The organism is Streptomyces sp. NPDC032745 (assembly GCF_055579465.1).
In genome coordinates this window covers 360,378-414,799 of record NZ_JBVING010000005.1, presented here as the reverse complement: position 1 = coordinate 414,799, position 54,422 = coordinate 360,378, and the positions used below count along the sequence as shown (strand labels likewise).

Annotated in this window: 62 protein-coding genes, 1 tRNA gene and 1 pseudogene (2 of these 64 cut by a window edge); 20 read left to right on the top strand and 44 right to left on the bottom strand. The window is 70.0% G+C overall.

All coding sequences use genetic code 11. The features are described from left to right. Positions 1 to 296 carry the 3' end of a response regulator gene (locus ACZ5WG_RS16135; protein ID WP_468723625.1) on the top strand. The gene continues 433 nt to the left of window position 1, outside the view, so only the last 296 of its 729 coding nucleotides appear in the window; the start codon falls outside the window, past its left edge; the stop codon is at positions 294 to 296. On the opposite strand, the gene melC2 is transcribed toward ACZ5WG_RS16135, so the two are convergent. Both melC2 and melC1 read right to left on the bottom strand, forming a co-directional pair. Next, positions 248 to 1,099: a tyrosinase MelC2 gene (gene melC2 / locus ACZ5WG_RS16130; RefSeq protein WP_468723623.1), complete on the bottom strand. Its 852-nt coding sequence runs from the start codon at positions 1,097 to 1,099 to the stop codon at positions 248 to 250. The two genes, ACZ5WG_RS16135 and melC2, sit on opposite strands and share 49 nt — an antisense overlap. Then, on the bottom strand, positions 1,096 to 1,494 hold the full coding sequence (gene melC1 / locus ACZ5WG_RS16125; protein WP_468723622.1) for an apotyrosinase chaperone MelC1: 399 nt from the start codon (positions 1,492 to 1,494) through the stop codon (positions 1,096 to 1,098). The genes melC2 and melC1 overlap by 4 nt, the downstream gene beginning before the upstream one ends. A 293-nt stretch (positions 1,495 to 1,787) precedes the next feature. Here melC1 and ACZ5WG_RS16120 point away from each other — a divergent pair, with 293 nt between their 5' ends. Next, positions 1,788 to 3,179 carry a glutamate decarboxylase gene (locus ACZ5WG_RS16120; RefSeq protein WP_468723620.1) on the top strand — a complete coding sequence of 464 codons (1,392 nt, stop codon included), beginning with the start codon at positions 1,788 to 1,790 and terminating at the stop codon, positions 3,177 to 3,179. Here the strand turns inward: ACZ5WG_RS16120 and ACZ5WG_RS16115 are convergent. The 7 genes and pseudogenes from ACZ5WG_RS16115 to ACZ5WG_RS16085 form a co-directional block, all read right to left on the bottom strand. Beyond that, complete coding sequence (locus tag ACZ5WG_RS16115; protein ID WP_468723618.1) at positions 3,176 to 4,408, bottom strand: NAD(P)/FAD-dependent oxidoreductase; 1,233 nt, start codon at positions 4,406 to 4,408, stop codon at positions 3,176 to 3,178. The genes ACZ5WG_RS16120 and ACZ5WG_RS16115 overlap by 4 nt on opposite strands. Before the next feature lie 118 nt (positions 4,409 to 4,526). Continuing rightward, positions 4,527 to 5,399 (bottom strand): RNA polymerase sigma-70 factor, encoded by an 873-nt coding sequence (locus ACZ5WG_RS16110; RefSeq protein WP_468723616.1) that lies wholly within the window; start codon positions 5,397 to 5,399, stop codon positions 4,527 to 4,529. A gap of 104 nt (positions 5,400 to 5,503) precedes the next feature. Further along, a pseudogene (locus ACZ5WG_RS16105) lies at positions 5,504 to 5,833 on the bottom strand (transposase); the annotation flags it as partial. A 134-nt stretch (positions 5,834 to 5,967) separates the two neighbouring features. Beyond that, positions 5,968 to 6,357: a hypothetical protein gene (locus tag ACZ5WG_RS16100; RefSeq protein WP_468723614.1), complete on the bottom strand. Its 390-nt coding sequence runs from the start codon at positions 6,355 to 6,357 to the stop codon at positions 5,968 to 5,970. A gap of 322 nt (positions 6,358 to 6,679) precedes the next feature. Then, the gene (locus tag ACZ5WG_RS16095; protein ID WP_468723612.1) at positions 6,680 to 7,174 is read right to left on the bottom strand and encodes a GNAT family N-acetyltransferase; all 495 of its coding nucleotides are present in this window, start codon (positions 7,172 to 7,174) and stop codon (positions 6,680 to 6,682) included. A gap of 244 nt (positions 7,175 to 7,418) precedes the next feature. Then, entirely contained in the window at positions 7,419 to 9,914 is a 2,496-nt protein-coding gene (locus ACZ5WG_RS16090) for a helicase associated domain-containing protein (RefSeq protein ID WP_468723610.1), read from the bottom strand. Between the two features lie 99 nt (positions 9,915 to 10,013). Continuing rightward, on the bottom strand, positions 10,014 to 11,774 hold the full coding sequence (locus ACZ5WG_RS16085) for a sigma-70 family RNA polymerase sigma factor (RefSeq protein WP_468723608.1): 1,761 nt from the start codon (positions 11,772 to 11,774) through the stop codon (positions 10,014 to 10,016). A gap of 191 nt (positions 11,775 to 11,965) precedes the next feature. On the opposite strand from ACZ5WG_RS16085, the gene ACZ5WG_RS16080 reads away from it, so the two are divergent. After that, entirely contained in the window at positions 11,966 to 12,211 is a 246-nt protein-coding gene (locus ACZ5WG_RS16080) for a hypothetical protein (RefSeq protein ID WP_468723607.1), read from the top strand. A gap of 148 nt (positions 12,212 to 12,359) precedes the next feature. Beyond that, positions 12,360 to 12,707: a hypothetical protein gene (locus tag ACZ5WG_RS16075; protein ID WP_468723605.1), complete on the top strand. Its 348-nt coding sequence runs from the start codon at positions 12,360 to 12,362 to the stop codon at positions 12,705 to 12,707. A 100-nt stretch (positions 12,708 to 12,807) separates the two neighbouring features. Here the strand turns inward: ACZ5WG_RS16075 and ACZ5WG_RS16070 are convergent, their stop codons facing one another. Further along, complete coding sequence (locus tag ACZ5WG_RS16070) at positions 12,808 to 13,605, bottom strand: IclR family transcriptional regulator (RefSeq protein WP_468723603.1); 798 nt, start codon at positions 13,603 to 13,605, stop codon at positions 12,808 to 12,810. A 136-nt stretch (positions 13,606 to 13,741) separates the two neighbouring features. On the opposite strand from ACZ5WG_RS16070, the gene ACZ5WG_RS16065 reads away from it, so the two are divergent. Both ACZ5WG_RS16065 and ACZ5WG_RS16060 read left to right on the top strand, forming a co-directional pair. Beyond that, positions 13,742 to 14,380: a bifunctional 4-hydroxy-2-oxoglutarate aldolase/2-dehydro-3-deoxy-phosphogluconate aldolase gene (locus tag ACZ5WG_RS16065; protein ID WP_468723601.1), complete on the top strand. Its 639-nt coding sequence runs from the start codon at positions 13,742 to 13,744 to the stop codon at positions 14,378 to 14,380. 2 nt (positions 14,381 to 14,382) lie between these two features. Beyond that, positions 14,383 to 15,351 (top strand): PfkB family carbohydrate kinase, encoded by a 969-nt coding sequence (locus ACZ5WG_RS16060; RefSeq protein ID WP_468723600.1) that lies wholly within the window; start codon positions 14,383 to 14,385, stop codon positions 15,349 to 15,351. A 49-nt stretch (positions 15,352 to 15,400) separates the two neighbouring features. On the opposite strand, the gene ACZ5WG_RS16055 is transcribed toward ACZ5WG_RS16060, so the two are convergent. The 4 genes from ACZ5WG_RS16055 to ACZ5WG_RS16040 form a co-directional block, all read right to left on the bottom strand. Then, a complete protein-coding gene (locus ACZ5WG_RS16055) occupies positions 15,401 to 16,285 on the bottom strand; it encodes an aldo/keto reductase (protein ID WP_468723599.1) in 885 nt (294 codons plus the stop codon). Then, a complete protein-coding gene (locus tag ACZ5WG_RS16050; protein WP_468723597.1) occupies positions 16,282 to 17,463 on the bottom strand; it encodes a serpin family protein in 1,182 nt (393 codons plus the stop codon). The genes ACZ5WG_RS16055 and ACZ5WG_RS16050 overlap by 4 nt, the downstream gene beginning before the upstream one ends. A 77-nt stretch (positions 17,464 to 17,540) precedes the next feature. Further along, the gene (locus tag ACZ5WG_RS16045) at positions 17,541 to 18,866 is read right to left on the bottom strand and encodes a glycoside hydrolase family 18 protein (RefSeq protein WP_468723595.1); all 1,326 of its coding nucleotides are present in this window, start codon (positions 18,864 to 18,866) and stop codon (positions 17,541 to 17,543) included. 115 nt (positions 18,867 to 18,981) lie between these two features. Continuing rightward, positions 18,982 to 19,545: a DUF4352 domain-containing protein gene (locus ACZ5WG_RS16040; RefSeq protein WP_468723594.1), complete on the bottom strand. Its 564-nt coding sequence runs from the start codon at positions 19,543 to 19,545 to the stop codon at positions 18,982 to 18,984. Between the two features lie 125 nt (positions 19,546 to 19,670). On the opposite strand from ACZ5WG_RS16040, the gene ACZ5WG_RS16035 reads away from it, so the two are divergent. The 6 genes from ACZ5WG_RS16035 to ACZ5WG_RS16010 all read left to right on the top strand — a co-directional run bounded on the left by ACZ5WG_RS16035 (position 19,671) and on the right by ACZ5WG_RS16010 (position 22,213). After that, the gene (locus ACZ5WG_RS16035) at positions 19,671 to 19,898 is read left to right on the top strand and encodes an ankyrin repeat domain-containing protein (RefSeq protein WP_468723592.1); all 228 of its coding nucleotides are present in this window, start codon (positions 19,671 to 19,673) and stop codon (positions 19,896 to 19,898) included. A 55-nt stretch (positions 19,899 to 19,953) separates the two neighbouring features. Next, a tRNA-Trp gene (locus ACZ5WG_RS16030) sits at positions 19,954 to 20,027 on the top strand. 378 nt (positions 20,028 to 20,405) lie between these two features. Further along, positions 20,406 to 20,636 carry a helix-turn-helix domain-containing protein gene (locus ACZ5WG_RS16025; protein WP_468723590.1) on the top strand — a complete coding sequence of 77 codons (231 nt, stop codon included), beginning with the start codon at positions 20,406 to 20,408 and terminating at the stop codon, positions 20,634 to 20,636. 202 nt (positions 20,637 to 20,838) lie between these two features. Next, entirely contained in the window at positions 20,839 to 21,246 is a 408-nt protein-coding gene (locus tag ACZ5WG_RS16020; protein WP_468723589.1) for an XRE family transcriptional regulator, read from the top strand. Between the two features lie 111 nt (positions 21,247 to 21,357). Continuing rightward, complete coding sequence (locus tag ACZ5WG_RS16015; protein ID WP_468723587.1) at positions 21,358 to 21,834, top strand: hypothetical protein; 477 nt, start codon at positions 21,358 to 21,360, stop codon at positions 21,832 to 21,834. 61 nt (positions 21,835 to 21,895) lie between these two features. Further along, positions 21,896 to 22,213, top strand: coding sequence for a hypothetical protein (locus ACZ5WG_RS16010; RefSeq protein WP_468723586.1), 318 nt, complete (start codon positions 21,896 to 21,898; stop codon positions 22,211 to 22,213). A 58-nt stretch (positions 22,214 to 22,271) separates the two neighbouring features. Here the strand turns inward: ACZ5WG_RS16010 and ACZ5WG_RS16005 are convergent, their stop codons facing one another. Continuing rightward, positions 22,272 to 22,601: a DUF6415 family natural product biosynthesis protein gene (locus tag ACZ5WG_RS16005; protein WP_468723585.1), complete on the bottom strand. Its 330-nt coding sequence runs from the start codon at positions 22,599 to 22,601 to the stop codon at positions 22,272 to 22,274. A 154-nt stretch (positions 22,602 to 22,755) separates the two neighbouring features. Between ACZ5WG_RS16005 and ACZ5WG_RS16000 the strand changes: the two genes are divergently transcribed. The 7 genes from ACZ5WG_RS16000 (at position 22,756) to ACZ5WG_RS15970 (ending at position 26,088) form a co-directional block, all read left to right on the top strand. Further along, positions 22,756 to 23,964, top strand: coding sequence for a helix-turn-helix transcriptional regulator (locus tag ACZ5WG_RS16000; protein WP_468723583.1), 1,209 nt, complete (start codon positions 22,756 to 22,758; stop codon positions 23,962 to 23,964). Further along, positions 23,930 to 24,373: a GNAT family N-acetyltransferase gene (locus ACZ5WG_RS15995; protein WP_468723581.1), complete on the top strand. Its 444-nt coding sequence runs from the start codon at positions 23,930 to 23,932 to the stop codon at positions 24,371 to 24,373. Before ACZ5WG_RS16000 ends, ACZ5WG_RS15995 begins: the two co-directional genes overlap by 35 nt. Before the next feature lie 32 nt (positions 24,374 to 24,405). Continuing rightward, positions 24,406 to 24,543, top strand: coding sequence for a hypothetical protein (locus ACZ5WG_RS15990; protein WP_468723579.1), 138 nt, complete (start codon positions 24,406 to 24,408; stop codon positions 24,541 to 24,543). Between the two features lie 9 nt (positions 24,544 to 24,552). After that, entirely contained in the window at positions 24,553 to 24,807 is a 255-nt protein-coding gene (locus ACZ5WG_RS15985; RefSeq protein WP_468723577.1) for a hypothetical protein, read from the top strand. 167 nt (positions 24,808 to 24,974) lie between these two features. Next, complete coding sequence (locus ACZ5WG_RS15980; RefSeq protein ID WP_468723575.1) at positions 24,975 to 25,313, top strand: DUF6233 domain-containing protein; 339 nt, start codon at positions 24,975 to 24,977, stop codon at positions 25,311 to 25,313. 23 nt (positions 25,314 to 25,336) lie between these two features. Further along, positions 25,337 to 25,567 carry a hypothetical protein gene (locus tag ACZ5WG_RS15975; RefSeq protein ID WP_468723573.1) on the top strand — a complete coding sequence of 77 codons (231 nt, stop codon included), beginning with the start codon at positions 25,337 to 25,339 and terminating at the stop codon, positions 25,565 to 25,567. Positions 25,568 to 25,626: 59 nt separating this feature from the next. Continuing rightward, positions 25,627 to 26,088, top strand: a complete 462-nt coding sequence (locus ACZ5WG_RS15970; protein ID WP_468723571.1) for a hypothetical protein — start codon at positions 25,627 to 25,629, stop codon at positions 26,086 to 26,088. A gap of 186 nt (positions 26,089 to 26,274) precedes the next feature. Here the strand turns inward: ACZ5WG_RS15970 and ACZ5WG_RS15965 are convergent, their stop codons facing one another. From ACZ5WG_RS15965 to ACZ5WG_RS15945, 5 genes are all read right to left on the bottom strand, one after another. Then, on the bottom strand, positions 26,275 to 27,066 hold the full coding sequence (locus ACZ5WG_RS15965; protein ID WP_468723570.1) for a phage antirepressor KilAC domain-containing protein: 792 nt from the start codon (positions 27,064 to 27,066) through the stop codon (positions 26,275 to 26,277). 209 nt (positions 27,067 to 27,275) lie between these two features. After that, positions 27,276 to 27,503: a hypothetical protein gene (locus tag ACZ5WG_RS15960; protein ID WP_468723568.1), complete on the bottom strand. Its 228-nt coding sequence runs from the start codon at positions 27,501 to 27,503 to the stop codon at positions 27,276 to 27,278. A 40-nt stretch (positions 27,504 to 27,543) separates the two neighbouring features. Further along, entirely contained in the window at positions 27,544 to 28,074 is a 531-nt protein-coding gene (locus ACZ5WG_RS15955) for a hypothetical protein (protein WP_468723566.1), read from the bottom strand. A 76-nt stretch (positions 28,075 to 28,150) separates the two neighbouring features. Further along, positions 28,151 to 29,533, bottom strand: a complete 1,383-nt coding sequence (locus ACZ5WG_RS15950; protein WP_468723565.1) for a hypothetical protein — start codon at positions 29,531 to 29,533, stop codon at positions 28,151 to 28,153. Beyond that, on the bottom strand, positions 29,530 to 30,216 hold the full coding sequence (locus ACZ5WG_RS15945; RefSeq protein ID WP_468723563.1) for a recombinase family protein: 687 nt from the start codon (positions 30,214 to 30,216) through the stop codon (positions 29,530 to 29,532). Before ACZ5WG_RS15945 ends, ACZ5WG_RS15950 begins: the two co-directional genes overlap by 4 nt. Before the next feature lie 260 nt (positions 30,217 to 30,476). Between ACZ5WG_RS15945 and ACZ5WG_RS15940 the strand changes: the two genes are divergently transcribed. Next, on the top strand, positions 30,477 to 30,791 hold the full coding sequence (locus ACZ5WG_RS15940) for a hypothetical protein (protein WP_468723562.1): 315 nt from the start codon (positions 30,477 to 30,479) through the stop codon (positions 30,789 to 30,791). Positions 30,792 to 30,855: 64 nt separating this feature from the next. Here the strand turns inward: ACZ5WG_RS15940 and ACZ5WG_RS15935 are convergent, their stop codons facing one another. The 24 genes from ACZ5WG_RS15935 to ACZ5WG_RS15820 form a co-directional block, all read right to left on the bottom strand. Continuing rightward, positions 30,856 to 31,170 carry a hypothetical protein gene (locus ACZ5WG_RS15935; protein ID WP_468723560.1) on the bottom strand — a complete coding sequence of 105 codons (315 nt, stop codon included), beginning with the start codon at positions 31,168 to 31,170 and terminating at the stop codon, positions 30,856 to 30,858. 28 nt (positions 31,171 to 31,198) lie between these two features. Then, complete coding sequence (locus ACZ5WG_RS15930; RefSeq protein WP_468723558.1) at positions 31,199 to 31,633, bottom strand: hypothetical protein; 435 nt, start codon at positions 31,631 to 31,633, stop codon at positions 31,199 to 31,201. Next, complete coding sequence (locus ACZ5WG_RS15925) at positions 31,634 to 32,020, bottom strand: hypothetical protein (protein WP_468723557.1); 387 nt, start codon at positions 32,018 to 32,020, stop codon at positions 31,634 to 31,636. A gap of 11 nt (positions 32,021 to 32,031) precedes the next feature. Then, complete coding sequence (locus ACZ5WG_RS15920) at positions 32,032 to 32,925, bottom strand: glycoside hydrolase family 25 protein (protein ID WP_468723556.1); 894 nt, start codon at positions 32,923 to 32,925, stop codon at positions 32,032 to 32,034. A gap of 6 nt (positions 32,926 to 32,931) precedes the next feature. After that, a complete protein-coding gene (locus ACZ5WG_RS15915) occupies positions 32,932 to 33,222 on the bottom strand; it encodes a hypothetical protein (RefSeq protein WP_468723555.1) in 291 nt (96 codons plus the stop codon). Further along, complete coding sequence (locus ACZ5WG_RS15910; RefSeq protein ID WP_468723553.1) at positions 33,219 to 33,746, bottom strand: hypothetical protein; 528 nt, start codon at positions 33,744 to 33,746, stop codon at positions 33,219 to 33,221. The genes ACZ5WG_RS15915 and ACZ5WG_RS15910 overlap by 4 nt, the downstream gene beginning before the upstream one ends. 15 nt (positions 33,747 to 33,761) lie before the next feature. Next, positions 33,762 to 37,175, bottom strand: a complete 3,414-nt coding sequence (locus ACZ5WG_RS15905) for a hypothetical protein (RefSeq protein WP_468723551.1) — start codon at positions 37,173 to 37,175, stop codon at positions 33,762 to 33,764. Positions 37,176 to 37,223: 48 nt separating this feature from the next. Then, positions 37,224 to 39,947, bottom strand: coding sequence for a phage tail tape measure protein (locus ACZ5WG_RS15900; RefSeq protein ID WP_468723549.1), 2,724 nt, complete (start codon positions 39,945 to 39,947; stop codon positions 37,224 to 37,226). A 32-nt stretch (positions 39,948 to 39,979) separates the two neighbouring features. Then, a complete protein-coding gene (locus tag ACZ5WG_RS15895) occupies positions 39,980 to 40,435 on the bottom strand; it encodes a hypothetical protein (protein WP_468723547.1) in 456 nt (151 codons plus the stop codon). Position 40,436: 1 nt separating this feature from the next. Further along, on the bottom strand, positions 40,437 to 40,580 hold the full coding sequence (locus ACZ5WG_RS15890; RefSeq protein WP_468723545.1) for a hypothetical protein: 144 nt from the start codon (positions 40,578 to 40,580) through the stop codon (positions 40,437 to 40,439). Positions 40,581 to 40,696: 116 nt separating this feature from the next. Further along, positions 40,697 to 41,104, bottom strand: coding sequence for a hypothetical protein (locus ACZ5WG_RS15885; RefSeq protein WP_468723544.1), 408 nt, complete (start codon positions 41,102 to 41,104; stop codon positions 40,697 to 40,699). Positions 41,105 to 41,195: 91 nt separating this feature from the next. Then, the gene (locus ACZ5WG_RS15880; RefSeq protein WP_468723542.1) at positions 41,196 to 42,347 is read right to left on the bottom strand and encodes a phage tail tube protein; all 1,152 of its coding nucleotides are present in this window, start codon (positions 42,345 to 42,347) and stop codon (positions 41,196 to 41,198) included. Further along, positions 42,344 to 42,559 (bottom strand): hypothetical protein, encoded by a 216-nt coding sequence (locus tag ACZ5WG_RS15875; RefSeq protein WP_468723541.1) that lies wholly within the window; start codon positions 42,557 to 42,559, stop codon positions 42,344 to 42,346. Before ACZ5WG_RS15875 ends, ACZ5WG_RS15880 begins: the two co-directional genes overlap by 4 nt. A gap of 71 nt (positions 42,560 to 42,630) precedes the next feature. Then, positions 42,631 to 43,122, bottom strand: a complete 492-nt coding sequence (locus ACZ5WG_RS15870; RefSeq protein ID WP_468723540.1) for a hypothetical protein — start codon at positions 43,120 to 43,122, stop codon at positions 42,631 to 42,633. A gap of 10 nt (positions 43,123 to 43,132) precedes the next feature. Further along, on the bottom strand, positions 43,133 to 43,801 hold the full coding sequence (locus ACZ5WG_RS15865) for a hypothetical protein (protein WP_468723539.1): 669 nt from the start codon (positions 43,799 to 43,801) through the stop codon (positions 43,133 to 43,135). A 3-nt stretch (positions 43,802 to 43,804) separates the two neighbouring features. Beyond that, on the bottom strand, positions 43,805 to 44,134 hold the full coding sequence (locus ACZ5WG_RS15860) for a hypothetical protein (protein ID WP_468723537.1): 330 nt from the start codon (positions 44,132 to 44,134) through the stop codon (positions 43,805 to 43,807). 60 nt (positions 44,135 to 44,194) lie between these two features. After that, positions 44,195 to 45,565: an SU10 major capsid protein gene (locus ACZ5WG_RS15855; RefSeq protein ID WP_468723536.1), complete on the bottom strand. Its 1,371-nt coding sequence runs from the start codon at positions 45,563 to 45,565 to the stop codon at positions 44,195 to 44,197. Positions 45,566 to 45,693: 128 nt separating this feature from the next. After that, entirely contained in the window at positions 45,694 to 47,436 is a 1,743-nt protein-coding gene (locus ACZ5WG_RS15850; protein ID WP_468723535.1) for a DUF6582 domain-containing protein, read from the bottom strand. Between the two features lie 2 nt (positions 47,437 to 47,438). Continuing rightward, the gene (locus ACZ5WG_RS15845; protein WP_468723534.1) at positions 47,439 to 47,831 is read right to left on the bottom strand and encodes a hypothetical protein; all 393 of its coding nucleotides are present in this window, start codon (positions 47,829 to 47,831) and stop codon (positions 47,439 to 47,441) included. A 15-nt stretch (positions 47,832 to 47,846) separates the two neighbouring features. Further along, positions 47,847 to 49,298: a 2'-5' RNA ligase family protein gene (locus ACZ5WG_RS15840; RefSeq protein ID WP_468723533.1), complete on the bottom strand. Its 1,452-nt coding sequence runs from the start codon at positions 49,296 to 49,298 to the stop codon at positions 47,847 to 47,849. A 123-nt stretch (positions 49,299 to 49,421) separates the two neighbouring features. Continuing rightward, a complete protein-coding gene (locus tag ACZ5WG_RS15835) occupies positions 49,422 to 50,915 on the bottom strand; it encodes a phage portal protein (RefSeq protein ID WP_468723532.1) in 1,494 nt (497 codons plus the stop codon). Beyond that, positions 50,912 to 52,420, bottom strand: coding sequence for a phage terminase large subunit (locus ACZ5WG_RS15830; RefSeq protein WP_468723530.1), 1,509 nt, complete (start codon positions 52,418 to 52,420; stop codon positions 50,912 to 50,914). The genes ACZ5WG_RS15835 and ACZ5WG_RS15830 overlap by 4 nt, the downstream gene beginning before the upstream one ends. Position 52,421: 1 nt before the next feature. Next, positions 52,422 to 52,886, bottom strand: a complete 465-nt coding sequence (locus tag ACZ5WG_RS15825) for a hypothetical protein (protein WP_468723528.1) — start codon at positions 52,884 to 52,886, stop codon at positions 52,422 to 52,424. A 13-nt stretch (positions 52,887 to 52,899) separates the two neighbouring features. Beyond that, on the bottom strand, positions 52,900 to 54,422 hold the 3' portion of the coding sequence (locus tag ACZ5WG_RS15820) for a beta strand repeat-containing protein (protein ID WP_468723526.1). It continues 1,669 nt past the right edge of the window; the window shows 1,523 of its 3,192 coding nt (coding positions 1,670-3,192); its start codon lies beyond the right edge, outside the window — the gene reads right to left on this strand; it ends in the stop codon at positions 52,900 to 52,902.

The following is a 54,422-nucleotide window of genomic DNA, read 5'->3' as shown; positions in this document are numbered from 1 at the left end:
TGGACCGGGCGCTCGCCGCCCTGCGCGCCCCGGGCCCCGCCGAGCTCCCGAAAGGGCTCAGCGCGCCGACCCTGGACCGGGTCGGCGCGCTGCTGCGGGCGGCGCCCGAGGGGCTGACCGCCGCGGGGGCGGCCGAGGCGGCCGGGATCTCCCGGATCACCGCCCGCCGCTATCTGGAGCACCTGGTGGACACCGGGCGGGCGGACCGCACCCCCCGGTACGGCCAGGTCGGCCGCCCCGAACTGCACTACCGCTGGCTGGCGGCGGCCGGGACCGGCTCGGTGTCGAAGGTGTAGAACTTCCGGTGGTCCAGCATGTCCGCCGGGGTCACGTCGTTCCACGGCCGCATGGTGTCGTGCAGGTCGACGACGTTCGTGGTGCCCGCGGCCGGCAGGTACGTGGACTTCGGGTTGCGGGCCTGCCACTCGGCCCACAGCTTGTCGACGAAGGCGTGGTGCATCCAGAACACCGGGTCGTTGGGGGACACGCCGGTGGCCATCTGGCCGCCGACCCACACGTGCACCCGGTTGTGGAGGTTGGCGCCGCGCCAGCCCTCCAGGTTGTTGCGGAAGCCGTTCGAGGAGCTGTTCCAGGGGGCCATGTCGTACACCGGCATGTTGAGCACGGCGTCCACCTCGGCCTTCGTCGGCAGCTCGGCCACTCCCGCGCCGAGCGCCCGGCGCAGGTACGCGCGCCCGTCCACCCGCACGTTTATCGGCCACTTGCCGTTGGCGGACGCGAACGGCCCGTCGAGGACCTGTCCGTCGCGGGCCCGGCCGGTGCCGCCGAGGAAGTCGGCGGCCCAGAGGGAGGAGCGGGTGGTGCGGTCCGCGCTCCAGTCCCAGTACGGGATTGAAACCTTCGGGTCCACTTTCTGCAGCTCGGCCTCGAACTCCAGCAGGAAGCGGCGGTGCCAGGGCAGGAACGAGGGCGAGCGGTGGCCGACCCGGTCGCCGGAGTCCGTGTCGGCCATGATGAACCCGTTGTGGGTCGTGACGAACCGGTCGTAGGTGCCGGTGCGCTTGAGCTCGAGCAGGGCGCTCGTGAAGGCGCGCTTCTCCTCGGCGCTGAGGGCGGCCTGGTTCTTGCGGACGGTCATGCCGTGCCTCCCATGGGCGCGAACGGGGCGAGGGTGGCGCCCTGCAGCTCGCGCACGGCGGCGCGGGCGAGCGAGGCCGGATCGGCGAAGGTCTCGTAGTGGTTGACCACGCTGATCCAGGTGCCGTCGGCGTTGCGCATGACGTGCAGTTCGCGGCCGTCTATCCGGACGGTCGGCAGTCCGTCGTGGCCGCCCCCGTGGTGACCGCCGTGGTGGCCGCCCCCGCCCGGGGTGATCTGTATGCGGCGGCCCTGGTACACCTCGTCGACCGTGCCGTTGGGTATGGAGGCGCGGGAGTCGGTGGCGGCTGCGTGCGCGGTGGCGCCGGCGATGCCGAGGACGGTGAGAGCGCCGGCGGTGGTGCCCAAGGCTTGCCGGCGGGTGATCTTGTTCATGGGCCGAAGAGGTATCAGGACGGCAAAGGCCGTTGACCGGTATCCGGACATGCGCGGATAAGTTGCCCATAGAACCAGTTGGTCGATCTTCCCGTCCGAACCGGCTTCAGCGGCCCGGACGGGAAGATCTTCGAACGGAAGACTACTCGACAGTAAGTTGTCCTGTCGCGCGCGGTCCCTATGGAGGGGGTCACACCGCGGAGTCGGCCGGAAGCTCTCGGTGTCGGTGCCCGAATCCTCCATCGAGGGGGTCGAAGCCGCCTTTGTGATGATCAGTCACATATAGTCCGGATATGGCTCTTCATGAGACGAAAGACGCGCCCGCCCGTGACGCCGACACGGACGTGTTCACGTCCGCGCTGAGCGGCCAGGTCCTCCCCAAGTACCGGATGCCCGACGATCACTCGCCCACCGAGGTGGTCTACGAGCTGCTCAGCAACGAGCTCCTCCTCGACGGCAACGCGGCCCAGAACCTGGCCACCTTCTGCACCACCTGGTCCGACGACGGCGTGCACCGGCTGATGAACCAGTGTCTCGACAAGAACATGATCGACAAGGACGAGTACCCGCAGACCGCCGAGATCGAGGCCCGCTGCGTCAACATCCTGGCCGACCTGTGGAACGCACCGGCCGGCGGTGCGGCCACCGGCTGCTCCACCACCGGATCCAGCGAGGCCGCCATGCTCGGCGGCCTCGCCCTCAAATTCCGCTGGCGCACCCGCCGCCAGGCCCAGGGCCTCCCCGCAGACCGGCCCAACCTGGTGTGCGGGCCCGTCCAGATCTGCTGGGAGAAGTTCGCCCGCTACTTCGACGTCGAACTGCGCCCGGTCCCTCTCGAACCCGACGCCACCGGCCTGCGCCCCCATCAGCTCGCGGAGTACGTCGACGAGAACACCATCGGCGTCGTCGCCATCGTCGGCGTCACCTACACCTGCGACTACGAGCCCGTCGCCGAGATCGCCGCCGAACTCGACCGGATCCAGGCCGAGCACGGCTGGGACATCCCGGTCCACGTGGACGGGGCCAGCGGCGGCTTCGTCGCCCCCTTCCTCCACCCCGACGTGGTGTGGGACTTCCGGCTGCCGCGCGTCGCGTCCATCAACACCTCCGGGCACAAGTACGGGCTCGCGCCCCTCGGCGTCGGCTGGATCGTGTGGCGCACCGCCGACCTGCTGCCCAAGGAGCTCGTCTTCGACGTGGACTACCTCGGCGGCGACATGCCGACCTTCGCCCTCAACTTCTCCCGCCCCGGCGGCGAGGTCATCGCCCAGTACTACCTGTTCCTCAGGCTCGGCCGCGCCGGTTACAAACGCGTCCACGAGGCCTGCGTCGCCACCGCCCAGTACCTGGCCGGGGAGATCGCCGCCATGGGCCCGTTCACCCTGCTCTACGACGGCCTCGGCGGCCTCCCCGCCGTCTCCTACCGGCTCACCGATCAGGCGGCGGCCGGGTTCACCCTCTACGACCTCTCCGACCGGCTGCGGATGCGCGGCTGGCAGGTGCCCTCGTACCCGCTGCCGGCCGATCGCGACGACACCGTCATCCAGCGCGTGCTGATCCGGCACGGCGTGACCCGCGACCAGATCGCCCTGCTCGTCGAGGATCTGCGCCAGGCGGTGGACCACCTCACCGCCACACCCCCGCCGGTCCCGGCGACCGAGCCCCGCTCCGGGTTCCATCACTAGCTTCCGCAGCTTCCGCTCGGGCTCGCCGCCGTGCGGTTGCGGCTGCCGCCGCGGGTCCACATCGCGCGCGCGGGGATCACGTACCGCCGTGACATGCGGAACGCGGGGAGCGGGCTGCCGCTGACGGACTCCTTGTACGCCACGGCGGCCCGCCCCGTGAGGTACCAGCGGCGCGGGGTGTCGTCCCCGCGGGTGAACTGGATGACCGCGTCGCGGCGGCCGAGGCTGACCGGCTGGTGGACGTACCCGAACCGGAACGGCCGGGGCTCGCGGCCGGCCAGCCGCAGTGCGATGGCGTCGGCGGCGTACACGGCCGTGGGGATGCCGCTCTGGCACGTGCCGTGCACGACCCCGTACGCCTGGCCGACGGCGGCGGCGTCGCCCACCGCGTAGACCGACGGGTGGGAGACCGAGCGCAGGGTGGGGTCGGTGACGATCCGGCCCCGCCCGTCGGTGGTCAGGCCCGCGTCGGCGGCCAGTGCGGGCACCCGTACGCCGGTGGTCCACACGACCGCGTCGGCGGGGACGCATTCGCCCCCGGCCAGCGCCACACCGTCCGGCAGGACCCTGACGACCTCCGCGCCGGTGCGCACCTTCACGCCGAGCCGCTCCAGCACCCGCTCCAGGTAGCCGCGGGCGCGTTCGCCGAGCATGGCCGCGGGGACCTCCCGGCTGAGCAGTTCGACCCGCAGGCCCGGCCAGGACTCGGCGATCTCGGCAGCCGTCTCCACCCCGGTGAGCCCGCCGCCGCACACCGCGACCGTGCCGCCCGCGGCGGCGATGGCCGGCAGCCTGCCGGCCAGCTCGAGGGCTGCTGCGGCGTCGTCGAAGGTGTACGCGTGGGTGTCGGCGCCCGCGACGGCGCCGGTGTCGCAGACACTGCCCGTCGCGTAGACCAGCGTGTCGTACGCCAGTACGCGGCTGCCGTCGACGGTCTCGACCGCGACCTCGCGGCGGTCGGCGCGGATCCCGGTCGCCCGGCCCCGGACGAACTCGACGCCGGTGCCGCCGAGCAGGTCCGCGATCCGGTGGTCGGCCAGCTGCTGGCCCGTGGCGAGCTGGTGCAGCCGCAGCCGCTCGGTGAACCGGCCGGAGGGGTTGACCAGGGTGACCCGGCCGCCGCTGCGGCGGGTGCGGCGAGCGGTGCGGATCGCGGCCATCAGGCCCGCGTAGCCGCCGCCGAGGACCAGTACGCGGTGGTGCGGGCTGGGGTTCGAGGGGGTGGTCATGTCCCGACCTCCTGGTGAGGCTCCGCCGGGGGCCGTGCCGCCCCGGCATGTCACCCCACGGACGAGACGGCGCCGCCGCCGCGTGACGCGTGCCCGATGCGACCTGCGTCACATCTGCTCAGGCGGGTCGCATCCCCGTCAGCTTCTCCGGGTTGGCGATCAGGTGGATGGTGTCCACGGCCCCGTCCACCAGGTGCAGCACCAGCACGGTGACCGGGGTCCCGGCCGAGTACGCCACGATGCCCGGCCCGCCGTTGACCTCCACCAGCTCGATGGTGAGCTGCTGCGGCAACCGCCGGGCGAACGTGGCGAATGCATGCGCCACCAGCTCCGCGCCCCGGATCGCCTTGCGCGGCGCGGGGGCCAGGCCGCCGCCGTCGCTGACCAGCGTGACACCCGGCGCGAGCACTTCCAGCATCGACGCGACGTCGCCGCCGGAGCTGGCCTCCAGGAACCGCTGCGTCACGCGGCGGCGCACCGCCAGGTCCGTGTCGTAGCGGGTCCGCCGGTCCTCGACGTGCGCCCGGGCCCGGCGGGCAGTCTGGCGTACCGCCGCCTCGTCGCGGCCGACGATGTCGCCGATCTCCGCGTACGCGTACCCGAACGCCTCGCGCAGGACGAACACGGCCCGCTCCAGCGGCGACAGCGACTCCAGGATCAGCAGCATCGCGGTGGACACGGTGTCCGCCAGGGCCACGTCGTCCGCGACGTCCGGGCCGGTCAGGAGCGGCTCGGGCAGCCACGGCCCCACGTACGACTCCCGCCGCGCCTGGGCGCTGCGCAGCCGGTCGATCGCCAGCCGGGTGGTCACCCGGACCAGATACCCCTCGGCGTCGGCCACCTGCTCCGCGTCCACCCGGTTCCAGCGCAGCCAGGCCTCCTGGACGACGTCCTCGGCGTCGGCGGCCCGGCCCAGGACGCGGTACGCGACCGCCTGGAGCAGACCCCGGTGCTCGTGGAAGGCGCGGTGCGCCTCGCTCTCCACCGTCACTGCCGAAGCCTCTCCGTGTTCCTGTCCGTGTCCGCGTCGGTCCCGCGCACCCGGCGCATCCTAGTGCTGCCCCGCGCAAGTTCGTGGAGGGGTGTTGGGTCTGATCAGGCGGTCTTGAGTGGGCTGCCGTCATAGGTCCATCTGTACGGCCAGTGCACGTGCCAGCGCGAGTGGTCGGCCAGCCACGCCTTGGTGTGCTTAGCGGTGTGGGAGGAGCCGTTGTCCAGCACGGCATGGATGTCCTGGTCTGGGGCGATGGCCGTGTCGAGCCGGTCGAGGAAGGCAGTGAACGTCGCTGCGTCGTTGCGGGCAATGATCTCGGTGAGGACCTCGCCGGTGCGCATATCCAGGGCGGCGACCAACGCGGCGGTGCCGTGGCGGCGGTACTCGAACTCCTCGCGAGCGGGCCGCCCGGCCTGGCGGGACGACCGGGGTGGCGCCTGGCGCGGGCGGCGATCGCGGTCTTCTCGTCGATGGACAGCACCACCGCCCCTTCAGGCGGGTCGCGGTACAGGTCGCACACGTCCGCGACACGGTCCCAGAAGTCAGGGGTGTCCCGGCGGGTGAGTCAACCGCGGACCCGGTGCGGCTTGAGGTCCAAGTCGCCTAAGATCCGGCCGACTTGGGAGGCAGCGATGGTGACGAAGGCAGTGCCGGCGACCTGGGCGGCGATCGTGCGGTGCGACCAGCTCGCTTCCGGGTGCGGGGGCGCACTGATGGCGGCGGCCACGATCCGCGCCCGGAGCACAGCCCGCACCTGCGCTTTCAGGGAAACCGCTGTACGGATCAGACGCTCGCGCACCCTCTCGTCCAACTCCACCACGACCGCCTCAGCCATCCCGGCCACACCCTCGCCCGCCCCGACCAAAGTGATGATCATGGCGTATGCGGGGTGACCCAGCAGGATGGACCCGTACCGAAGAATCCGCCCGAGTCCATGCAGGATCACCTGCGCCACCGTCTGAACGTCCGCGCCAAGGAACGCTGGCCCCAGCTCGCCCGCGTTCAGGTGCGCTTCCGCTCAGGATTCGCCTACGTGGCGGGGGAACTGCCGGGCGAGGAGGAACCGCTGCCGCTATGCTGCCTGCGCTTCACCGGCGTCCTGCACACCTGGGGCTTCGTCCTCTACCTCGCCTGCCGAGGCAAGTGCGAGGACAACCTCCTGCCCACCGGCCTACCTATCGGCAGCCCCGAAGACTGCATGGACTGTGCCTGCTACCTCTACCTCGGTGACCAGCCGGCCGGACCAACACCCCTCCACGAACTAACGCGAAGGAGGACTACCGCGCATCGAAGGCAACCCATGTGTTCCCCGGCAGCTCGGGCTTCCCAGGCACCGGTCGCCGCTCCTCGGTCCAGGCCTCGCCCGCGACTTCGGAAGCGACGTGACGCCAGAAGCGTGCCGCGCCCGCGTTCTCCTCCTGAAAAGCGATCTCCCATCGGCCAGGGTGCGCGGCCAGGACGGCCTGCACCGCTCGCAACCCGAGGCCCGACCGGCGTGCCCCACGCACCACGAAGAAGCTGTTCAGCACGCGCGCATCGCTGTCCAGCGCGCGTACGAACGCAAAGCCGACCGGCCGGTCATCAGACCATACGAGATAAGCCGACCAGGTGGGATCGCCGATCGCCGACTCTAGCCACTCGCGGCGGTATGTTCCGTCCGGGTTCGGCAGGACGCCCCAGAACTCCGACAGGTCGTGCAGGAAAAGCGGCCAGAGTCGTTCCAGGACGTCGCGGTCCTCGGCGCCCGCTCTGCGGACAACAAAGTCTGCCATCTGATCCTCCTCGAGAACGCGAGAAGCCTTCCGGCAGACCGGAAGGCTTCGAACTATCGAGCGGACCTTATCGTGTCCACGACCTGGACACACAGCTCGCAGATCCAGGCCGCGCGGACGGTGTCTGCGTCGGCACCGTCACGTTCAGCCGACGTAGCGGATGCACGGAGGTTCACCTGCACCCCTCCACGAACTAACACGGCACAGCACTAGTCAGCCACGTCCCCCGGCCGGGCGGCGCCGCTCAGGCGGACGCCGACCACCGCATGTCGAGCGCATCGAGGGCCGTGACGCGGTCCGGGGCGAGGGCCGACGCGCGCGAGCGCTGGTTGGCGATCCACGCGCCCAGCTGCAACTCCCGGCCGCCGACCCGTTCCACGTGCTTGCGGGGGACCCGGAGGTGCTGCTCGCGGGTGTGGAACTGGCGGGCCGCGGCCAGGTGTTCCGCCCATTTCTCGGCCTGCGTGCGCCGCGGCTGCGGGCGCTCGGCCGCGCTCGCCTCGGTCACGCCCAGCGTGTGTTCCAGCAGCCAGCGCTGCGCCCAGGTCAGCTGCTCCCAGGCCAGCCGCTGGGTGCGGACCCACCGGCCCAGGTCCTCGCCCTGTACGACCACCTCGCCCGCGGTGAGCGGCAGCCGGCCGCCCGCGTCCAGGTGGACGCGGGTCAGGTGGAAGGGGCGCTGCCAGGAGATCTCCCAGGCCGGACACCAGGACGCGTCGATGGCCTCCAGGGCCTCCCGGCGCTCCTCGGGCAGGGCGCCGGGGCCCTCGCGGCGGGCGGCGGCCCGCTGGTTCTTGACCCAGACCCCGACCGGCGCGCCGCGCCAGGTGGCTTCCACGGGCGGCAGCAGGTGGCCGTGCTCCGCCGCCCAGCCGCGGGCCGCCGCGAGGCCCTCCTCGAAGGCCACGTCGAAGTGGCTCCACACCATGCCGAGTTCGTCGAGCTGCGCGACGCGCTCCCGGCCGAGGGCGCCCCGGCGGTGGGTGCGCCGCACGTCCGCGATCCACTGGCCGAGCGGGAACCGGGCCAGCCCGGGAGGCCAGGTTCCGGCGGACGGCTGCGTGCCCGGCAGGGCCTCCGTACCGGGCGGGGTCCGGGGCGTCTTCGCAGCCTCCGGGACCTTGAAGGCGAACGGCACCCGCAGATCCCCGGCCCCGGCCGCGTAGATCCGGGCGGCCTCCACCCCGCGCCGCCAGTGCTCGCGCTCCGGATGCAGCACGCGCAGCCGGATGAACGCCGACAGCAGTGCCGGATCCCGGGGGCCCGAGAAGCTCAGCAGGGCCTGCGCCCCGGTCCGCATGCCGGCGCCCGTCACGGCCTCGGTCGCGGATTCGGCCCGCGGCCGGCTCGGCGCCTGCGGCTGCGCCAGCGATTCGACGAGCCGGGTGTCGTGCGCCCGCAGCGCCTCCAGCAGCCGCGCGAGGTCCCCGTACGACCGCGAGGTCAGCATCGACTCGGGCGTCTCGCCCGGCCCCAGCAGCACCGGGACCACGAGCGAGGCGACCTTGCCCTCGCCGGGGCGGATGCGCAGCGCCCGCCCGACGGCCTGGACCAGGTCCGGCATCGAGCCCCGTACGTCGGCCCAGAAGACGGAGTCGCACTCCTTCGTGTCCACGCCCTCGCCCAGCACCCGGACACTGCCGAGGAAGGCCTTGTCGGCGGCCCCGTCCGCCGCGAACGCGTCCAGCACCCGCCGCCGGTGCGCCGCCGTGTGCTGCCCGCACAGCCAGTCCGCCCAGACGGTACGGGGATACGCCGGCTCCGACGCGTCACGCGAGGCCCGCAGCCGCTCCGCCACCGCAGGCAGTCCGGCCGCGAAGGCCTCGGCCTCCCTGGTCAGGTGGTGGAAGACGAGGGTCCGCCGGAACCCCTGGTCGGCGGCGGCCTTGATCAGCGCCGCCTGCAGGGCCGCGAGCCGCGCGCCGCGCACGGCGTCCGAGCGCCCGTCTGCGCCCAGCAGCACCGCCGCCTGGAACCCCGGATCGCTGACGTCCACGCACACCACCCGGTAGGGGGCGCAGATGCCGCGGTCGATGGCCTCCGCGAGGGACAGGGTGTGGCAGCGCGCGCCGAAGGGGCCGTCGGGATCGTCCTCCATGGACGCGACGAGGTCACCCCGTCCGCGGCCGCTCTCCCCGGGCTCCTCGCCCTCCGCAGGCTCCGCGCCGTCCTGCCAGACCCGTGGCGTGGCCGTCATGTACAGCCGCCGGACGGAGGGGATCCGGGTGTTGTCGTGGACCACGGCCCACGGTTTGCCGATCCGCCCGGAGGTACGGTGCGCCTCGTCGACCACGATCAGGTCCCAGCCCGGCAGCCCGGCGAGGTGGGCGCGCTCGATCGTGCCGAGGCCCAGCGAGGCGTATGTGGCGAACACGGTCAGCCGGTCCGCCGACCGGCCGGCCCAGCGGGCCAGTTCGGCCGGATCGGTGGTGGCGGGTACGCCCGCGTCCTCGGCGCGCAGTGAGCACACGGCGAGGGCGCGCCCGGTCCGGCCGCCCTCCCGCCACGCCGTCACGGTCTGTACGAGCAGGTCCAGCGAGGGTACGAGGACCAGCACCCGCCCGGCCCGCAGCTCCTCGGCGGAGCGCACGGCGACCAGGGACTTCCCGGAGCCGGTGGCCATGATCACCTGGGTTCGCAGCCCGGTCCCGGGCACCCGGCCGCCGGCCGGCAGCTCGAGCGCCCGCAGTACGGCGTCGACGGCCTCGCGCTGGTGCGGCCGGAGCTCCTTCTTGGCCATGCGCCGTACTCCGTCCGCTCTGATCAGCCTGTTCGGCTCCAGTCTCCATCCTGCACGAAGTTTGAAGCATCCGGGGCTTGCTCGGGCGGAGCGTTCGGGTCACATCTTGGCGCCGAAGTTCTGCGTCCACCAAGGGCCGCCCGGGCCCGTGTGGATGCCCACGCCGATGTCCTTGAAGGAGCAGTTGAGGATGTTGGCGCGGTGGCCCGGGCTCTTCATCCACGAGTCCATGACCGAAGCCGCGGTCTGCTGCCCCTTCGCGATGTTCTCCCCGTACGTCGACCAGCGGTACCCGGCGGCGGTCGTGCGCTTCCCGGGGTCGGCGCCGTCCGGGTTGGTGTGCGCGAAGAAGTCCCGGGCCGCCATGTCGTCGGAGTGCCCCTGGGCGGCCGCCCGCAGCTGTGAGTCCTCCTTCAGGGGGCCGCAGCCGGCCGCCGCACGCTCGGAGTTGACCAGTGCGATGACCTGGCCCGCGACCCCTGCCGGGGCGGGCGCCGGAGCCGGCGCGGGCGGACGCGGCGCCGGCGCCTTGGACTTGGTCGGCGACGGGCTCGGACTCGGGCTCTCGGCGGACGGGCTCGGCGAGGCGGAGGCCGACGGCGAGGGCGAGGCGGACGCGGAGGGCGAGGCCGAGTCCGAGGGGGACGCCGAGCCGGCGTCGGGCGCCGACAGTGCGGAGAGCGGCGCGGCGGGCGCGGCGCCGGTCTCCTTGTCGTCCGAGCCGGGGAAGCCGCCGAGGTAGGCGAGCCCGCCGCCCGCGACGCAGGCGGCGAGCACGGCTCCGCCGACCGCGCGGCGGCGGCTCTGCCGGCGCTTGCGCAGGACGCTGCGGCCGCCGCCGGGGGCGGCGTCCGGTATGCCGCCCTGACCGGAGACGGTGGGGGTGAGCTGGGTCGCGGCGTCGGAGAAGTCCGTGCCGTCGAAGCCCGTGCCGGTGGAGCCCGTGCCGGTGGAGCCCGCGCCGCCGAACTCCGTGCCCGTACCCGTCCCCGGTCCGCTGAGGCCGTCCGCCTGGGCGCCCGCGCCGCCGTCGTAGGAGTACGCCGCGCCAGCCGGGACGAAGCCGCCCGCCGCGGCCGCCCGTACGCCGGCCAGCAGGGCCACCGAGACCGGGACCAGGGCCAGACCCGCCAGCAGCCCCTCCGCCGGGAGCAGTCCGCTCCACAGTCCTGCGCACCGGACGCACTCGCGCGCGTGCCGGGCTATTCGCTTGCGCCACAGCGTCGACGGCACGCCGTCCCAGGCGGTCGTCACCCCGCGCAGACCCTCGCACGGCGGCTGCGTGCCCAGCGCCCGCTCCACCACCCGGGCCGACTCCAGCTGCGCCTTCATCCGCTGCACCCGTACCGCCGTGTGCTGCGGGGACAGTTCGAGGGCCGCGGCCACCTCGGCGCGGGTCAGCTCACCGGCGCACTCCAGCCACCACAGCGACAGCAGCGCCCGGTCGTCGGTCTCCAGCCAGCGGGTGGCGCGGGCCGTCTCCCGCTGCTGGCCTTCGAGCTGGAGCCGCAGGACGGTCAGGTCCACGAAGTCGGCGCCCGGGTCGGCCAGCTCCCAGGCGGCCTCGAGTCCGCTCTCGCCGGGGGCGCTGTGCCGGGCCTGCCAGTGCGCCCGCACCCGGTTCATGGCGATCGCCACCAGCCAGGACCGGAAGCTCTCGTCCGACCGCAGGGTGCCGAGCCCGTCGAGCGCCCGCAGCATGGTGTCCTGCACCACGTCGTCCACGTCGACGGAGCCGTTCAGGGCGCGCCCGACGATGTTGTAGACGAGCGGCAGATAGGTGCCGACCAGCTCGTCCTGCGCGCGGGCATCGCCCGCGCGGGCGGCTGCCACCAGCGCTGCCGTGTGCTGTGTAGTCATGTGAGGTTCCCTGTCCGTACCGGCGGTCGATGATGCCCGATACCTGGGAGACCGTCGAGCGCGGCCCGGATAACGGTTATCCGGAAGAAGAACCTGAAGAACTTTCCGGAGCCTGCGGAGGATAGCGCCGCACCGAGGCTTCCACCTGGGCGGTCCGCCGCAGTGACGCGAGCATCGCATCCCCCGGGACGGTGCTCCACCACCACGCGTTCGACCAGGTCCTCCGGCCGCTGCCGGCGGGCCACGTAGGCGAGGCCGGCGGCGGCGATCAGCTGCGCGGCCGCCGCGAACTCGTCCAGGTGGTCCAGGTAGTCCCCGTGCCCGACCGGCAGGACGGAGCCCATCGCGGCGGTGCGGGCCTCCACCGCAGGATGCCCCGGCGGGATCTTCCGGCCTGGATGCACTCGCTGCTCACCCGCTGGCAGCGGACCGGCTGATGACCCGGCCCACCAACGCCCGGACGGAGGCCGGGATCTCCGGCACGGCCGGCGGGCACACCGTCGGGACCACGGACGGCGGACCGCACCTGGCGGTCACCTGCTGGGGTCCACCGGGGGCGACCTGCGGATCGCCCATTTCGCCGGCATGCATGCGCTCCAGGTGCTGCCGTTGCTGGCGCTGGCGCCCGCCCATGCGGCCCGGCGGTACGGATGGGCGGCCGCCGCGGGGGTGCGGCTGCGCCTCGTACCGGTGGCGGGGTTCGGATACGCCGGGGTGGTCGGGCTGACGACCTGGCAGGCCCTGCGCGGGCAGGCGCTGACCTCGCCCGACGCGCTGACGCCGGGCGCCGCCGGGGCGTTGGCCGCGGTGGTGGCCGCGGCGGCGGCGGTGGTCCTGCCGGCCGGGGCCGCGCGGGGTCGGGGCGGTCTGGGCGCAGCCGGCGGCCCGGGTGACCGGCCCGGGGCTCCGGCCGGTTCCCGACTCCGCGGCTGAGCGCACACCGGGCCGGCCGGTGAGGGGTCCCGCGTCCGTGTCCGGGCGTGGGACCCCTTCCCTGTCCGGACCTTGTCCTCTTTCCTGTCCGGACCCTGTCCTACAGAAGCGGAGCCAGCGCCTCGGTGGCCGCGCGCAGGGCCGGCGCGTACGCCTCGATCTCCTCGCGGGAGACGAGGAAAGTGACCGTGGTGACGCTGACTCCGCCGATCGGCCGGCCTGCCGGGCCCGTGATCGCGGCTCCGATGCACCGGATCGTCGGTTCGTTCTCCTCGTCGTCCACGGCGAAGCCCCGGTCCCGGACCGCCTCCAGCTCCGCCAGCAGCGCCTCCGGGCCGGTCAGGGTCCGCGGTGTGCGGCGCGGCAGCCCCGGGCCGGCGATCAGCGCCCGCACCTCCTCCTCGGGAAGGTCCGCCAGGATGGCCTTGCCGATGGCGGTGCTGTGCAGAGGCATCCGCATCCCGACCCGGGAGGCCGTCTGGAAGGGCTGGTCGCTCTCCAGCTTCCGGATGTAGGTGAGCGTCTCCCCGCTGTGCAGGGCGAGGTGGACCGTCTGGCCGGTGGCCTCGCGCAGCTCGCCGAGGATCCGGCCGATGCTCGGCGGCTCGGTGGCGCTGACCAGGGCGGACAGCCCGCGCAGCCGCGGGCCCACCGCGTACCGCGACTCGCTTGCCGGGCGTACGAAGCCCTGCTCGATCAGCGAGGCGAGGATCCGGAAGGTGCTCGACTTCGGCACGGCCGCGGCCGCCACCACATCCGCGAGCCGGTGCGGCCCGCCGGGCGCGGCCACGGCCTCCAGGATCCGCATCGACTTCTCCAGTGCCGTGCCGGCCGCCGAGGTCCGGCCACCGCGCGCCGGGCCCTCGGCCTCGTCCGTCGTGTCCCCGTCGTCGGGCATGCGCTCTCCAAAGGCAGGGCGGGTGCGGGTAGGGTCTGCGGGAAGCGTTCCGTTACACGGTACAGCGTGCCACTACGTGGAACAACTGTCCCTGCGTGGACGGCAACTGCTGCCGGGAACAGATGGAGGGGTCCCTTTGTCCTGCCACCCGTACGACGCCATGGCCGCCCAGTGCCTGCTGCCGGTCCTGCGCAACGCCGACGCGGCCGAAGCCGTCCGCCGGACCACCGCCCTGCTGGCCGCCGGCTGTCGCACGGTCGAGCTGACCACCTCCACCCCCGGCTGGGCCGAGGCCGTCGCGCGGACCGCCCCGCTCGCCGACGCGTACGACCGGCCGGCCCTGATCGGCGTCGGCACCGTCACCACCACGACCGAGGCCGAGACCGCCCTCGACGCGGGTGCGGCCTTCCTGATCTCCCCCTACCCGGCCCCCCAGGTCCGCGCCGTCGCCGCACGCCGCGGGGCGGTCTTCGTCGAGGGCGGTTTCACCCCGGGCGAGATTGCCTCCGCCATCCGGTCCGCGGGCGCCGCCAAGGTGTTTCCGGCGCACGTCGGCGGCCCCCGGTTCATCCGCTCCCTCAAGGCGGTCCTCCCCGGGGCGCTGTTCATCCCGACCGGCGGCATCCGGCCCGGCGAGATCCCGCAGTGGCTCGCCGCCGGGGCGGCCGCCGTCGGCATCGGCAGCGGCCTGCCCGACGATCCGGGTGAACTGGCCGCCGTCTTCGCCGGGCTGGCCCGGCCGTGCTGCTCCGGCTGCGCCGCAGCGGGGCGCTGAGCATGGCGACCGGGCCCCGTACGGGCTACGACGTACTCGTCCTCGGCGAGGTCCTCGTCGAGATCCACGCCGACACCGCCCTGAGCGCCGCCGCCGACGGCACCGCGGCCCGGATCTCCTACTCCGGCGACGCCCTCAACGCGGCAGCCGCCGCCGCGGCCGCCGGAGCCCGGACCGCGCTGCTCGCCGTCGTCGGCGACGACGAGCTCAGCGTCCCGCTGCTGCACCGCGCGGCCGAGCTCGGCGTGGACGTCTCCCACGTACGCCGAGCCCCGCGCCCCAACGGCGCCTACCTGCTCGGCTCCGACACCGAGGGCGACCGCGCCTTCGTCTACTGGCGCACGCACAGCGCCGGTTCCACCCTCTCCACCCGGCACATCGAGTCCTGGCGGGACCTGCTGACCGGCGCGAAGGCCCTCGTCACCAGCGGGATCACCGGTGCACTGTCCCCGAGCAGCCGGGACGCGGTGGTGGCCGCCGCCGAGGCCGTGCACGACGCCGGCGGGCACGTCTCGTACGACCCCAACTTCCGCTCCCGCCTGACCGGCCGGGCCGAGGCCCGCGAACTGCTCGCCCGGATCGCCCCGCTGACCGGGCTGCTCAAGACCTCCTGCCCGGCCGACGCGCAGGCCCTGGTCGGCACCGGCGATCCGCGCACCGCCGCCGCCCGCTACCGGGCCCTCGGTGCCCGTGCGGTCGTCGTCACCGCGGGCGCCGACCGGCTGCTGCTCGACGACGGCACGCGGGCGGAGTACCACCCCGTACCCGTCAACCCGGCTCCGGTCGACGCGACCGGAGCCGGGGACTGCCTCACCGGCACCGCCACGGCCCGGCTCGCCCTGGGGGACCGCCTCGCCGACGCCGTCGCCTACGGCATGGCGGCCGCCTCCCTCTCGGTGTCCGGCCGAGGCGGCACGGGCCACGTCCCCACGTTCCCCGAAACGGCAGCCCTGGCCGCCGCCCGCCTGTAGGCCGTGCCGGCGAAGTACCGTCCGGCTCGTGGGGCCCGGCCGGCACTCCCTAGGCGGCTTCGAGCAGCGCGATCTCCTCCGGGGACAGGCGCAGCGCTCCGGTGGCGATGTTCTCGACCAGGTGGTCGGGGTTCCCGGTGCCCGGGATGGCCAGGACGTGCGGGCCGCGGTTCAGGGTCCAGGCGAGCCGCAACTGCGCCGCCGACACGCCGTGGGCCTTGGCCACGCTCCGTACCTGCTCGGCCTCCTCCGCGCCCATCCCGGCCTCCTTGCCCGCGCCGGCGATCGCGAAGAACGGCACGAAGGCGATGCCCTGCTGCCCGCACGCGTCGAGGAAGGCGTGGTCCTCGCCCGGGGAGCCGATCCCGTACGGGTTCTGCACGCACACGACCGGCGCGATGGCCTGCGCCTCGGCGAGGTGGTCGGGCCGTACGTTGGACACGCCGAGGTGGCGGATGAGCCCGGCCGTACGCAGCTCGGCGAGCGCGCCGAAGTGCTCGGCGATCGAACCGGTCGTCTCGCGGCGAGGTACACGCAGGTTGACCACGTCGAGGTGGTCCCGGCCCAGCTGGCGCAGGTTCTCCTCGACCTGCCCGCGCAGCTGCCCGGGGGTGGCCCACCACCACTCGCCGGCGTAGTCCCGGCCCGGCCCCACCTTGGTCGTGATGACGAGGTCGTCGGCGTACGGGGCCAGGGCCCGGTTGATCAGCTCGTTGGCGGAGCGCAGCGGAGAGAAGTAGAAGGAAGCGGTGTCGATGTGGTTCACGCCGAGCTCGACGGCCCGGCGCAGTACGGAAGTCACCCGCTCGCGGTCGCTGGGAGAGCCGTCGGCGAGATGCGTCAGGCGCATGGCGCCGAAGCCGATGCGGCGGACGGTGAGGTCGCCGAGCCGCCATGTGCCGGATGCTGCCGCGGTGATCGTTTCGGAGGTCATGGCGCGAGGGTAACCGGCTCGGCGACCCAGCCGGCGGCGAGCACCAGGCGGGAGGTGCGGTGGACGGCGAGGAAGCCGAAGGGCCGGTGGAAGGCGACCTCGGCCTGGCGGACCCGGTACCGGTAGCGGGGCAGGGCGCAGCCCACGGCGCCGAGGGTGGTCACGGCCGCGGCTGCGAAGCCTTCGGCGTGGAAGCGGGCCATCGCCGACTGCCGGGCCGAGCTGATGGCCAGTGGGTCGGAGCTGATCCCGGGGAAGTGCCCGGAGCCGGTGTCCGTAGCGGTGTGCAGGCCGAACAGCCCGGCATGGTCGAGGAGATCGTGGTCCGCGCTGACGTCGAAAGCCACCGCCTTGACCCACAGGAAGGGATCACGATCCGTCGAACGGACCGTCCCGATGTGCAGCCCCGGCCCCGGGTTTCCCTCGGGAAGCAGGCTCGCGCCCGTCGACGGCACGGCCCGGGTGACGACGGCGGTGCCGGCGGCGAGGACCTCCCACGGGCGCGCGGCGCTCTCGCCCAGGACCAGGTGGACGTCCACCCCGCCGTCGCCGACCACTTCGAGCAGCGTCACCGGACCGGTCGGCGTGTGTGCCACCCGGACGCGGTCCAGGAGGGAGGTGTTGCGGTACAGCGCGAGCGCCGAACGCCCGGCCCACGGGCCCTCGGACAGATCGGCGACCCCGGTTCGGAAGGGCTGGATCCACTTCATCCGCAGCGCGAGCGCCGAGGCGAGGACCAGCAAGGTGTCCCTCTCGACGGGGAGGGGCATCCGCTCGATCAGCCCGCCGGTCCGGTCCGCCGCCCACCCGTCGAGGGTCTTGCGGTCGGTGTCCTCGTCGCCGGTCAGGGTGCCGCGGGCGCCGTCCGGGAGTCCGGTCAGCCAGGGTTCGTCCAGGGGGAGGTCCGCCTTGGTCCACAGTCCGGTGGCCGCCCGGAGGCCGCGTATGCCGGCCAGGTCGGTCAGCAGCTCCCGGGCGGTCGCGGCCGCGGACTCGGCGGGTATGGCGAGGGCTTCGGCGAGTTCGGCGCGGGCCGGGCCGCCCGCGCCGTCCGCGAGGAAGGCCAGCAGGGGCCATACTCCGGCCGCCGTCAGGACCGTCCCCTGCGCGCCGGTGACGGCCTGTTCGGCCCAGCGTGCGGTGAGTCGGTTGACCGCGCGTACCGTCGTGTTCCTCATGGCGGGCAGCGTACGTGGTGGGGCGCCGCCGGGCCGGGTCGTTTTCCGCGGCCCGGCGGCGCCGGTCTCGTGGCCGGTCAGCGGCCGTGCAGTCCCCGGTCGACGGCCGTCATCAGCTCGCCGTCGGCGGTGTCCGCGTCCAGCGACCAGAACATCGCGCCGCCCAGGCCGTTCTCGCGGATGTACTCCGCCTTGGCCCGCAGCACCTGCGGGTCGTCGTACGTCCACAGGGTGCTGCCGTCGAACAGCCAGGCGTGGCCGCCGCGCCGGTCGCGGTAGACCTTGTACGAGCCCGAATCTGCGAGCTTCTTCAGCGCCTTGTAGTCCTCGTACCCGGCCGCCCAGGTCGCCGGGGCCGGGCCCGTCGCCGACTGCCCCATGCCGTCCCCGCCGCCGCTGACACCGGTCCAGCCCTGCCCGTAGAACGGCATGCCCGTCACCAGCTTGTGCGCCGGCGCTCCGCGGTGGCGCCAGGCCTCCACCGTGCCGTCCACGCTGAAGTCACCGCGGGCGTGGAGCGCCGACTGCTGGGCGGTGGTGCGCTCGCCGGAGACGTGGAAGTCGTAGCCCTGGAGGGTCACGAAGTCGAGGTCGCGCATGATGCGGCGGACGTCGAAGCCCGCGTCGATCTTGGCGGGGGCGGTCGGGACGAACGCCGTCAGCTCGTACTTCTCCTTCCGCTTCTGGCTGCGCGCGTACGCGTCGAGCTGCGTACGGAACTCCTTGACCAGCGCCGCGAAGTTCTGCTTGTCCTCCGGCCGGAACTTCGTGTCCGTGTCACCCGCCGAGCCCGGCCACTCCCAGTCGAGGTCGATCCCGTCGAATACGCCGGCCGCCGCGCCCGCGCCGCCGCGGGCGCCGTCCTGCGGCAGATTGCCCTTGATGTAGAGGTCGATGCAGGACTGTACGAGGGCCTTGCGGGAGGCGGGGGTGAGCGCGGCGTCCGAGAAGTGCGTGGACCAGCTCCAACCGCCCAGCGAGAGCAGGACCTTGAGGCCCGGGTGCCTGGCCTTGAGCTCGCGGAGCTGGTTGAAGTTCCCGGCGAGCGGCTGCTCGGCGCTGTCGGCGACCCCGTCGACCGAGTTCGCGGCGTCGAGCGGGCGTACGTAATCGGCCCAGGCGTCGGCCTCACCCGGCACGTTCCCGGTGAAGCATGTGCCGTCCGCGCTGATGTTGCCGAAGGCGTAGTTGATGTGGGTGAGCTTGCCGGCGGTGCCGCTCGTCTCGAGGTCCTGGACCTGGAAGTCCCGTCCGTAGACGCCCCATTGGGTGAAGTACCCGACCCGCTTGTACGAGCGGTCCGGGCCGCCGTCGCCCTGCGCGGCGGCGGACGGCGCGAGGGCGGTGAGCAGGGAGAGGGAACAGGCGGCGACGGCCAGCCTGCCGAGCATGCTGCGGCGCATGGGCTTCCTTTGCGGATGCGGGAGCGGTGCGGGGACGCGTGCGCGGTGCATGCCGGAAACTATTGGTCTGGACCAGAGTGGTCAAGGGGGCGTCCGAAACCGGGGCCGGCAGGACTCAGGAGAGGCTCCAGTGGCCGACGTCGTCGGCGAGGCCGGCGTTCAGTGCGAACTGGACCGCGGCGAGGGCGGCGTCGTCCGGCAGCCGGAAGGTGATGAAGCCGAGCGCCGAGCCGCCGGGGGCGAGGGTGACGGTCTCGGGGAACGCGGGACCGGCGGTGGTCGTGGTGTTGGAGCCGGTGAACCGCTGCCCGGCGGAGTCCAGCAGGTGCGAGGACTTCGCGGGGGAGTCCTGGTACACGGCGGTCCCGGTGTTCTCCAGCCGGAACTCCACGGCGACCAGCCGATCGGTGCCGGTGCCGGTGCCGGTGGCGGAGCCGGTGCCGGTGCCGGAGCCCGCGGGCGCGGGCGCGGGATCCGCCGGGTCGACGACCCGGGTGAGGGTGACGTCGAGGTGCTGGCCGGGCTCGGTGCCGGAGAGCGGGATCGTCTCGCCGGAGCCGTCCGGGCCGAGGGTGCCGAGCAGGGCAGGGGCGAGGAGGGTAAGGAGGGCAAGGGCGGCCAGGGGCCTTCGGAGCCGGCGCGGCGGGGGCGTCGGGTGCGGCCTGGGCGGTCGGCGCATGGCAGAGCCTCCTCCCTGGATTCTCCTGCCCACAATCCTCCGTGCCCCCCGGTCCCGCCACCCGCGGGAGCGCCGCCCGGCCTCTCGGCCTGGTGGGCTCCACCCCACGGAAGGAGCTCCCGCCGATGCGGACCCCGCCCGCCGGCGACCTCGCCAGCGCCTTCCGGTCCGCCTGCTACGGAGGTCAACTCCCCGCCGCCCAGTACCTCCTGTCTCACCGGGTGGACGTCGACGGGATCGGGTACGACGACCTGACCCCGCTGGACATCGCTCTGACCAGCGCAAATGAGTCCCTGATGGACTGGCTTCGCACGGTCGGCGCCCACACGCGGGAGGCACTTCCACCCGCATGACCCACAAATTCATTTGGATCTCCGCTGCGCTCCGTGTCAGAGTTGGCCTCACCGAAGGGGTGTAGCTCAGCTGGTCAGAGCGCTGGTCTCCAAAACCAGATGTCGCAGGTTCGAATCCTGCCGCCCCTGCTTCCGTGAGCGGGTAGCTCACCGCCAAAGGCCCAGGTCAGACGCAATCTGCCTGGGCCTTTCCCATGCGGCCCTACGCTGGCACTACGTCAGCACTACGCTCTCGCTACCGTCCTGCTACGGCGTCAGGCCCCCCAAATTCCCCCCAAGGGATCTTGGTGTTCATGCAGGTCAGGCGCCAGGACGGCGGCCCTTCTCTTCCTGAGGGAGGGGGCCGCCTTGCCGTCGGTGCCGGGGTCCACGTGCTGACGATGGAGCCGATTGCACTGCACCGCGACAGCCTGACTGTCCGTTGCCTACCGGCCGATCGAATCAAGATCCAAAAATGCCCCAATCCTGGTGCTGACTTTATGATCATGAACGGCTGTCGTTTGATGGGTGTCAGACGATCAGCTGGAGTGGCTTCGCGATGGCCGCAGACGGCTCGGTCTGCGCATCCGCGACGCTCGCATGCAGGCCAACCTCACCCAAGAAGAACTCTCGAACCTCTCAGGGGTTCCGCGGAACTCGTATCAGCGCATCGAGCACGGCGTCAGCGACGTTAAGTTCAGCCACTTGATGCGCATCGCCCGAGCCCTTCGCCTGCCAGTCCGCGACCTGCTGCCGTAGCCGCTCAGCCGGAACCGGCCCCGCCGAGCCGGCCCCACTGTGGCTGATTTCAGCATGACATGGCCGGAACACGCTGTCCACGCCTCGGGGCCACCTTGTTCCCAAACAGGAACACCACGGCTAGGCTCTGGTCTAGGCCGGACACCCGGGCGGCCACATCACAATTCCGCATCACGAACCAGACGTGGGGGCGAAGACAATCGTGACCGAAAGCAACGAACCGCCCGCCAGCGAGGAGCTCGTGGAGCTCATCAAGACCCACCGAGCAAGGACGGGTCTCAGTCTTCGTGACATGGAAAAGCGCACCACGGACCCCGCCACCGGCAAACCTGCGCTCCTCTGGTCGTGGTTCCAGAAGCTGGAGCGTGGCACCCTCGCGAAGAGCCCGACCAAGGCCCAACTTCGGCTCCTCGCAACCGCGTTGGACCTCCCCTACAAGACCGTTTCGTATGCCGCGGCGGCACAGTACTTCGACATCGAGAACGTCGACAGTGAGGACGGTCAGGTTCGCTCCTTCGTCAAGCGAGTGGAGCGCATGACCGCAGAGGAGCGGAGCAGGCTGCAGCAGTTGATGGACATCGCGTTCCCGAGCAGCGCAGACGGGCCCTGAGGCCGTCCCCGTGTTGGCGGTAGTCGGAATCAAGCCAGTCAGGCATGATGCCTCACACGCGCCGATCGATCGGACAGGCGTTCGATTCGGCGTGCGTGCCAAGGGGGGCCGATGCCCGAGTACGAAATTCACCCCATAACGGATTCCCACTACGAGCTGATCGACAGCCTGCCTGACGGCAAGGTCTGCGACATAGTCGAGAGCCCCGGCAAGTCCGTGAGCCGCTTCCTCAGGGGCTACGCCACTCAGGAATTCGTCGACTACATGACCGAGGCCGTCAGGTTCATCCTGTCGGAGCCGGAAAACCGCTGGGTGCAGGTGTGGACACCCGGAGCCCCACGCCTCGAACTGCCCCCGCAGGGGCTTGGGATCGCCGAAGCCCGCTGGGAGCTGCTCACTCCTGAAACGGCGCACCTTCTTCCAGAGCCGCATATCGCGCTCCCGGTCGAACGCGAGGGCTGCTTCGTCTATCTGATCCGGCCGCCGCACGTGCGGCCGGAGGCGGTTGCGCAGTTCAACATCTACCTCGACCGCTTTGTCGGCGACGGCCTGTGGCGGCAGCGCTGGAACCCTGACGCCGAACTGTAGGTCGGCACTGTCCCGTCCCCTATCCGCATTGCCCGCGCCTGCAGACAGGGAGGCCAGCATCGTGGCCGACGTGTATCCGCCCAGCACCTTCAACCCTTTCACCCCTCTCGCTTCTCTCGAGCCGTTCAGTGAGCCGCTGGTCCGAGCCGAGTGGTGTCGCAGCCCACAGGGCCACCACCTGCAGGTTCGGCAGTACATGGGGAACTTCGACGAGGGCGAGAACCTCGTCACGCTTGACCTCCCATACGAGGCCGGCGGCTTCCGCCACGATTTCGATCCCGCCATGTGCGAGGCCAGCCTCCGCGAGGCCGGCTGGCTGGTGACCGGCCCGTGGACTCAGGGGCGCGGAGGTCTCGACGCCCCGGTCACTCCGTTCTGACGCCCCGGATGGGTTTCCCGCCCCTCCCGCTGCCGCCGCAGTGAGAGGGGCGGGAGCTTTATGTGGCGGCCCGTAGCCCGTGCGTCAGGTTCCGGACGACGCGGGCGAGGCCTCGGGCGTAGGTCCAGTTCGCGACGCCGGGAGTCGTGCCCGTCGGGCCGGCGGCTGTCAGGTACTCCCAGTCGCGCACGCTACCGGCGAAGGTCGCACGGTCGGTCTCGCTGAGTGCCTGGACGCGGGCGATGGCCTGCTGGCCGTGAGTGATCAGGTGGCAGGTGAGTGCGGCCACCTCGACGGCGGAAGGCATCCGACCGTAGGGGACCAACGCCTGCGTGATGACTGCTTCGACGTCTGGCAGGTCGGTGACGGGTGGCGGCTGGGCGTTCATGGTAGCTCCGGCGGCTGGTGTGGGTTTCCCCTTGTGGACCACTACGGCGTGTGCTGGGTACTAGCCTTTCGCTCACGGACCGTCAGGCACAGTAGCCACGTGTCCGCTCCCGTCCGCACCCTTGCGGACACCGCGGACAACGGAGGTGCCCCTCATGAACGAGTCCTTCGGCGATGCCTTACGGCGCCTGCGTGGCAGCCGGTCGGTGCGGGACGTCGCCCGCCTCGCAGCGTGCGGGAAAACGCACGTCAGCGACCTCGAGACCGGGAAGAGACAGCCGACCGCCACGATCGCCGCGGCCCTCGACCAGGCCCTCGGAGCCGGCGGTGAGCTGATCGCGCTTGCGGACGTTCGTCCCGGGTCCTCGCCGCTCGACCAGGCGGACGCTCTACAGCAGGGCCTGCACCAGACGCTCGCCGCCGGGCCGCTCACCGAGGCATCCCTGGACGAGTGGGAGTACACGGTGGGCCGTCACGGCAGGGCGACCCGGTACCGGCCCGAGGGCGACCTACTGCCCGAGCTGCTGGCCGACTTCACAGACCTGCGGCTGGTCTTGACGCACCGGCAGCCGGCGCCTGCGCGGAGGCGGCTGACGATCGCTGTGGCGCAGATGTCGGGGCTGATGGCGCTCACCCTGCTGAAGCTGGGCGACTCCCGCTCGAGGGCCTGGTGGCGTAGCGGGAGGGCGGCGGCTGCGGCGGCCGAGGACCGGGCGACGCTGTCGTGGATGTACGCGCAGGAGGCGTACCAGCTGTATTACGGCGGCGACCTCGAGGGTGCTGTCGAGCTCGCGCAGCGGGCCCAGCATCTGGCTGGCGGTCTGCCGTGCGTGGGGCCGGCGCTCGCCGCGCCGCTCGAGGCGCGGGCCCTGGCGGTCCTGCAGCAGCGTGAGGGTGTGGTGAAGGCGCTGGCGCGCGCCGAGGTGGCGTTGGAGCGGCTGCCCGCGGCGGAGCAGGCGGGCTCGGCGTTCGGGTACAGCGAGAGTCAGCTGCGCTTCCACTCGGGGAACGCGTGGACGCACCTTGGGGAAGTCGAGCGTGCAGCCGAGCAGCAGGCCAGGGCCCTCGAGCTGTACCCGCTGCGGGATCACACCGACCGCGCACTCGTCGCCCTGGACCAGGCGATAGGGTCCGCGATCCGCGGGGACGTGGCGGGCGCCGCGGCACAGGCGACGACGACGATCGTGGACCTGCCGGAGGAACACCGCTCTGCGCTGATCATCTACCGGGCTCGGGAAGTCGCGGCTAGGGTGCCCGAGGCACGGACGGTGCCGGAGGTGCGGGTGCTGCGCGAGGTGCTGGCGCTGCCCCCTGGCGAGAGGGACAGCAGTGCGGATCGAGCAGGCCACCGAGCAGGACGTTGACGTCATCTCCGTGATCCTCGGCGAGATCGAGGCATACTACGGCGGCAAGCCGGCGCCCGGCGACGTCGGGCAGATCCGGGCGGCCCTGTTCGGTGAGCAGCCGGCGGCGACAGTGCTCCTGGCCCGTGACGGCGAGCAGGTGCTCGGCCTGGCCTCGTACTCGTTCCTGTGGCCGGCGGCCGACGCGGACACGTCGCTGTACCTCAAAGAGCTGTACGTGCGGGAGCCTGCCCGCCGTCGCGGTGTGGCGGGCGCGTTCATGGAGGCCCTCAAGCAGGCGGCTGCTGTGGCTGGCTGCTCGCGGGTGGAGTGGACTGCCGACACGGACAACCCGCCAGCGCTCGCCTTCTACGCCGCCCTGGGCGCGGAGCCGCGGGACGGGAAGGTCTTTTACCGCCTCGAGCCCTAGCCCTGTGGGTGGTGCCCGATAGCCTGTGCGACATGATCCCGAACCCCGAGGCGGCAGCCGAGCTGAACGAGCGGATTCGCCAGCTCGTCGCCGCCGGTGGGGCCGGGTCGGAGGAGTATCAGGAGCTGCTCGCCGAGTGGCTGCGGGCGACTGTCGTACCCGCCGCCTAGGATCCGGGCGTGGTAAACGAACAGGTAGACGAAGCGAGTGCGCGGCAGCGACTGGTCGAGCTGAAGCTGGCCAGCGAAAAGGCGCGTATCGAAGCGCAGCAGGGCCCGTACTCGGCGGAGCGGTGGCGGCCGTGGCTGGAGGCGGCGAACGCTTTCCAGAACGCGGTCACGGAGCACGCGAAGCAGTACGGTCTGGAGAATCGGTTCAAGCTCGAGAAGGACGTCGTGACGAAGGCCCTGCATCAGGCGCCGCCTGAGGCCTGACGTGCCGCCGCCCCGCCGGGCGCTGTCCCCCGTGGGGGTCCGGTGGGGCGGGACCGTGCAGCTGCAGCCCGCAGCATCCCCGCGTACTCGGGAGTGCGCGGATGATGTGTCCACGCTAGACCCAGGCACTGACAACGGCGTGCGCCGATCGTCGTAGAATCGAACTTGTGTCCGACCCGCAGCCGTCCCGCCTCGACCTCCTCCACTTCCTGGAGCGAGTGCAGCTGGGCGACCTCGAGCGGACCCGCGGGTGGATCGCCGCCGAGGAACGGCGGCTGGCCGAGCAGGCCGCCCGCCTACCCGCAGCTCCGCCGCCGGACTGGGAGCTCGAGCTCGACCTCTCCAAGCATCCGTCCGTCGTTCACGTCGGCGGCTGCACCATGGGCGGCAAGGGCTGGCGGATGCGGCCCATCACCCGCGACGCGGCCCTGCGCGCGCTCGGCGTCGACCGGATCCCTGCCTGCCCGTACTGCTCGCCGGACACGGTGCTCGGCGTGCTGGACTGACCTGCCCGCCGCAGGCTGGACATATGGCCGATCAGACGCAGGTCACCGTCCATCCCGTCGCCGCGACCGGCGGCCGGCGGGTCACCGCCCACGTCCATGGGACCGACTCGATACTCGGCCTGGCCTACAGCATGGGGGACGTTGTCGAGTTCCTGCGGCGGGCCGGCTGGGTAGACGAGGAGGACTGGCCGCCGGTCATATGGCGCGGCGGCGGGCCCACCGTGTGGGACACCGGGCCGCACACCGACGGGTGACCGAGTGACGCCCAGGCCCACATTGGCGTGGCACACTCCTCCCTCAAAGGGGAGGCAGCATGCGCGATCTTGACGGCTATATAGGGCCAGCACCACTGGAAGACGGGTTGGCCAGGCGGACCCACTGGCATCCACAGCGCATCCAAGTTTGGGACCAGCCGCGCGACGGGGAATGCCAGTGCCCCTGCAACCTGGCTCACCGTGACACAGCCCAGGCGGCCTGTCGCCCAGGCGTTCCGCTCGCTGCCTTCGCGGTGTTCTCATACGACTCGCGCAGCCTGTTCGAGGTGCCGCTCTGCGCCGTATGCTCGGCCGCTCAACTCTTCCGCATGGAGCAGGGCAAACCCGTTTTCGTTCCGCTGTCGACCAATCGGGCAGCAGAACGCACCGGGATGCTGATCGCTGCCGCGTTCTTGGTCGGCATGGCTTGGTGGTTGTTCAGCGGGTCCGCTGCCTTCGCGACAGCCATCGGCATGGCCATCGGCGCCGTGCTCATGAGCAACCGGCAAGGCCAGTCGTAGTTGCCGCCCCTCGGGCGCGCGGCGGCCCTCCCGTGGGGAGGAGCGGGAGGGACGCTGGCCCCCGGGGGGATCGGGTGCGCACACAGTAAACCCGCAGGCCGGGGTGGCGGTAGGCATATGACAAAGCAAGATTCCGGATACGAAGAAGCCCGCCCCCGCTGGATGCGGAGGCGGGCGTCAGTGCTGCTAGGCGGCGGCGCGGTTCGGCCAGGCATCCACAACCATGTCGATGCCGGCCGGGGTGGCGTAGACAACGGGGAAGATGAACCCGTTCTTCGTCTCCTGCTTCACGACGAAGGCGCCCGAGTCCTGCAAAGCCTTCCGAGGCAGGTTGCGGTTACCGCCGGACCGCGACGTCTGCTTCCGGAACCAGCCCACGTCGACCATCCACCCGGTGAGGGTGCGGACGTCGGCGTGGAGGAGGTCGGCGAGCTCGGTCATCCCGCACAGGCCCTCGGCGTTGAGGAACTCGTCCCACTTGCCGGCCTTCGGGGCGGCGATGGCCAACTCGGCCTTCACCTCCGCCTCCCGCTCGAGGGCCTCGACGTACTTGCGCGCCATCTCCAGCTCAGAGATCGGTCGCGCCGGTTCGGGGGCCAGCTCCGCCTTCCGGGTCTGGATAGCGAAGTACGTCTGCGCTGCGGCGACTTCCGGCTTCCGCGGGTCGCCGTTCATGGCGATCATGTAGGCGCCGTAGCGGGTGAGCCGGTACGTGCCGCGGACGATGCCGGGGGCCGCCTCTTCCCGGCGCCGGGAAATGTGCAGCTCAGCGTGCTGGCCAGTGTTGCGGATGGCCAAGACCGCGCGGTCAACGGCATCCTCGAAGCGCTCCCACTTCACGTAGCCGAGGAGCGGTTGGATGTCGCGGGCATCCCAGTACTCACCGAGGGAGTCCTCGCGGCGAATCTGATCGAACGGGCTTGCCCCCGATGTGGCACCAGGTGCCGCGGGCAGGTTAGGGTGAGGTTGAGATATCACGTGGAGCTGGCCTCCATGATCTTCGAGCCCTCGGCGGACCCTACATCTGCGCGGGGGCTGATCTCGTTCCAGGGCGCATATGCATCCCGGCAGGCGAGATTCTACGCCGACCGGGTGACGCACCGTGAGAAACGACGCCCTGAGTCGCGGCCCCAACGCAAGGACGCCCGCCACCGGTTGGCAGCGGGCGTCAGCAACGGGCAGGGCGGTCAGGCGGCTGTCACCGGCAGCGCGTCAACCTCTGAGGCCGGCAGCTCGACACCGTACTCATCGCGAGCCCAGCCGCTGAGCCTCCAGCGGGCGATCAGTCGAAGCTGTTCGCGGTCCTCCTCGCTGACGCCGTCCCAGCAGTGCCGCGGGTACGGCATTGAGACGTGACAGAGCTGGCCGCGGATGGTGGCGGTGACGGTCAGGCGGACAGTGTCGGGCGGCAACACGACAGGCACTCCTTCGGGTGACTCCAGTTTGGCAGGGCGGTCAGACGCCGAAGGCAGCTTCGAGAGTGCGGGCCATCGCGGCGTCATAGCCGTCCGGCACTGGTAGCAGCGCCTTCCGGTCGAGCGTTTTGTCGATCCCGAAGTACGCCTCAATGTGGGCCGGCGGAGCACCGTCCTCCAGCGCCGCACCAATCGCGGCACGCCGCAGGGCATGAACGCCAGCCTCCACCCCGGCCCGGTTAGCGGCAGCCCGCAGCAAGCGAGGCAGTACACCGACCGTCTGCAAACCCAGCAACAACGGCTCCTCCGGCGACGCCTCCTGCGCCACCAGATAGCCGTTGACCGCACGGGCCGCCGACGGGGCAATCTGGATGCTGCGCCTGCCGAGCAGCATCCGCGGCTCGACGCCCGGCGTGTAGTCCTCAACCGAAGCGGCGATCACCTCCATCGGCCGGGCCCCCACGAGCAGCATCAGCGACGCGGCCGCATGCAGCAGCGGATCCTGGCGAGTCTCCGCCAACAGCACGCGAGCCTCATCGACGGACAGAGTGGGACGGTCGAGCAGCGGCACGGTTCCTCCTCCAGCGGCGGGGCACCAGTGTGGCGGAGTTGTCCGGTCTGGTGCCGGACAGTTCGACCAAACGACCTTAGGCGGTATCCCATATCGTTTGGAGCTCATGCAGCACCTGGGGCCAGGAGTAGCCATCTGGCAGAGCGGCGAGCCCGGCCCCGGCAAGCGAGACCGTGATGGCGCGGGCAGACGGGATCCCACGGCCGTACCACGTGCTGTAGTCGGGATAGAGGGTCCTCGGCAGCTCTTGAGACGCACGCGCAACCACGCGGTCCAGAACTCCAAGGTGGCCAACGCCCTTGCACTCAAGCACGAACCGCAGAACTTGGACGGCCGTCCCGGGCGGCAGGCCGAGCTGAGCATCCGCGGCCCGTGCCGCATCAGGCCCGAAGATGTCCTCCAACGCCCTCGGGTCGAGTGAGGCCAGTAGCTCTGCCATGGCTGGCGTAAGCATCTTGTCCCGGGCGATCTCGCGCAGGACGTCTCTCACATCCGGCACCACTGCCTCAGGGATCTGCCCTGAAGTGTGGGCCGCGACGGCCGCGGCCAGGTGCGAGGAGGCACGCCAGCGGTCGTTGGGACTCTCCCGAGAAGCCAGCACGGTGAAGATCTCCGGGTAGTACGAGCCAAGATCAGACAGTGCAGCTATCACGTCCGCGTTCCCGCCGGCCCAGGCGCTGAAGGCGGCTGGCTCTAGAGACAAGCCGCCCCGCTGGGCGAGGGCGGCCCAGGGTGTTACGGCGCAAACTGCCCACGGGATCAAGGAGAGGTATCTCAGCGCGAGCGAGGCGGGCTCCGCAGGGCGCCGAGCTACGTGGCTGACGAGAGACGCTAGATGAAAATCGAGGCCGTCGTCGGCACCTCGGAGACGCGCCCAGGCTGGGCGGCAGGCCCCCCATAGCTCTTCGCTGACCCGCTGCTGGGTGCGTAGCAGTCGAATCTGGCTACTCAGCCCGCCAGTGAGTGCTTCACTGGCCGGATCCTCCTCGACTTGCAGGCGCAGGAGGGCCTCCTGGACAGCCCTCTGCAGGGTCAGGGCCGACAAGTCGCCTGGGGGCAAGGGACCCCCGAGAGCCTCCCTGCAGGTTCGTGCCATTGCGGCCCAAGCTGATTGGCGCCGGCTGGCAGCGAGCTCTGCTTGCTTGCGCTCGACTATGCGTCGGCCCGCGGCGGTGCTTGCCTGATTCAGCAGCGGCTCGCCGGCCACGACACGTCGTGTGATCTCCTCCTGCTCCGCGGAGAGCAGTTCGGTTACGGGAACGTTCTCCCGCAGGGTGGTGATCAGAGGTTCGAGACCCACCGCCCTGAGTTCAATGATCCAGGGCGCCACCTTGCCTGCAGGGCTTGAAAGGTGCCCTGCGAGCCGTTCCTCGAGGGCCTTCGTAGTCTGTCCGATGTACCGAATGACTTCGTCTCGCGGGTCTGAGAGGGCGTAGATGCGCCCCGCAGCCTGGCTCACGCCTGCTCCAGTTCCCGGGCGGCCCCGCGCTGCTGCCCGACGGAGGGTCGGTGCCCCGCTCGCAATTCGGGCACGTACTTGTAGAGCGTCGTGCGCGAGACGCCCAGCAGCTTGGCGATGGAGGTGATCGACGCCTCGGGGTTCGCGAGCATGGAACGCGCGTGGACGATCTGCTCCTCGGTCATCGCTGGAGGCCGACCGATGCGTTCGCCGCGGGCGCGGGCTGCAGCGAGGCCCTCGTGAGTGCCTTGGACGATGAGCTCGCGGATGAACTCGGCGAGCGCGGCGAAGACGTGGAAGACGAGCCGGCCGCCGGGGGTCGTGGTGTCGAGGGCTTCGTGGAGCGAGCGGAAGCCGATGCCGCGCTTACGCAGTCCGGCGACGATGGCGATCAGGTCCTGGATCGAGCGGCCGAGGCGGTCGAGGGATGGGACGACGAGGGTGTCCCCGGGGCGGGCGTACTCCAGCGCCTTCCAGAGTTCTTCGCGTTCGACGGTCTTGCCGGACTTCTTGTCGGCGAAGACCTTGGCGCAGCCGCAGTCGGTGAGTGCGGCGATCTGGCGGTCGAGGTTCTGTCCCTTGGTGGAGACGCGGGCGTACCCGATGAGGACGCCGGTCATGGTGGCGGGGAACGCGGCGAGGGTGTCGTCGCCGTCGGCTGCCCACTGGGCGGCTGTGGTCATGCAACTACCGTACAGAAAAGGGTGGTTGATGGTTGATGAACACTTCGAGTTTTTGGACACCCTTTATGAACGCCTGTCCGGGCGCAAAGGCCGAGGACGGCCCGCACAGACGCCTCTGTCCATCAACCGATCGGTTGTTGGACACCGGCGCTTTGGTATCTCATCGCGCCCAACCCGGTCTCCAACGGGGGGCCTCGTCGACGACTGCATGTCATGACTCAATGTCTTGACTTCATGTCATGGCTTGCTACTTTGGGGGCATGTCAAAGACTGAGAAGGCTCGTCTGATCCCTACTGGCAACTGCTGGTGCGGCTGCGGCCGGGAAGTCGGCCTCGGCAAGTTCTTCGCTCAGGGGCACGACAAGACCGCCGAGTCGGCGCTGATCGCCCTCAACTACGAGGGAAGTGTTCCTCACTTCCTCCACGCTCACGGATACGGCCCTCATCACTCCGTCTCCGGCGATGCTGTGGAGAAGGCGGGCTGGCTAGAGTGCGACGAATGCACTACGCAGCCCGGCTACAGGGGCGCTCCCAAGAGCGTTGCCAACCACAAGGCCAAGTACCACTCAGGCTGAGGTCAGCCCAAGCAAGGCAAAACGCCCCACCGCCGTAGCGGTGGGGCTGCTCGCACTCCAGTTCTCACACGTCGCTGCGCTCGAGGACACGAGCGGCGCGGGCGGACATGGGCCGGGGCACGGGCGGCTCTGAGTCGGACTTGCGGAGGGCGCCGACGAGATCCCGGACGCGGACCAGGAGCCAGGCGATGGCCTCGTCGCATTCGGCGAGACGCTCCTGCTGCTGCTCAGCCTTCGTCTCGCCCTGCTCCACGCGCCGTTCGAGGCGCTCGATCGCCCTGCCCTGCTGGTCGCTGATCGCCGTGAAGTCATCCCGGCGCTCCTGCTTCGGCGTCCGCCGCGCGGCACGCACTGCCCACACGCCGCTCAGGCCGGTCACCGCCGACACCCCTATGGACGCCCAAGTTTCAGCATTCATACGGCTCTACCGCTCTCTTACGGCGGGGCGGCTCGGGCCATCCCGCTACGACCAGGACGGGGACGGTGATGACCGCCCATACCGCTGCCGCCACCCAGCCGCGGGGGTAGCCCCCGGAGAGCCAGGCCACCAGGTACGTCGCTGTCCACGGAACGACGATGAGTACGAGGGCGAGGAAGGCGGCAGCGTCTCGGCCCGGCGGAGCCCATGCGCATACCAAAGCGACGGCGCCGGCGGCGATCCAGCACCATGCCCATGCGTCGAGCGGCATGAGTCGCAGCAGCAGGGCGAGCCCGCGCTGGTCGACTTGTGGCGTGACGAGCTGGGCGTAGCCGTACAGCAGCCAGACGAGTCCGTAGGAGGTGAGGATCGCGCCGCGGCGGCCCAGCCTGCGACGCAGCCGCCGCGCTGCACGGCACCGCACTTACGCCACCATCTGCGGCGGGGCGGGCTTGACCGGACTCGTCTGCTCGATCGGCAGGCGGGACACCGGGGCTTCGACCTGTCCGTGCGCGACGACAGCGAGGATCGCAGAGACGAGAGACATCCAGCCGGCCTGCTCGGTCGCGGACATGTCCAGGCCGAAGCCGACGAAGAGGGCCAGCGCCGCCTGGGCGAGCTGCAGTATCGCGGCGCCAGCGGCCCCGGTCTTGAGGACGATCGCGGAGACGACGGCGACGGCGCAGGCGAGGAAGGTGTTCACGAGCGTCTGCTGTGCGTCGGAGACACCGATCCCGTAGGCCGCGGCGAGCTTCAGGGCGACGGCGATGACGGCCAGGATGTAGACGGGTTCACGGCCGAAGATCTTCATGTGAGGGCCTTTCAGGCGGAGGGGGTCGGGGTTCCGGTGACGTTGACGTCGACGTGGATGACGGCGTCGGCGATGGCCTGCTTGACCGCGGCGACGAGGGTCTCGGTGTCGACGTTGTCGTGCTGGCCGAGCTGGGTGGCGAGCGCGGTGATCGCGGCGGTGGTGGCGGCGTTCTGGCGTGTGAGGATCTCGACCTGCGTGTTGTGGATCTTGTCCTGCCAGGCCATGACGTCCTCGACGGCGACCGGCCGTCCACTCGCGGCGTTGGTGACCTGGAACTTCCAGACCGCCGTAGCGATCTCCTGGGCTGTGGGCATGTCGTCCTCCTCGAGGAGAGCCCAGGCGCGAAGCTCCTCGCGGCTGGACAGGGGGCAGTAGTCCTTGTCGACGGGATTGTCGCCGTACTGGTGGAACATCCACGGCGCCTTGATGCCGGGGTCGCCGGCCTTGCGGCCTGCGGTGGCGATCCACAGGAAGTCGCCGCAGTAGCCGGTGTTGTCGACGTTCTTCCAGTAGTCGACGTTGGCGTACATGCCGACGCGGTGGCCCGGCATCTTCGCCTTGACGTACCGGAGCCACTCCTCCTTGTACGCAAGCTGGCGGGCCTTGGAGACGCCCTGGTTGGCGTTGTCGTAGCCCTCCCAGTCCAGGACGATGATGTCGCCCGGCTGCCAGGCCACCTGATCGAGGAGGTAGTCGGCCTCTTCGCGGGCGCTGTTGGCCATGTGGGGGTAGTGGTAGGCGCCCCAGACCAGGCCGTTTCGCTTGGCGTGGTCGCGCTGGCGGACCCACTTCGGACTCTCGTACCCGAGCCCTTCCGTGATCTTCGTGAAGACGAAGTCAAGGCCGGCCACGCTCGGCTCTGTCCCCTGGTACGAGGCCCAGTCCTGTCCGTAGATGCCCATGGGTAGTCACCAGCCCTTCGGGAGGCGTCGTTTCGGTTTGGTGGGGTCTTCAGGAAAGTCGGTGGCGGGCGCCGGCTCCGGGGTGCAGCTGCAGATGCCGTTCTTGTCCGGGCCAGCACATGCCGCCTGGTGCACAAGGGCGGCCAGCGCCGGGGTGAGCGCGTGGTCGGCGCAGGCGTAGACGGGGATGCTGGACGACTCGGCGGGTACGCCCCTGGGAAGCTGAGTGGCCTCGGCGCTGGTGGGCCGGCGCCTCCACTGGACGACGGCGGGCTCCCCGCACTTGCAGGCGATCATGCGTGCTCCCAAATGACGTACATCATCGACGCGCCCTCGTTGGCGTAGGCGGTCGAGAGGCTGCCGCCCGAGTTCTGGCCGCCGGCGATTTCGACGTAGTCACCGACGTTGAGGTAGAGGGTGTGGGTGACCTCGGGAATGCCCATCAGGGTGCCCGCGCCGCAGAGGCTGGCCCCGCCCTGGATGTAGTTGGCGTTGATGTGGACGCGGGCGCCGCGGCTGCCGGTGCCGTTCACGGCGAACGCCGCCCTGCCGCCGACCCGGTACCAACCGGCGAGCTGGCAGGTGTACCGCGAGGTGTTGCTGATCGTGGAGTGGCCGCCATAGGTGTCGACGATCTCGGTGTCCATGGTCAGCGTCTGCCAGGTCCCGTTGGCGACGGACTGCACGACGGTCTGCTGGCCGATGAAGAACGGCTTGTTGGCCAGGAACGTCAGCCCGTTGTAGACGTTGGCGTTCCACAAAGCGCCGGTGATGTACTGGCCTGGGACCACCTGCGCCGGGTTGGGGGCCGCGATCGGCATGCACGTGCTCCTTTCCTAGTAGGCGAATGCGGTGGCGTCGAATTGCGACGTGGCATCCCAGGTCGCTGCGGAGGTGATCCCGGCGGGCAGCGGCTCGCAGATGGTGTCGCCGGCCGTGTGGGCCTTGGTGGTGGCCGCGGTCAGGGTGATGGTGGCGCTGGTCCACCCGGCGGTCGTCGTCGATATCGACGAGACCGTCACCGTTTCCTGATTGGCGGTGCCCAGGCCAAGGACGATCTGCTGGCCGAACCCCAGCTGCGCCGCCAGCGGGTTCGTGGTGTCCGCGGATGCGTTGACGACGATGCTGGTCACGCCGGAGGCGACGCTCGTGTTCAGCGTCGTGTGCCACGAGGCGAACAGCCCGTAGGGGGTGACGTCGACCGGCGAGCACTGCAGGGAGACGAAGACTTCACCTCGGTCGTCCAAGTCCCACTTGATCGACTCGACGAAGGCGTCGATCTGAATCGCGGGGACGCCCGGAGGCCTCCTCATGATTCGCACTCGGGCCCCGAGCTCCATCGACAGCAGGACCGGCCACAGGGCGGGCTGGGCTGACGGATGGACCTTCAGCGAGTTGATCCTGCTGACAGGCTGCTTGTACCGGGACAGCAGATAGTTCGCGGCGTCCTGGCATTCGCTGGGCGAGGACGTGTTCAGGGTGCGGGCCAGGGGGCGTGGGAAGTACGCCGTGATGGACGTGGCATCCTGCGCGGCAAAGAGCTGCCCCGTCCCCTTCTGCGTGACGGTGACCTGGTTGGACAGGCGCGTCGGATCAAAATCGAGCTTGCAGTCCTCGTAGGGGTACTCGCCGAGATCGGTCCGCTCCCCGAAGGTGAAGGTCGGGACGAGGGCGTTGTAGCGGGCCGACCGCGCCCGAAAAGTGATATTGCCGGCTCGGTCGACGTAGTGGACTCCGCCCTCGGTGTCGACGACGGACTGGAGTGCGGACAGGGCGTCCTGGCCGCCGAAGTCGGCCGGCCCCATCGATGTGGTCAGGCCGGTCTGGCCGGAGACCCCGCCGCTCCACATCGAGTAGCCGAGGATGCGCTGGTAGCGGGCGTTAGTCGACTCGCCCAGGAAGGAGTTCTTCCAGGCGTTGTAGAGCCCCGTGATTCCTGCTGCGGTGCCGACCCAGTCCATCTCGGCCGCGAATGCGATCTGGCCCTTGAAGTTTTGGGTGGTTCCGTCGCCGATGGTGCCGTCCACGTAGTTGCCGAGGTTGTCGCTGATCAGCCCCACGGGCGTCGCGATGGGGTTGATCGAACCCGTGTAGGCCGAGGTGGCACCGTCCAGGGAGCAAAGAATCTGGGCGGCCGTCTGGTCGTAGCCGAAGAGCAAGAGGTGCCAGTTACCGTCGGCGCAGTTGGTGGCCCCGCCAGCCGTGATGGTGTAGCCGGTGCCCGCGACTCCGGCCATGGTGAACTTGGGGGTACCCGTGTTGTCCAGGTACACGACGAACCGTGCGCCGGATGGCGCCGTGGTGCGCTGCGGATCCGAGCCTGCCCAGAAGGCGGCCCGGTCGGTCGGCCCTGGCCCGGTGTAGCGGAACGCGATCATTCGGGTCCACGAGGTCGGCGTGATCGGCCCGCGGATGCCAGCGGTGCCCAGCTTGAGGAACGTCGCCGGGTTGATGACGAAAGTGCCAGGGTCCGGGTTGTCGACGGTCACCACCGTGCCCGTGCTGCCCGTGTACATGCCGCTGGGACTTGTTGCGGCAATCTGAGTGCCGAATGCGAGCGAGCCGGGCCCGTACTTGGAGGTGGCGACTTCCGCCAGGCCGAAGTTGCCCGTCGCGTCGCTGGCACCCTCGGAGTCCTGAGGGTCGTCCAGCTTGAAGAGGAATCGTGGGTTGTGCGCGTTGATTTCCTCGGTGAGCGGGTCGGACAGTTTGACCTGGGACAGCAGCGCGAACGCGTCTGTGCAGGTTGGGTTGAGGGTTCCGTAGACGCCGTCGCGCCAGGATGAGGGCCAGCGCTCCACATAGCCCGTGTACATCGGGTACCAGACGCCCGGCGTCACCCAGGGCGTGGCCGCGGAGCCCCTCTCCAGCTGCCAGCCATCGACCTGGACGGAGCACGTCGAGCCGGCGGTGGCCGCCACCATGACGCCAGCGGCGATACCGGATGCGTTCGCGGGGGCAGTCGCTGTGACAGTGAGGAGAGTCCACGCCGCAGTGGTCGAGCCCGTCAGGGTAGACGTCGATCCGTAGGTGAAGCCACCGGCCGCGCCTCCCGTAGCGTCGTACCAGCCGAGGCCCGCCTTAACCTGCAGCGAAGTGGATCCGGTGATGTTCCGGACGCGGAGCTGCAGCGTGTATGCCTGGCCGGGCAGTACGGCAGGCTGCCGCGTGTACGTGATCCTGGACGGCGCGGTCGTCCCGGAGGGAACGGAGCACTGCATCACCGTGGCGCCCATCCATGCGGTCGCGCTGGTGGTGACCGTGGCGGTGCCGCTGGGGTCGCAGTCGCTGAGAATGTCCGCGGCTGATAGGCCGCTGCCGGCGGAGTAGCCGCCGAGGTCGCCGCCAGTCGCCGCGACCTGCGCCAGCACGTTCAGCGTGGCCGGCCACTGAGCCCGCTTCCGGTACGGCTGGTAAGGAGCGATGTGCCCTGCGAAGGGGCTCGCCGCATTGGCGGGATCGAGCACGCCGTCGGTGTTGGCGAGGCTCATGGTCAGCTCGCCTGCGCGGACCTGATCCAGCTCGTACTGGCGGCCCCGGTTGATGCTGGAGACGCCCATCGTGCGCGGGGTCACCTCTGTGAAGCGGTCTGCGGGGTTGCCGCTGCTCGCGTTCCAGCTCGCACCCCAGCCATCCTCGATAAGAGGCCAGTTCGGATTGCTGGGGCCGCCCAACCGGATGTTGATGCAGCTGATCGAGGCGGTCAGGCCGGCTACCTCGGTGGCGCCTGCCGAGGTCTGGAATGCGACCGTCATGGCGGTCGCGGATGCGGCCCAGCTGTATGAGCTGCTGGTCTGGTTGGTCCAGGTGATGCCGTCGGCGGACGTGTCGGCGTACCAGGTGCCCGCCGCTTCACGGAGCCGCCACCAGCGGTGGGCGTGGCCGTCGTAGGCGCCGAGCGTCGTCGTGGCGGTGCTGCCAGCAGTCTGCAGGGTGAATTTCAGGGTGCCGCTCTCGACACGGACGGCGACAGAGTTGTTGGCGTCGACCCGAAGCACGAGGGCCGTCTTGGTATTGCCGCTGCCGTTCGCGACCGCCGTGATCAGCGCGTAGAGGCTGCTGGCGGTGGCGTCGTACAGGTTGGTGGAGCCGAAGCTGTTGGTGGTGCCGCTGACGGTCGGCTGGGCGAGGGTGACCAGGTCGGCGGTAGCGTCGAGGGTGGCGGTTCCTGTGATCGAGTTCCACAGGGAGGTGTTGAGCGCTGCGGCCGTGAACGGCTCGACGAGGGTGGAAATCTTGGGGTTGGGCACGGCGCCTCCCGGGGCTGAGGGGCGCCGTGCGGCGCTGTGACGGTGCGGTTAGCGGTTGTAGGCGGGGTAGGTCGTCGGGTTGCGCATGCCGCGGCGGAGGAAGGCCTCCTCCATTTCGCGGGCGATTCCGTCAATGGTGGCGACGCTGCCCTGCACAGTGATCTGGATGGTGGTGGCGGGCGCGCTCGAGCCCGACCTGCCGCTGGCGATGCCGTAGCCGCCCGCCGCAATCGACGGCGCGGTGAACGGCCGGCCGGCGATCTGTCCGGCCAGGGAGTCGACTGATGCGACAGCCCGGTGGGCGTGGTCGTCGATGCCGACGGCAACGCCCTCAGAGATGTTGCGGCCGACTACATCAGCGAAGACGCGGCTGGGTGACTGGATACCGAGGAAGCTCTTGGCCGCGGACAGCGCGTTGCTGGCGAGGTTCTTTAGGCTGCTGTAGAGGTAGCCGGCGCCGGCGCGGACGCCGTTGACGATGCCGTTGACAATGGCGACGCCGATGTCCCAGAACCAGGAGCTGACCTGTTTGACGCTGTTCCAGGCGCCGCGGAGTCCGTCGCGGATGGAGGCGCCGATCCGGTCCATGGTGCTGTTGATCATGTTATAGGCGTGCACCAACGGCGTGATCATGGAGTCGCGGATGCCACCCCAGATGCTGCTCGCGCTGGACCGGATGCCCGACCAGTGGCCCTTCAGCCAGCCGGAGATGGCGCCCCAGGCGGCGACGAGCCAGCCCCAGGCGGCCATGATCGGCGTGATGATCGCGCTTTCGACTCCGCCCCAGAGAACGCCTGCAGCGGCTTTGATCTGGGTCCAGAGCTGAGAAAAGAAACCGGCGATCATGGTCCAGGCGCCGACCGCGGTGTTGGTGATCTGCGTGTGGAAGTGATTCCAGATCGACATCACCACGGCAATTGGCGTAGCGAAGAGGACCAGTAGGAGCGGCCACCACTTCCGGAAGAACGCGGTGATCCCGTCCCAGGCGGCAACCGTGACCCGGGAGATCCAATTCCAGGCCATGACGATCGGGTCGACCAGCAGATGCCAGCCCGCGACGAAGAACGCGGCAAGCCCACGCCAGGCCGTGGAGACCGCTGACGTTATGCCATGCCAGATCGCCGCATTCTTGCTGGAGAATTCGTGCCAGCGTCCGACGATGAAGTCGACGGCGGTTTTCGTGATGGACTGGATGAAGCCCCAGATCTGGCGCCAATGGGTGACTAGGTAGACGAGCTCGACGATCAGCACGACGATCGCGAGAACAATCCAGGTGATCGGGTTGACCGCGGCTGCAGCCGCCATCGCCCACAAGGAGGCTATGAACGCCCCCATCGCGAAGAGGAGGACACCGCCCACCACGATTGCCAAGGCGGCAGCGGCGGCCTTGTTCTGCTCAAAGAAGGTGATCACCTTGAGGATTGGCGGAATCAGTTTCGTGCCCACCACGATCGCGGCCGTGGTGACCGCCTCCTTCAAGCGGCCCATCTGGACATTGAAGGACTGCTGGGTAAGGGCCCAGCCTTCGACGTCCTTCGAGGCATTGTTGAAGCTGTGGCCGACCTTCTCTACGCGCTCCTTGAAACCTTCCGTGTTCTCTCCGGTCAGCTGGAGCGTCGTGTTGAGGCCGATTGCGCCACCGGTCATCTTCTTGATGGCCTCGGTGTACGTCTGCGCGGCCGGCCCGCCCTTTTTCAGTTCCGCCGAGAAGCCGTTCGCTTTGTTCTGCAGCGTGGCGTACTGGCTGAGGAGGTTCGCCTGCTCCGGCGGCAGCGCCTTCAGTTCCTTTCGCCAGTCGGCCAGAGAGATCGACCCCGAGCTGTAGGAACGCGCGAGTTCCTGAATACTTGCCGGCATTGACTTGATCATCGTCTGGGCGTTCTCAGCCGCCTGCTTCGTCTGGTTGAAGCTGCTCAGCAGCAGAGTCCCGCTGGGCCCCATCTTCGACAGGACCGTCTGAGACAGAAGGTCGAGCGTGCCGGTGAGGCCGCGCTCGCCGAGCTTCGTTGCGACATCCGTCGAGGAGAGACCCAGGCGCTGCATCTCCTGCACCGCGACGTTGTTGGGCGCGGCGAGGTTGCGGATCGTGGAGGCGAGCTCCTGGGTCGCCTCGCGCGCGGAGGTACCGTGCTGCGACAGGGTCGCGATGGCGCCGCCGACCTCGGCGAAGGAGACCTTGTTGGCGGAGGCGATCGGGATGACCGTGGCGAGCGATGCAGAGAACTCCTGCATGGTCATCTTGCCCTCGCCGGCGGCGGTCTTCAGGGCGTTCATGACGCGGACGGAGTCCTCGGCGCCCAGGTGGTACGACGCCATGACGCTAGTCATGGCGTTGGTGACGTCCTTGAGGTCAGCGCCCTCCTCGCGGGCGCCCTGCGCGGCGGCCTTCAGCACCTTCAGGCCGTCACCGGCCCGGTAGCCGGCCTTCTCGACCTGGTACATGCCCTCGGCGAGCTGGCCCGTAGACGTACCGGTGTTGCGGGCCAGCGACATGACCCCATCGCTGACCATCTTGAGCTTCGACTGGGACTCGCCGCAGGCCGTGACCAGCAGGTTCATCTGCTGCTGGAAGTCACCGGCCGCCTTGACGCCGTAGGCGACGAACGCGAGGCCGACGACGGTGGTGGCGGCGCCGACCTTGGTCAGGAGGCCCTGCACGCCGCCCATGCGGGCCATGAAGCTCTCGCCGCCGCGGCTTGCAGCAGCCATTCCCGCGGTGAACTGGGATGTCTCGGCCCGCAGTCGGACGAAGAGGTCGGCGACTTCAGCCATGGCCACCGCCTCTCGTCGTCAGCGGTGGTCGTTCAGATGCGGGGCCAGCCGACGCGGTAGACGGTCACGTACAGCTGGGGGGCGACGACTGTGATCCCGAACCTGTACGCGGGCTTCAGGAAGGGGTAGGTCGCGCCGTTGCGGAGCCCGCTCTCAAGCGCCAGGCCGTACTTGCTGGCCGGCGTCCGGCCGTAGGGCGGGGAGATTCCCGCGCCCGTGCCCACCTTCGTCTCCCAGCCCGTCCCGCTCGGCGCGACCGCGGTGTGGGTGATGGAGCGTCGCAGCGTTCCCGAGATGACCGCCGGCCCTGATCCGGGACTTGCCGGGGTGGGGGTGCCCCGGCGGTGAGACCCCGACGAGGCGTTCGTCTTGGCCTGTCGCTCGATCGCGTTGGCCAGCTGGGTCAGGAAGGTCTTTGACTTGAGCTGCCCATCTGCCGCGATCTCCGTGAAGAGCGTGGTGAACAGGCCGGGACGGAGTTCGAGCATGTCATCCCCCGCGCGCCCGATCGGCCTTGGCCTGCTCCCGCTCGGCTTCCTGCCGTTCGTGCTCGGAGACCATGCCGAGGATGTCGAGGCAGTACCGGCGCACGTACATGGGGGTGCCCTGGAGCTGATCCCATGACCAGTGCATGCGCCTCATCAGGATGAAATCGGCCCATTCGGCTGGGGCGTCGTCGGAGCCCCATGTCCCCTCAATGATCGATTCGACAGGGAGGAGGACGTCCTCGTAGTACGGGGAGCCGGGGCCTACTGAGGGTCCGCGACTCGGCCGAGCTCCTCCCCGATCCGGTTGATGATCCGCAGCGGCATCCGGGCGATGTTGTCGACCGTGATGGCGCCGAGTCGCGGCTGTGCGGCCGGAGTCGAGTTCAGGGACTCGTAGAGGGCGACCGGATCCGGATCTTCTCCCAGCTCGAGGGCAGGCGATACGGATCCGTCATAGACCTTCCAGGCGACGATGATCCGCGCGAACACCTCGTACATGGCGTTCTGGGCTTCCTGCGGGTCAAGGGGCCGCCCCTGCTCATCGAGCGCGACGTCCTTCGGAGTCACCTCCGCCGGTGCCAGGAGCTGGGGGTTGCGGATGAGGACGGACACGTCCTCGCCGAGCTCCGGGAAAGTGAGCAGGTTGTAGGGGTTGGTGTAGCCGGCCATGGTGGATCTCCAGTGCTGAGGGCGTCGAGGGCGTCAGACCCTGGCCGTGCCGTGACGCCCTCACGTGCGGCACGGCCAGGGAGCTGGTGGATCAGTAGGTCGAGGTGACCCAGTTCTTCAGGACGGCCTGGATGGCGCCGGCGTCGGTCGAGTTGTAGATGCCGTTGATCTCGAAGTCGGCGGTGACGTAGACACCGCCCTTGTCGTAGCCGCCCTTCGACCAGCCGGGGGTGGTCGTGGTCAGCGTCAGCGATGATCCGCCCGCAGTGACCGGCTGGGTGAGCACTGCCGTCGTCGGCTGCGTCTGCAAGGCCTGCAAGTACAGGTTGTAGTCGGCATCCGACTCGTAGATCGCCTTGTACTTGATGTCGGCGTCCAGGACGCCCGAGAACACCTCGCGGGGCTGCTGGCTGCCGTTCGAGGCGTGGATGGCATCTGTGTTCCGCTTGAGAGTCAGGTCGTAGGACAGGCCGCGGGTGGAAGAGCTGCCAGCGTTGGTCATGGCCCACTGCCAGCCGAGCATCGGCTGAACGGCGGTGAACGTCGGGGCGGACAGGCCGGTCTGGACTGCAGGAATCCAACCGGTGAGCTTGGCGTCGAGCGTCGCCATGCCCTTCGGGTCGATCTTGAAGCCGACCTCCGACAGCATGCAGCCCGGGTAGCCCCAGGTCTCGAAGACGTTGCTGTCGACCAGGCTGTATGTGGGCTTGGCGACCGAGGTGGACTGCTTGAACGTGTGGGTGGTCTGGGCGACGACCGCGACGGCCGAGGAGTGCGCCAGCGTCAGGCCGGTCGCCGGGGTAGCGATCGGGATCGTGTACGGCCCGGACCCCGAAGGCGTACCGGTGATCGCGTACTCGGTGTTCGCGGCCGTGTCGATCCTGATCGTCGACCCTGCCGGGATCGTGGCGGCCGTCGAGATGGACGTGGCGCCGGCCAGCGAGGACGACGACAGCGTCGTTGAGACGCCTGCGGTCACGGTGTCCGGGCCGATCATCCGCAGGAAATATCCCAGGGCATCCGGGTACGCGGAGAGCTCGAGGCTCGCCGAAGTCTCGCCAACGCCCTGGTACAGGCCCTGCAGGTTGGTGTCGTTGGCCCGGTAGGAGACGTCCTTGAGCTGCGTGTACTCAACGTTGAAGTCGCTCTTGTTGACCGGCAGGTAGAACGTCGGCGCCAGGAACGTGCCCTGCGTGACCTCCTTGGCGATGCCGATCCATCCGAGCCTGGACAGAAGCGTCATGCGGGCTCACCTCCCTCTTTGTCGGCGGCCTTCTTGCCGCGGGTCGTCGTTGTGGCCGGGGTCTCGGTGACGGGCGTCCAACCGTCGAGGAGCTGCGGGTAGTCGGCGGTGTCGCCCGGCTCGACGCTGTACGGCGGCTGCTCGGGCTGGTCGTCGGTGGCGGGCGTGCTGGCGAAGTGCCAGACAGACCCGCTGTCGTTGCGCTGGCGCACAGGGCTCTCCCGATGTCGGGGCGTGGGAAAGCCCCCGGCCAGACGGTCCGGGGGCTGGCAGGAACAGGGGGTCAGCCGTTGATCTCGGCGTCGTCCGCCGCATAGCTGACAGTGCAGAGCAGGTCGGCGCGGGCCGCCGTCGAGTCGGCCGGGTCGGCGAAGTCGACGGTAACCTCGGCCGGATCTTCGGCCACGGACAGGAAGCGTCCGCCATGGGTTTTGTCGAGCATCAGTCCACCGACGCGCAGCAGCACCAGCTCGATCGCCGCATCGAGAGCCTGCTGAGCGGGCTCCACCGCTCCGGACGGCGACGATGCAGGCCACACGATCCGCAGCTGGAAGTGGTACCGGGCCATCCTCCTCACGTGCGCAGTCCGTACCTCGTGCAGGCGCTGACGGATGACGTACAGCTGCGTCCGCCGCTGCTGTGGGGTACGCGGCAGGTATCCCTGGATCACGTCGAACGGGCCGCCCTGTGAGGCGTGTAGGGCTGGCAGTCCGTCCGCAGGGTTGAAGGACGTCAGCCAGTCCGCCTCCCGGGCGACGGCGTCAGCGCTGCTCACGACGGCCCCCCTACGTGTGTTGGTAGTTGCAGAGGATGGCCTCTGCTTGGGCCGTGAGGACGCCGCGGTCGTGAGCGAACTGGGTTCCTGCCGGATCGATCTCGCCCAGGACCAGGCTGGCCGCCACGAGCTTGCAGGCCCGGCCGAGGTCCGCGGGGACTGTGCTGTATCCGCCGTCGTAGATGACACGGATCAGCGATCCGAGTGGCAGGTAAGTGCCGAGCGTGAACCAGACGTGCCCGCTGTCGTTCTCCGCGCCGATCAGCGAGGCAGCCGTGACCGTCTGCGAACCGCCGTAGGACCGGATCAGCGTGACCTGCAGGTTGGAGTAGGTCCACATCTCCGGATAGCGGGGCGCGTACTCGGACAGCCAGACATGCCTGACCTGGTCCGTGCTACCCAGGGCGTTCGCGAAGGAGCGACCGACGGTGGCGGTCAGGTCCATCGGCATCGATCCGGCGTCGGACAGTTCATCCGGGTCGATGCCTGTGGCCCGATGCGACTCTGGAACGCCCGAGAACGGGGCCAGTCTGCGCCCCGCGATGCCTTCGCACTGCCGGGTCGACTCGATCATCAGCTGTGCGAGGGCGTCGGCGCTGTAGTCGCGGACCAGGTCGGCGAACTGCCCGCTTGCCATGTCGGACGCGCTGGCGAGCGGTACCGGGGAGTCCGCGGCCACGGCTTACTCCGGCTTGCTGGCGGTCGTCTTGCGGGCCGCGGTCTTCTTCGCTGCCGGCTTCGGCGCCTCGACGTCTTCGTCCGTGGGGTCGACTTCGGCGATCTCGTCGGCTTCGAGGTTCGCGCCGTCGTCGCTGTCGTCTTCATCGGGGTCGGGGGCAGCGGGCGCCGCTTCGGCCTTGCCGCTCGGGGTGACCTCGCTGAAGCCGGCGTCGGGGATCGCCATGAGTGCGGCGATCTGGTCCGGGTCGTTGATCTCGACGACCGAGCCGTCTTTGGGCCAGACGTGGCCGTGCGAGTCGCTGCCCGCCGCGGCCTTGCGGATGAGAGCCATGAGGGGGCTCCTCCTTGGGGTTGAGGGGTGCGCCGACCGTCAGGCCGGCGCACCGGAGGGTCAGCTGGACAGGGTGGTGGTGACGCGTGCCAAACGGCCCGTGTACTTGGGCGCCCGAACAGCGAGGGTTGTGTCGGAGCAGATGGCGAACGGCAGCGTGTCCGGGCTCGCGGTCGTCGGGTAGACGTCGAGCGGCTGGAGCTCGCGGACGTAGGGCCGGACGACGTTGTTCTGGTCGCGGCTGATCAGGTAGATGTTCTCCTGGCCGGTGGCCTGCGGCTTCATGGACGCGTTGGTGCCGACGTAGGCAGCCGGGCCCTGGGCCGGGACGGTCGAGCCGTTCTTCGGGGTGAGCTTGGCGCCGTCGTCGACGATGCTCGTGGTGAGGATCGGGGTGACGCCGTCGGCGGCGATCCCGACCGTCGCGTCGACGTAGCCGAGGAACGTCTCGGTGCCGGTTGCGGTAGACCGGTACACCTTGAACAGGTTGGGCTGCGAGCCGTCGAGCGCTGCCGGCGTCGAGAACGAGAGGGTGACGGTGGACGTCGACCCCGTGGTGGTCTGCGACACCTCGACGGACGGGACGATCTCTCCCTGGCGGGCGATGACCGGGGCGATCTGGTAGTAGTACGTCGCCGCGGCGAGGGTGCCGCCCGAGGTGGCCGTTGCCGTGGTGACCGTGCCCATGCTGTACGAGCGGGCCGACAGGAACGACGACTTCATGATCGGGATGCCGCGGTACGACGGAACGTTCAGGCCGGCCGCGACCTCTACGCGGTCGAGGTACCGCTGCTGCGTCATGACCAGCTGCGCAACCTTGGACGCCGCGGTCGGTGACATGACGAGCATCCACGTCGGGTCGTAGATGCTCATGGCGGCCTGCTGCTCCACCATGTCGATCAGCCGGTCGAGAGCGCCCAGTGACAGCGCCGCGTTCAGGTCGATGCTGTTCTGCGAGTTCCCGGAGAAGGACGAGACGAGCGTGTCGAGGCCGTCGAACTGCGGGTAACCGCCGAGCGCCGTGCTGCCGCTGTTGCCCCACAGGATGGCGTTCTCGACGTCCCAGTACAGGCCCTGGATGGAGCCCTCGATTTCCTGCGCGCGCAGGTCACCGACGAGCTGCCGGGTCACGGCCTGGCTGTACCCGGTGACCGCGCCGACGGACTGCAGGTTCCGGATGGGGAACGAGTTCTGCACGTAGGTGCTGTTGGATACCGGGCGGGCGCCGCCGTCGGAGACGAAGCCGCCCGCCGCACGTGCGGTGCGCTGGTTGAAGTAGTACGTCGTCGAGTCCCACTTGCGGGACGGGATGGCACGCACCAGCGGCGCGTACCGGCGCTGGTACTCCAGCAGCATCGGGTCGATGATCTGGTTGATCAGCGGTGCAGCGCCGGCAGCAGTGAGCGCCTCGCGCAGTTCAGCCTGGGACATGGCAGTGCCTTTCTCGGCAGTGGGATGACGGGGCCCCGCATCGGGGGTTGGAGGCGGAGCAGGTGACCATCGCTGCCGAGCGGCACCGGCCCTAAGGGCTGGCGGTCAAGGATGTGCTGGTGGGGGTGTTACTCGGAGGCCTGGCCGCGGTTGCCGAGGACGGCGCCGACGGTGGTGGGGGCGACGTGCTGGGCCCACTCCTCGGGGGTGAACTCGTGGAGCGGCTTGGCGGGCCAGCCTTCCGGGACGCCGCCGGTCGTGGTGCCTGCCGTCTCGGAGAGGGGGGTGACGAGGCCCTTGCGGGACGGGCCGCCGGTGGCTTCGACGTGCTCCTGGACGGCATGCGGGAGGGCGGCCTTGATGCCCTCGGCGACGAGGCGCTGGATGCGCTGCTCGTCGGTCTCCGTCACGACCGGAGCCGCGGGGGCAGCCTCGACGACCGGTTCGGCGGGCGCCGACTCGACGGCGGCCGGCTGCGGGGCGACCGCGGCGAGGAGGGCCTTGAACTGCTCGTCGGTCAGGGTGACCCCGCCCGTGGCGGGAGCGGGCGCCGCCTCGGCGGCCGGGGTGGTGGACTCCGCCATGGCGGTCTCCGTTTCCTGGGTGGTGGTGTCGGCAGCCGGTGTCTCCGGTGCCGGGGTCTGAGAGGTCACAGTGAGTGCCGCGCGTCGAGCCTCGACGGTCTCGCTGGTCATGGCCGGGGCGTACAGGACATCAGCTACGCCTACGACCGCAGATGCGGCGCCCACAGTCGGGACCCTGGCCAGCCTCTCGCCCGCTGTGAGGCTCTCCATGGCGTCGTCGCCGACCTCGGAAGCGTCGGCGCCGGGGACGTCGATGTCGGCGTCCATGTCCGGGTCAATCGCGGCGATGGCTTGGCAGGCGCCTGCCATGGCGGCCCGGCCGACAGCGTCGAGGTCGTGGGGGTCGACGCAGTACGAGGTGACGGTGACCGTGGTCGGCCCGTTGGTGAGGCTGATCGACATGGAGCCGCCGTGCCCGGGGTCGTCGGAGAAGCCCAGGCATTCGGCGACTTCCTCGGAGATGCGGCCGATGGGGTCGATCAGCCAGCCCTCCTGGGTGGCTACTTCGACGCCGTGGCCGCGCAGGGCCTTGGCTACCCGCTGCCGGATCCGCTTGAGCTGGGCCGCGGTGTAGCCGCGGGCTACCTCCGACTCGTGCACTCGGGCCCAGGCGCTCTTGGCGCCGGCCTTGGTGTCGAGGGGGTAACGCTTCTCCTTGTCGGCCTGGTAGCCGGGGTCCGCGAACGGCCCCGCCCCGCCGACGGCCACCGTCTCGGCGGCGGCTTCGCTGACGGTGTGCACCAGCGCCTCCTGTACTGACTCGGTGATGAGCACCCGGCCTTCGGGTGCAGACTCGGCCGCGGGCCCCGGGCCGGCGGGCGTGTAGGTGTCGACGCGGGCGCCGAGGACGCCCGGCTTGCGGGTGAAGTCGAGGCCGTCGAGTTCCAAATCCGGAGCGGTCTCTACTGGGGTGCCGTCGGGGCCGGTCTCGCGACGGACCTTGCCGACCCAGGCGCCGCGGATGGAGACCCCGCGCAGGAACGGAGGCCCGTCACTGTCGTCGACAAGTGCGGCAATCGTGCGGCCGGGCTCGGTGTCGGCGATAGCCGCGGTATAGCGGGCCGCGCCGGCCTCATCCTGCTCGATCGCAGTGATCCGGCCGACGATCTGGGTGGAGTCGTCATCGGCGCCGTGGAAAGACAGCATCGTCAGCGGCTGGTCACCGGCCTCGATGCGCTCCTGCGCGCGGGCCACAGCCCGGCCGATTGCCTCCGCCGTGTACAAACGCCCGTTGCGACTGACGCCAGGGACCAGCGCGATTCCGGAGATGGTTCCGAGGGTTCCCACGGCTACCTCCCGACCAGCGAGATCGACGCTTGAGGGAAGACCGGGTTGGTGCCGCCGACCGTCCAGGTCACCCGGCAGATCTGCGGCAGCACCATCGAGCCGAGGCCGCCGATGTGCAGGCCGCACGACACGTTGGTGAAGTTCGGTGCTGAGGTCAGCTGGGTCACCTTGGCTACCTGCGGGAACCAGTTGCCGTCCGGGTCCTGAAGGTCGATCTGAACGTCCAGCGTGGGGTTCGTGCCTGCCGAGGTGCCTGCGACGTAGACGGGGAGCCACAGGTCGCAGACGCCGATGATATTGATCGGCCCGCTGTTACCCGTAGCGGTGAGGCGGCTTGATGCGGACCCGGTGAGAGTCCACAGGGTGCGGGCGGCGGGAGCGTAAGTGCCACTCATCAGGACTCCTTCGGGTCACATGATCCAGTTGGCGAAGTGGGCGAGGCTGACGTCGGCCGCGTAGCAGCAGCGACAGCTCGGGTGGAGCGGCATCCGCGGCTGATCGCCGATGTGCCACGGGCTGCCCGACTCGGCGTCGATGCAGGCGCCGCAGACCCTGCCGTCGCCGGCGGTGATGATGTCGATCTGAAGGACACCCTCGGAGCGGTAGAGAGCGAGGGCGCCTTCGTCCGCCGCGGTCGTCATCGCCCAGTCGACGACGAAGGCGACCGCCTCCGAGTCCCCGGTCAGCAGTTCGGCTGCGGTGTCGATGAGTGCGTCGCGGTCGAATCCGGCCTCGAGGCCGTCGGCGAGCGTGCGGCCGAGATCATCCACGACGCCGTCGATCAGCTTGCCGAGCCACCCGCCCGCATCGGCCCACAGATCCTCGAGGCGTTCCATCGCCTTGTAGGCGTCCTTGAAAGCGATGTCCCAGTCGAGGCCGATCTTGCTTGCGCGTTCGGCGGCGATGGCGACCGCGTTGACCATGCCCTCGGCCCGGCCCGCGGCGATCGCATTGCGAAGCACGGCCCATAGCGCGGCGAAATTGTCATAGACCGACAGGGACGTCAGCATGGCCTTCGCTGCGGCGCGCGCCGCGGCCAGCACTTCTTTCACGCGCCGCGATTCGGTAACGCCGAGCTCGTGCCGCAGGCCGTCGATCATGACCGTGATGGCGTCGCGGTTGATCGTGTCCTGCCATACGCGGCCGACCTGCGCGGTGTGGTGGCGCTGGAGCTCTTCGCGGCGCTGAAAGAGGAGCGCCCACATGCCCTCGAGGCGGCCGAGGTCGATAGTGGCGCGGAGGATGTCCGGGTCGTCGGCGGTTTCGGTGGCGATGCTCACCGCGGTCTCGCAGGCCGTGCGGACCCGGTCGGTCATCGGGCCGCCGGACAACGCCCAGCCGGACGCGAAGGCTTCCCGGGCGAAGCCTTCTATGGGATGCGCGAGGACTAGGTCTGTTCGGTCGGTTCCGTGGACTGCGGACAGGGCGGTGAACTCGACCGGCTGCGCTTCGAGGCGGTCGAGCGCCGCTGGCTCGTCGGGGTCCAGGTACGTCAGGGTCATGTGGCTGCAGTAGCCGTGATCCCGCGGTATCTGGATGCCCCGCTCGTACAGTGCGTCGAGCGTGTCCCGGCGTAGATCCTCGAGGTCGGGTGAGTCGACGAGGGCGACGAGGACGTCCGTGGCGCCGCCGGTGAAGCGGGCCAGGCCGGCGAGCTGGGCGGTGAATGGCCGCCGTCCGGCTAGCTCTGCGACGACCTCCCGCAGGGCGTCGCCGTCCACGTCGGCTGCCGTGCCCAGGTAGGCGACGGTGACGTGCAGGTCCTCGGGCGGGAGGCCGCCTTCGACGGCGAGCTGCTCGGCTAGTTCTGGCGGCGGGTAGAGGGCGATCATGCAGCCGTCGGAGTAGTCCGGGGATGCCACGCTCACCTCCCGCTACTTAGCCGATCCGCTTCTTGACCAGGGCCGTAACGTCCTTGGCCCTAAGCGGGTGTGGCGGGTCGGGCGACTGGACGACGGGCCCCGACTCGGGGTCAGGCGGCTCGCTCATCGACGCCCCCCAGGTAGCTCGGCGAGCGCTTCACGCAGACGGCGGCGGTATCGCTGCTTGAGCGTCTCGACCGGCGGTGGAGGCGGGGGCGCGGCTGGCGCGTCCGGGACATCGGAGAGCTCGACCGGCCTGTCCGGGGCTGCCACCGCCATTGCGAGCGTCGTCCCCTTGAGGCGGTCGGCGACTCCAGCCTGCGACATGGCGTCCATGTCGTCCCACTGGACGAAGTTCGTCTTATCGACCAGCACCGCACGGTCGCCGCCTTCGACGGCCGGCTCGCCAATATCGGCCCGGTACCTGTTGAGGGTCCAGGCGCCGCTGCGCAGGCGCATGTCGCGGATCTCCTCGACGACCTTGGAGTCCCGCATGTCGATGTCGGCGAACTTCAACTTCCAGCCGTCCACCCCGAAACCCAGCTTCGCCAGGTGAAAGTTCAGGGCCTCGAGGACGAGTTCGGCGATCGGCTGCACCGTGTTGACCATGAATGTGCGGTCTTGGGACTCACCCGTTCCACCGCCGAGGTTCCCGGACTCGATGATGCCGACCTTGGCAGGGGGTACCCCGTAAGCGGCGATGATCTCGTCTCGGCGCTGGTCGAGGAACTTCAAGTAGTCGACGGTCCGGGACTGGGCGAGCTCCTGGATCTGCGCGCCGCCCTTGGTGGAGATCGGCGTGCCGATGTTCCGCGGGCCCACGTTCCGCTGCTGGTACTGGGCGTTCCAGCGGTTGATCTCCGCCGGGGAAGCGGAGGCCGGGAAATCCACGTGAATCTGCGGCGGAGCACCCTTGCGGAAGATCTCCTTGCTGGTCGCCGAGGCGAACAGCCACGACGTGATCGGCAGCATCGCCGCCTGCGTCGGAGACACCCCGAACAGCCCGGACCTGGGGGCATCCAGGCTGATGTGGATGACCTCCCGCGGCTCGAACGTCGCACGCTGGCCCAGCTCTGTCACCTGCACATAGCTGGTGATCGTGCCGTGCTCGTCAGCCATGGGCATCATCGACGGGCAGTCCAGCGAGTACAGGGCGACCGGCTGATTCGCCAGCCACACCACCTCGACGAACGCGTCCCCGAAAACCAGCAGGTCGGTGACGATGCCGCGGAGAATCTGCCGGATGTTCTCCCGCGGGTTACAGAAGGCGATCATCCGCTCGAGGAGGAGGACCTCCGCAGGCTTGTCCGGCTGCTCCATCTCGCCCGAACCGTCGCCGGGATCCCAGTCCAGGACCAGGCCGCCAGCCGTGACCGTGCGCGCGATCGCGTTGACCGACGCCCACGCCCAAGGGCAGGCGAGATAGGCGTCATACAGCTGGGTCAGGGAGCTGCGGCGGTCGGACTGACCGATCGCCCCACCAGTCTGCCGGGTCTCGGTCAGGCCGCCGGGGCCGATGCCGTACTCGAACCCGGACCGCTCCGGAAGCTTCGAGGGGGCCGTCTCGAGTACCTCGGTCTGGCCGGTCAGGCCCTGCCACCAGGTCTTGAGGCTCATGGGGCTTCCACCGTCCCCCCGGGCCGCGGGCCGTCGTCTTCGTCGAGCCACCAGGCGTTGTCGTCGGCGGCCGGCTCGGACCGGTAGGCGAACGATCCCAGCGGCTGCAGGGCGCCGTCCGCAGAGGCCTCGGCTGGAGGTTCCAGGATGGGCAGTTCAGGGCCCGTACCGAGGTTGATCAAGAGGTATCGGATCGAGTCCGGGGCGTGGTCTTCGGCCTTGCTGTCCGCGTCCTCGGGGTCGCCGGTCGCGGCGTGGGGCAGCGCGGGCAGCGTCCGAATCAGTTCACTGCAGGTCGTGAAAACGTGCAGGAGCGGGCACGTCTCCCAGCCTTGGGCGCGGTGGTGGGCGCAGGCGGGTGCTTCCCGGAGGTAGGAGTGCACGCGTTGCCAGCCCTGTACCCGGCCGCCCTTGCCGGCCGGGGTTAGATGGACGCCGTTCTCGGCGTATACATCGGCGATCGGCTTGGCGTCGCCGCGGGTCGCCCACATCGCGTCGTCGCCGTACCGTGCCGCGACGTGCTCGCCGTCGGCCTCGGCGGCGAGAATGCGTTCGGCCTGCTCCTTCTCGCCTACCTGGGTCTGGTAGATCTCGCGGTAGACCCAGACGCGTCCGTCTTCGTCCTGGGCGGCCCAGAGTACGCACCAGGGAGCGCTGTAGCCCCAGTCGACGCCGTTGAACCTCTTCAGGCTCTGGGGCAGCGCGATGGGCGCCAGGGTGTGCCGGTCGTGTCGCCATTCCGGGAACATCATTCCCGCGAACTGGTCCCAGTCGCCGTCGCGCATCGCGGCGCGGCGTTGCGGGTCCGGGATCGCGTCGAGGCGGCGCTGGTAGCCGTCGTCCAAGTGCGGGTTATCGGTGGCCTTCGCTTGCACGAATCTCACCGTCAGCCCCTGCTCGTCAGAGGCGATCCGCTGCCCGTGCCCGGTGCCGTCGATGTAGCGGGCTTTGACCTGGGCGTGGGAGGGGCCGCCCGGGTTGCAGGTTGAGCGGGTGCCGAGGACGGGCACGCTGCCGTCTGATCGCAGCCGCTCGTACTTGAGGATGTCGACGACGCCGGGCGGCATCAGCGTGGCCTCGTCTACGAGGAGGAGCTGGTACTGGCCGCCCTGCCTGCGGGAGGCGTCGGCGAGGTTCTCCATGTACCGGAAGCGGAAAAGGGAGCGGTTAGGGAAGCGTAGTTCGCGGTCGGTTCCGTTCCATATCGCTCCGAGTTCGGCTGCGTACCCGAACTTGGCGAGTACGGGAAAGACCGACTCTGCGAGCTCGTCGTAGGTGCGGCGAACGAGTAGAACGCGCATCCCCGGGTAGCGGGCGCAGGCCCGAAGCCCCTCCATGACGATGGCGACCGACTTTCCCCCGCCGGCCGCGCCGCCGTACAGCACGTCGTCTTCGGTCGCCGCGTGGAACTCGTCTTGCTGCGGGTGGGGGGCGTAGCCGAGGATCCCGAACACGTCGAGCGAGGCGAGGCGTACCGCCTCCCGCCGGTCAGCCTCAGCCTGCAACTCACGGAGGTAGCGGAGCTTCTCCAGTTTCGCCCTCAGAAGCGGTGACGCCGAGGGCGGCAGCTCCCAGTTCGGCTTCGAGTCGCTGGATTTGCTGGTCGAGGGCATCGATTGTCAGCACCTCCAGCTTGATGGCGCTGTCGAGGCCGAGCAACTTGGCCCGCCGGTCGAGGATCTTCAGCGCGGTTTCGATGGCCCGCGGGTTGCCTTCCATCGCCTCGGGCCAGATGGCCTTTTGGAGGATGTCGAGGCGGGCGAGTTCGAGTTCCCGCCAGGCTTCGACGGCCAGGCCCTCCTCGATGACGTGCTTTTCGAGGGCGCGGCGGACATCGGAGCAGGCGGAGCCGCGGGAGGAGTAGCCGAGCTGTTCGGCGATCTCCGTGTAGCTGGCGCCGTTGATCTTCATGCGGATTGCCTTGCCTCGGCGTTCCGCGGTCGCGGCTTGCTGCGCCTTGGACGCGACCATGGTCACCTCTCCTTCATTGGACGCCGTACCACTGGCTGGCCCAGCCGGTGTTGATGATGCTGGTGGTCTGCTGGGTCAGGTCGAGGGTGGACGGTAGCGTCGCCTGACCGGACAGCATGTTCGAGTACCTCAGCCTTGGCGCGGTCAGGCCGCAGTTGACGGTGATGCCGGCGCCGGTGGCCTTGAAGGTGAGGGAGTTGGTGGCCCAGGTGCCGTTCAGCAGCATCGCGATGTAGTACTCGCCGGGGCTGGCCGTGAACGGGGTCACCAGGTCGACCGACTTGCCCGTAGCCCCGGACAGCAGTGCCGAGGAGATGTCCGCGGTCACCCCGACCAGGGTGCCGGCCGAGTTGTAGACGCCCAGGTAGCAGCCCGCGAGGGAGGCGGAACCGTCGACCCCAGCGAGGCCGAACCAGATCTTCGACCAGGTGATCGACTTGCGGATCACCATCTGAACGAGGGTGATCCGGCCTGCAACGCCGGCGTTCGACTGGGCGGTGACGTGGCCAGCATCGTTGGGGTCGCCAGTCCAGGCGAGCAGGCCCTGGTCCGCAGGGGTGCGGGCCGGGTTGTCGAGGTTGATTCCGGACGCGGCGGGTGCGGAGCCGGAGACCTTGACGACTTCGAGGATCGACCCGGCCTTCAGGGTGACGGCGGTGCCGTTGCTCGTCTGCTGTGCCCACCGGAGTCGCAGCAGACCGGGGGTTGCCCCGGTGGCGATGAGACCGCGCGGGGTGGCGATGATCCCGGCGAGCGTGGCCGAGGACGCCATCACACCGATGTCCGAGTTCGATCCGTACTGCCGGGCGGCCACCTTCACCTGCGCCGACCCGTCCGGAACCGTGGTGCCGAGGGTGCCGGCGAACGGCGCCCACCCGCCAGTAGCACCAGACGGCACCGTGTACGTGATCGTCGCGTCCGCAGCCTCAGGGCCATCGAACAGCAGCGTCGAGTTGAACCGGTACACGCTGTTCGCCTCGAGGCTCGCGAACAGGTGCCCATCGTCCGAAACCGTCGTGACCGCGGTGCGCGTCTCGTCGACCGTCTTGACGACGGTCTGGGTCAGCGCGGACAGGGTGGCCACCGCGGCAGCCGCGGCAGTCTCCGGGTCGGTACCGATCGTGGACTGGGAGATCCAACCCGAGCCGGACGGCAGCAGGGTGACCGCATTACCCTGCGCCGACAACAGCCTGGTCAGCTGCCCGTCGATGAGCTCACTGCCCGCCCCATCGATGGTGATGGCGTTCGCGGAGGCATCGGTCTTCTTGACGACGACCCGCCGGGCCCGCCCGACGGCGGTCGGCAGCGTGATCGTGAACGCTCCGGACGTGGCGTCTGCGGTGATCACCTCGTCGAAGCTGGTGACCGTATAGGCGTTCGTCTTTGCGGCGACCGGGAACGTGAGCTGCGCGTTCTCAATGCGCAAGCCGGTCGGGGCGTCCAGCGTCAGGTTGGCCGCGGTGAACAGGCCGGCGAGGACCACCCGGCCGCGGGCGGCGGCGAGGCCAGTCCCGCTGCTGCGGTCACCGAACCTCG

Bases quoted from the DNA above. Each gene is read 5' to 3' on its own strand.
- melC2 (WP_468723623.1), bottom strand. From the start codon at position 1,099: ATGACCGTCCGCAAGAACCAGGCCGCCCTCAGCGCCGAGGAGAAGCGC.
- melC1 (WP_468723622.1), bottom strand. From the start codon at position 1,494: ATGAACAAGATCACCCGCCGGCAAGCCTTGGGCACCACCGCCGGCGCT.
- ACZ5WG_RS16120 (WP_468723620.1), top strand. From the start codon at position 1,788: ATGGCTCTTCATGAGACGAAAGACGCGCCCGCCCGTGACGCCGACACG.
- ACZ5WG_RS16115 (WP_468723618.1), bottom strand. From the start codon at position 4,408: ATGACCACCCCCTCGAACCCCAGCCCGCACCACCGCGTACTGGTCCTC.
- ACZ5WG_RS16095 (WP_468723612.1), bottom strand. From the start codon at position 7,174: ATGGCAGACTTTGTTGTCCGCAGAGCGGGCGCCGAGGACCGCGACGTC.
- ACZ5WG_RS16090 (WP_468723610.1), bottom strand. From the start codon at position 9,914: ATGGCCAAGAAGGAGCTCCGGCCGCACCAGCGCGAGGCCGTCGACGCC.
- ACZ5WG_RS16085 (WP_468723608.1), bottom strand. From the start codon at position 11,774: ATGACTACACAGCACACGGCAGCGCTGGTGGCAGCCGCCCGCGCGGGC.
- ACZ5WG_RS16075 (WP_468723605.1), top strand. From the start codon at position 12,360: ATGCATGCGCTCCAGGTGCTGCCGTTGCTGGCGCTGGCGCCCGCCCAT.
- ACZ5WG_RS16070 (WP_468723603.1), bottom strand. From the start codon at position 13,605: ATGCCCGACGACGGGGACACGACGGACGAGGCCGAGGGCCCGGCGCGC.
- ACZ5WG_RS16060 (WP_468723600.1), top strand. From the start codon at position 14,383: ATGGCGACCGGGCCCCGTACGGGCTACGACGTACTCGTCCTCGGCGAG.
- ACZ5WG_RS16055 (WP_468723599.1), bottom strand. From the start codon at position 16,285: ATGACCTCCGAAACGATCACCGCGGCAGCATCCGGCACATGGCGGCTC.
- ACZ5WG_RS16050 (WP_468723597.1), bottom strand. From the start codon at position 17,463: ATGAGGAACACGACGGTACGCGCGGTCAACCGACTCACCGCACGCTGG.
- ACZ5WG_RS16045 (WP_468723595.1), bottom strand. From the start codon at position 18,866: ATGCGCCGCAGCATGCTCGGCAGGCTGGCCGTCGCCGCCTGTTCCCTC.
- ACZ5WG_RS16040 (WP_468723594.1), bottom strand. From the start codon at position 19,545: ATGCGCCGACCGCCCAGGCCGCACCCGACGCCCCCGCCGCGCCGGCTC.
- ACZ5WG_RS16035 (WP_468723592.1), top strand. From the start codon at position 19,671: ATGCGGACCCCGCCCGCCGGCGACCTCGCCAGCGCCTTCCGGTCCGCC.
- ACZ5WG_RS16015 (WP_468723587.1), top strand. From the start codon at position 21,358: ATGCCCGAGTACGAAATTCACCCCATAACGGATTCCCACTACGAGCTG.
- ACZ5WG_RS16005 (WP_468723585.1), bottom strand. From the start codon at position 22,601: ATGAACGCCCAGCCGCCACCCGTCACCGACCTGCCAGACGTCGAAGCA.
- ACZ5WG_RS16000 (WP_468723583.1), top strand. From the start codon at position 22,756: ATGAACGAGTCCTTCGGCGATGCCTTACGGCGCCTGCGTGGCAGCCGG.
- ACZ5WG_RS15990 (WP_468723579.1), top strand. From the start codon at position 24,406: ATGATCCCGAACCCCGAGGCGGCAGCCGAGCTGAACGAGCGGATTCGC.
- ACZ5WG_RS15975 (WP_468723573.1), top strand. From the start codon at position 25,337: ATGGCCGATCAGACGCAGGTCACCGTCCATCCCGTCGCCGCGACCGGC.
- ACZ5WG_RS15970 (WP_468723571.1), top strand. From the start codon at position 25,627: ATGCGCGATCTTGACGGCTATATAGGGCCAGCACCACTGGAAGACGGG.
- ACZ5WG_RS15945 (WP_468723563.1), bottom strand. From the start codon at position 30,216: ATGACCACAGCCGCCCAGTGGGCAGCCGACGGCGACGACACCCTCGCC.
- ACZ5WG_RS15940 (WP_468723562.1), top strand. From the start codon at position 30,477: ATGTCAAAGACTGAGAAGGCTCGTCTGATCCCTACTGGCAACTGCTGG.
- ACZ5WG_RS15925 (WP_468723557.1), bottom strand. From the start codon at position 32,020: ATGAAGATCTTCGGCCGTGAACCCGTCTACATCCTGGCCGTCATCGCC.
- ACZ5WG_RS15920 (WP_468723556.1), bottom strand. From the start codon at position 32,925: ATGGGCATCTACGGACAGGACTGGGCCTCGTACCAGGGGACAGAGCCG.
- ACZ5WG_RS15915 (WP_468723555.1), bottom strand. From the start codon at position 33,222: ATGATCGCCTGCAAGTGCGGGGAGCCCGCCGTCGTCCAGTGGAGGCGC.
- ACZ5WG_RS15910 (WP_468723553.1), bottom strand. From the start codon at position 33,746: ATGCCGATCGCGGCCCCCAACCCGGCGCAGGTGGTCCCAGGCCAGTAC.
- ACZ5WG_RS15900 (WP_468723549.1), bottom strand. From the start codon at position 39,947: ATGGCTGAAGTCGCCGACCTCTTCGTCCGACTGCGGGCCGAGACATCC.
- ACZ5WG_RS15895 (WP_468723547.1), bottom strand. From the start codon at position 40,435: ATGCTCGAACTCCGTCCCGGCCTGTTCACCACGCTCTTCACGGAGATC.
- ACZ5WG_RS15890 (WP_468723545.1), bottom strand. From the start codon at position 40,580: ATGCACTGGTCATGGGATCAGCTCCAGGGCACCCCCATGTACGTGCGC.
- ACZ5WG_RS15885 (WP_468723544.1), bottom strand. From the start codon at position 41,104: ATGGCCGGCTACACCAACCCCTACAACCTGCTCACTTTCCCGGAGCTC.
- ACZ5WG_RS15880 (WP_468723542.1), bottom strand. From the start codon at position 42,347: ATGACGCTTCTGTCCAGGCTCGGATGGATCGGCATCGCCAAGGAGGTC.
- ACZ5WG_RS15860 (WP_468723537.1), bottom strand. From the start codon at position 44,134: ATGGCTCTCATCCGCAAGGCCGCGGCGGGCAGCGACTCGCACGGCCAC.
- ACZ5WG_RS15855 (WP_468723536.1), bottom strand. From the start codon at position 45,565: ATGTCCCAGGCTGAACTGCGCGAGGCGCTCACTGCTGCCGGCGCTGCA.
- ACZ5WG_RS15845 (WP_468723534.1), bottom strand. From the start codon at position 47,831: ATGAGTGGCACTTACGCTCCCGCCGCCCGCACCCTGTGGACTCTCACC.
- ACZ5WG_RS15835 (WP_468723532.1), bottom strand. From the start codon at position 50,915: ATGAGCCTCAAGACCTGGTGGCAGGGCCTGACCGGCCAGACCGAGGTA.
- ACZ5WG_RS15825 (WP_468723528.1), bottom strand. From the start codon at position 52,886: ATGGTCGCGTCCAAGGCGCAGCAAGCCGCGACCGCGGAACGCCGAGGC.